This window comes from Chlorobium ferrooxidans DSM 13031 (assembly GCF_000168715.1).
Taxonomy (GTDB): domain Bacteria; phylum Bacteroidota; class Chlorobiia; order Chlorobiales; family Chlorobiaceae; genus Chlorobium; species Chlorobium ferrooxidans.
On sequence record NZ_AASE01000004.1, the window covers coordinates 57,672 to 112,858 of the forward strand.

Genomic DNA, 55,187 nt, shown 5'->3' on the forward strand with positions numbered 1-55,187 from the left:
CAGGGAGGGAGTGACGACTACCGAACTGCATTTCAGAAATTACGAAACCCTCACTATTGCCGCGCAGCGTACGCTTGTGCCAAAAGAGATTGATATGCTCCTCTACAACAGCGGTTCCGGCATTAAAGGAGAGCATCAGCTGGTGATCTCCTACGATGAGCGCTCATTCAACAAGGGGACTCTTTCTGCCACGTTTTCGATGCCGAAGAGGGCACGGGTGATCAATCTGGATGAGGCCAAGGCGTTGCCGTGGATGTAATGGTGTACGATTTTGAACGGTGCTTCTGATCATTGCATCCGTTAAAAACAGAAAAGGGCACCCTTGGAGGCGCCCTTTTCAACGTATAAAAAACCGGATGTTATAGATTGATTTTATCTAACAATTTATAACAAACCCACTCGCTGACCTTACTTTGCGGCCTTGTAGTTGGCGGCGGCAAACTCCCAGTTGAGGAGGTTGTCGATGACGGAGGCTACATAATCCGGCCGGCGGTTCTGGAAATCAAGATAGTAGGCATGCTCCCAGACATCAATCGTCAGAATCGGCTTCTGACCGCTGGTCAGCGGGGTTTGAGCATTACCGGTCTTGACCACTTTCAGGGTGCTGCCATCAAGTACAAGCCAGGCCCAACCGCTGCCGAACTGGGTTGCTGCAGCATTTTTCAGCTCATCCTTGAACTTGTCGAAACTGCCGAAATCCTCTGTGATTTTAGCGGCAAGTTCTCCTGTTGGCAGGCCGCCGCCGTTTGGTGTGAGGCTGTTCCAGTAGAAGGTGTGGTTCCAGGCCTGGGCGCCATTATTGAAAATGCCGATTTTCTGCGGGTCTGCTGCTGCAATGGCGATTGCCTCTTCAAGACTCAGTGCGTCAAGGTTCGAGTTGGCAACGAGATTGTTGTAGTTCGTGATATATGCGGCATGATGTTTCCCGTAGTGAAAACCGAGAGTTTTGGCGGAAATATAAGGCTCAAGTGCGTTTTCTGCGAACGGAAGGGGTGGTTGCTGATATGCCATAATTGGTTGTTATTTTGATATTAAAAGAAGGCGAGGTATGATTAAAAATGTTTAAACTTACTATTTAGGGATTTAGTTTCTTGAAAACGAAAAATTCCTGATTCTTCTCATTTATCCTAAGAAAATATCAATAAAGGAGTTGCAGGCAAATGAAGTTGCGACAGGGATTTTCAGTATTTACTCTTTGCCTGATTTTCACTTCAGCCCTTTTTGGGTGCAGTGAAAAAAAACTTTCAAAGCTTGATATGGATGATATTCGTTTTGCCGGATTCTACAGCGACTATCTTCTTCAGTCAGGCATACCGGCAGGCGATGATGTGATTGTTTCAGCCCTTCTTGATGCTGCTCAGCTTGACACGCTGCTCGTGCGCCATACACTCAGTCGTGAACGCTTTACCTTCAAGACTCAAACCTACAGCCGCAATCCCGATCTCTGGCGGCTGGTACTTCTTCAGGTAAGGGAGAATATCCGTAAAAAAACAGTTTCCGCACAATGAGCAGCCATAAACCCCTGGTTGTCGGAGTAACCGGCGGACTCGGCTGCGGGAAGTCAACAGTCTGCACCTATCTGTCGGAATTGGGCTGTGCTCTTTTCGAGTCTGACCGCGTGGCAAAGGAGCTGCAGCTCTCCGATACCGCGGTCATCGAGGGAATGCGGGAGCTGTTCGGGGATGCAGTCTATCGGCATGATGCCGGGGGAGCGCTTGCTCTTGACCGGAAAGCAGTTGCTTCGGTTGTGTTCTCCTCTCCCGAAAAACTTGAAGCGCTTAACCGCATTATACACCCGAGGGTCTACCGGGAGTTCAGAAAAGCTCTGTTTGAAGCGGAAGAGCAGGGTGCGAGGATTATGGTCAAGGAGGCCGCAATTCTTTTTGAATCGGGCGGCAACCGGGATGTTCAGGTTGTAGTGGTTGTTGCATCCGATATGGATCGCCGTATTCTGCGCGCCGTTGAGAAAGGGATGGGAACACGTGAGGAGATCATGCAGCGTATTGCCATGCAGTGGCCGCAGGAGAAGCTGACCGAGAAGGCTGATTATGTGCTCTGGAACAACGGCTCCAGGGAGGAGCTGAAAAAAGAGACGGAGCAACTTTTCCGGAAACTGCTCACTCTTGCAGCTTCAGTCGGCAATCGACGCTGAGAGTAGCGGAAGCGATACGGCGTAGCGGTACGAGGTGTTGCTGTGTGAATCCATAAACTCCTCATAGTGATGGTTTATGGCGTATGTAGTTGCTTTGGCGGAGAAGATTCTGTGCCCAAACTGAAGATTGTACTCGTCAAGCGTGCCGCAATCAAGGTAGAGCGTGTTGAGTGATCGCAGTGCTTCACGATACTCCTCACGCTCGATCATCTCTACAGGATCAAAAGCAAGCCACTCCTGCCACACATTCTCAATTGGCTCACAGGTATGGGGGTTGAAGGGAAGCCGGATGTTTCCCGGAGCTTCTTTGGAAGCATCGGGAGAGTAGGCGGCCGCCATGCCGATGATATCAAGCAGGGTGAACTCCCGCTGCGGTTTTTTCAGGGCGCTTTCATAGGAGAGCAGAAAGTCCGCTATACTGCCCCGGTATTGTTCCAGCACTCTTGCTGCCGCCGGGAAATTCGGTTTATAGCAGAGTTCGAATCCCATGTCACCGCTGTGGCATGCAGCCGCGGCAAACCGCTCCGGATGCCTCATGGCCAGGCGGAGCGCTCCGAACCCTCCGGATGATTTTCCTGCAACGGCACGGTGCTTTCTCTCGGCAAGGGTGCAGAGGGTGCTGTCGATAGTAGAGATAACCTCTTCAACCAGATAGCTTTCATACAGGCCGGTAGCCACTGAATTGACATACTGGGAGCCTCCGTATCGGGTCATGCAGTCCGGCATGACAATAATGCACTCCGCCATGTTTCCGCCGGTTATAAGTGCATTTGCCATTTCCGGCACGGTTTGACGGCCGAAACTGTAGTTCATGAAACTTTGACCGGTAGAGGCAAATCCCGCAAGGAGGTAGATGACGGGAAACCGTTTATTGTCGCCGTATGAAGGCGGCAGATAGACCGGAATCCTGCGCGAGCAGGGATCCCCCAGAGGGTTTCCTCTGAGCGTAGTGCCCGGCACCGTTACTTCGATCATGCGGGGGTATGGGTCTCTATGGCCTGTCATAGCAGCAGTTCGTTTCTCTTGCGGTTGACCTGTGCGGAAATAAGGATACTCACCTCATAGAGCAAAATCATCGGCAGTCCGATGACAAGCTGGGTGACAACGTCGGTTGAGGGCGTTACCACGGCGGCCACAACCAGCAGGACCACAATGGCATGCTTGCGGTAAAAACGCATGAAGGCCGGGGTGAGGAGTCCGATTTTTGAGAGGACATAGGAGATGAAGGGGAGTTCAAAAACCAGTCCGGCGGTCAGGAGTGCGCCAATCACAAAACTGACATAGTCCTGAACGGAGATATTGTTTTTAATCAGGGGTGTTCCGAATCCGGCAAAGAACTGCAGGGTAACAGGGAGAAAGACAAAATAGCCGAAGGCGATCCCGGTAAAAAAGGAGAGGGAGATAAAGAGTATGGAGAATCTGCCGGCCTTGCGTTCGTTTTCGTGCAGGCCGGGGGCAACAAACTGCCAGAGCTGCCAGGCAATAAAGGGGAATGTGATGATGAATCCCGAAAAAAAGACGACCTGCAGATAGAGCGATATCTGACCGTAGGGTATCAGGTTTTGAAGCACAAGGGTTTTGCTGCTTCTTGTCAATGGCCCGATCAGCACATCATTAACCAGAAAATCGGCCTTGATGCTGCAGAGTGCGGTAATGATGAGCAGGGCAAGCCCGGACTTGATCAGCCGGGCCCGGATCTCCTCAAGATGGCCGATTACATTGAGTTCGCCTTCCGCGCCCGAATCATGCTGCACAGCGTCTTCCGCACGCTCCGGAGCCTCTTCGTTTTCCGGTTCACCTTTATCGGTAGCACCGGACTCTTCTACTGCATGGGGATAGGGATTCATGAACCCGGAATTTTCATCGGTTCTCTTCTCTTCTCCTTTTTCCTGCGCTGCCGGTGATTGTGTGGTATCTTTTTCCTCGCTCATAATTTTATTTATGCGTGAACATGTAGAGATGTTTCGTGCGGATGCATCAAAACATAGCAACAAAGATGCTTGCAGCCAAGAAAATGTTTATTGCTGTTGCCATGACGCTTTTTTTACTCAACAGGTGCTGTTATTGATGCACGGTCAGCCAGATAGAATTTCAGGGTTACCCCATCGTTACGTATCTTCCCTTCATAACAGTGATGCAGCGGTTACAGCCTCTCTTTTTTTTGACAGGAATCATTTTTTTGTGGTGGAAGATTCTTTTAATTTCACGAAAGAAAAGTGTTTACGGCTTTTTATGTAACACAGCAAGCCTGTTCAATGTTTTCAGGAGCTTCCAATCGGGGGAGCTTGTCACGATAAATTTCCGGGGATCTGGTGAATATCAAGGATGTCACGGCATCGGTAAACGATGAAATAGAGATTTTTCAGCAGCGTTATAAAACGGTGCTCTATGCCCAGAATACGCTGGTTGACAAGGTAACCCGCTATGTTCTCAAACAGCAGGGGAAGCAGATTCGTCCGGCACTCGTTCTTCTTTCGGCACAGCTGTGCGGCGGGGTAAATGAGTCAAGCTATCGGGCGGCAATTATGGTCGAACTGCTTCATTCGGCCACCCTTATTCATGATGATGTGGTTGATGGTGCCGAGATGCGGCGAGGTCTGGCTTCAATCAATGCCCTGTGGAAAAACAAGATATCCGTACTTATCGGTGATTATCTTCTCTCCCGTGGCCTCCTCTACTCTCTTGAACACAAGGATTATGGTTTTCTGCATATGGTTTCGGAAGCTGTCCGCCGTATGAGTGAGGGGGAGATTCTTCAGATTCAGAAAACCCGCAGTCTGGATATTTCTGAAGAGGATTATCTGAGTGTGATTTCCGACAAGACGGCCTCTCTCATCTCCTCAGCCTGTGCTATGGGAGCGATGAGTTCGACAACTGATGAGAGCGCTATTGCTTCGCTGAAAAGTTATGGAGAGTATCTCGGGCTTGCCTTTCAGATCCGGGATGATCTGCTCGACTATACGGGGGATTCCAAAAAAACCGGTAAAGAGATGGGTATCGATATCAAAGACAAGAAAATTACCCTTCCGCTTATTTATGCCCTCTCCCACGCTTCCGAATCAGAACAGAAGAGCATCCGCTCCATTCTGAAAAGTGCCGGTAAACGGGCATCAAGAAGCGGTGAAGTTGTGGCATTTGTTAAAAATAAAGGCGGTCTTGTATATTCGGCAGAAGTTGCAGAAGGGTTAGCCGCAAAAGCAGTTTCCTCCATCGCCCATTTTCCTGAAAGTACGGCCAAACGCTCTCTGTTGCAGCTTGTGGATTTTGTTATGAAAAGAGATAATTAGTGCGTCCCCTGTGTCGATGAACAGTGATGATTGAAAATGAAGAGAAATAACCGTTAATAGCGAGATGAAGAAAAAAGTCGGGGTAGTCATTTTACTGGTTTTTGGGGTTATCGGGATATTCGACAAACTGATAATGCCCTTTTATGTTTCACAGGGGAGCGTTCGGGTTGTTCCTGATGTTACGGAAATGCCCTATGAGGATGCCGTGCGAAAACTTCGGCATGCAGGATTTGAGGCAAAGAAAAGCTACTACGTCAAATATCTCAGCGGCATTGATTCCAATGTTGTGATTTCCCAGATGCCGGAAGCCGGCCTTGAAGTAAAGCCGGGACGCAATGTCTATCTGGTACTCAACCGGCGTGACAAGCCTACCTTTCCGATGCCTGATTTTCAGGGGCGTCCTGAATTCGATGCCCGTCAGGCTGCCGCCCGTATGGAGCTGACACTTGAAGGTGTTCAGATGAGTCCCGTAACCAATCCGGAAGATGACGGAAAAGTACTCAGTCAGTCAGTTCCCCCGCAGACGGTGGTGAGTTCCGGCACGGCGCTCTCTCTTATCATCGGCAGATATCAGGAGTCTTCTGAAGGCCTGAGAAAGGTTGTTGTTCCCGATGTGCTTGGAATGTCTCTGTCGCAGGCAAGCCAGGTTATCAGCGAAGCGGGTCTTAATTCGGGAAAGATCATTACCGAATATTCTGCTATTCTGGTACCCAATACCGTCATCAGCCAGAAGCCGGCTGTCGGTTCCTATGTTGCACCAGGTCAGCAGGTTGAGCTGACGGTGGTCACAGCAGAATAGGGGGGCGCTCACGGCAGTGAAGAGCAGTGCCGGCTGTTGATTATTCCCTGTTGGTCTGGATGCCGTTTGTTGCGTACAGCCGGAAGAGGAGTGTTATTTATAGTTGGCTTTTTTATAGTCATCGCGAAGATCCTTGATGCCGGTTGTCCGGTCATTTCCGTCGCTGATGAAGCCGAAGTACTCCAGGATGATGCGGATCACCAGCCAGATACCGGCGAAGAGAAGGGAGAGGGAGTCGAAAATATTTTTTAGCATAGAAGTTATCTGCTCGCCGTATAAAAAAGGCCACTCTTCAGGAATGGCCTTTTTGTTTCAATCATGCAAAAATGGTTGTTCTCAGTCCGTAAGCGAATCTTCAGCTTCGAACCAGTCATCGTTATGGGAACCGTGCTGTTTTCCTTTTTGTTCCCACCGATAGTAAGCCGCAAGTCGTACCTGCTCCTCGCGTTGTTCCTGCGAAAGGCCCGCTGCTGCTTTTCCGGGTTTTTTTGCAGTGGCAGAAGGCGCCTTTTTTGCTCCTGCGGTTTTTTTAGCCGGAGCTTTCTCTGTTCCCTCTTTTTCAACGATTTTTTTTGCCATTGTTTTCGTCTCTTTTATTATATGGTTCACCGTGATCCCATCTTTATTGAATAAAGATAAAAAATATTCCTGTTACCGGGTGGTTTACAAGAAAATTTTTATCTCCCCATCTCTTTTCTGTGCAAAAATCCGGCACGCTCTGCTGTTTATCTGTTCAGGAACTGTTTTTCGAGTGCGCTGAAGGAGATGACAAGCAGAATGGTCATAGCCTCGATGATCATGAAGATATCCTTTGGTACCCAGGCATTGACCGTCAGCCCGCCATATTCAAGAGAGCTGAAAAAGAGTGCTGTGCAGATTATCCATACAGGGTTTGCTCCTGCAAGAAGTGCTACGGCAATGCCGGTAAATCCGATCCCTCCGGTCATTCCGCTTTCATAGTAATGTTTGTAGCCAAGGATGATATTCGCAGCGCCAAGCCCGGCTACAGCGCCTCCTGTGCCCATTGCAATGAGTGTATGCATGCCGGCATTGATTCCTGCATGCCGTGCGGCTTCCGGCTGAAGACCGGCAGCACGCATCTCATAGCCGAACCGTGTTCTGAAAAGGATGATCTGAAAGAGCAGTGCAGCCGCAATGGAGAAGAGCAAAGAGAGGTTTGCCGGTGAGTTGGCAAACCAGCCGGTAAGGCTCTCAATTGATGGAATGCCGGCAGCAGAACGTATCGGTGCAGTATGAACCGTGGAGGGGAGTGCGAAATGCCAGGTCAGCAGGTATCCGGTTATGCCCTGGGCGATAAAATTAAGCATAATGGTTGCGATGACCTCATTGACACCGAACTGCACTTTGAGCACTCCGGCAAGGAGCCCCCAGCAGCCTCCGGCAGCCATTGCTGAAAGGATACAGAGTGCAATGGCAAGAGCGGGAGAGAGTGTTTCCGGAATGAGTGATCCGGTTATAGCCGCAGCAAATGCGCCCATCAGAAGCTGACCTTCAGCACCGATGTTGAACAGGCGCAACTTGTATGGAATCGCGACCGCCAGCCCTGAGAGGATGAGCGTTGTCAATCTGAACACTACCTGCCCGGTGCCGTATGAAGAGCCGATCGTGGAGTGCACCATTTTGCTGAAAATCATGGCAGGATCCTGACCGCTCAACGAAATAAAGAGGGTGCTGATGAGGAGAGCTGAAAGAATGGCGAGAGCGGGAGTGACAAGCTGTCCGGTCTTTTTTGTCATAATCGGAGGTGTATCAGGTGATATGAAGGCCGATCTCTTTGATGAACTCATGCTCATTTGCCCGTTTTAACGCAACTTCATCACGGCTGAATTCGTGGCGGATCGATCCCTTGAAGAGACATCCGACCCTTGTTGCAAGCGCAACGATCTCTTCCAGTTCGGATGAGAGCAGCAGGATTGCCACTCCTTGCAGGCGGGCATCTATTATCTTTTTATGGATCATTTCAATAGCTCCGATATCAACGCCGCGTGTAGGGTGGGCAAGTATCAGGAGCGATATTCCGGGGCGATTGAACTCCCTTGCCACAACGACCTTCTGCTGGTTGCCTCCCGAGAGTGCGCTGATGGGCTGGAGCTCCGGGGAGCTGCACCGGATATCATACTCCTTTATCATCATCCGGTTGTGGCTTTTTATTGCTGCATCATCAAACCCCGCACCTTTGTGAAAGGATCGCTCCTGATGGCGTCCGAAGATCAGGTTGGACGAGACAGGGTAGTCAAGAATGATCCCCTCTCTCAGGCGGTTTTCAGGAATATGGGAAACCCCCATGCGGGTTATTTCCCGAGGGGTTTTTCCAATAAGCGAGCATCCCCCGAGTGTTGCTTCGCCGGATAGTGTGCTGCCTGCCGGAGCAAGACCCCGGATTACCTGCAGCAGTTCACGCTGACCATTGCCTTCTACTCCGGCGATAGCGTAGATTTCACCGGCCGACAGGTCAAGCGAGAGATGATCAAGCATTGTTTCACCTTTCGGGGTGATGAATCCGATATTTCTCAGTGAGAGCAGGGTTTTGCCCGGTTGTGAGGGAGGATTATCGACCTTGAGGAGCACGCTTCGGCCCACCATCATTCTTGCCAGTTCCGGTTTTGTTGCCGAGGCAGCCTTGAGGGTGCCGATGAGCTCTCCTTTTCGCATTACGCTTACGGTGTCGGCGACGGCAAGCACTTCATCGAGCTTATGGGTAATGAGCAGTATGGTTTTTCCCTTGTCGCGCATTGAGCGGAGTGTCGTAAAAAACTGTTCTGTTTCCAATGGAGTGAGCACTGCTGTCGGTTCATCGAAGATCATGATGGAGGCATTGCGGAAGAGCAGTTTGAGGATTTCAACCCGCTGCTGTCGGCCGACACTGAGCTGCGCAACCTTCTCGTCAGGGTTTATGCCAAGCCCGAAAGCTTCAGCATCTTTCTCGATTTGTGCTCTGATCCTCTTCAGAGGAATGCGACTGAAGAGTCGGCACTCTTCATTGCCGAGCATGATGTTTTCTGCTACCGTCAGTTCCGGTATCAGCATAAAGTGCTGGTGAACCATTCCGATGCCGGCATCAATTGCTTCGCGGGGAGAGGAGAATCTGACTGCGTTTCCCTTGATAGCAATCTCGCCCGATGTGGGACGCAGCATGCCGTAGATGATGTTGGTCAGGGTGCTCTTTCCTGCGCCGTTTTCACCGACGAGGGCGTGAATGGTGCCCTCCTCGACAGCAAGAGAGATGTTTATGTTTGCGGCAAAGGTGCCGAACTTTTTTGTTACTCCGTTTAACCGGATTGCCACACCCATAATCTCTGGTGATATTCAGTGGTTATACCCAGCTCAGAACGGTTTTGACGGACTCCTTGCTGTCAAGCGCCCTGCGGTAGGCCAGTTCGAACTGGGAGACCGGAAAAACATCGGTAAAAAACTTTTCGCCATCGATTCTGCCCCCTTCAAGCACTGCGGCAGCTGACGATATCTGGTTGAATGTGGTTATGCCGGAAGAGATGATAACGGGTTCCTTATGAGAGATAAGACGGTAATCGTAGGCCATGACCTCATAATTACCCATCAGGAGTATCTTTCCCTGCTGTTTCAGCAGACGCATCGCTTTTTCAATCAGGAGCACCCTGCCGGTGGTTTCAATAATGAGATCATAGCGGTTGTTGAACTCGGTGGTGAAGTCACTGATATCGAGCGCGATATTTTCGGCATGGGAGAGCTGTCCTCTGATACTGAAGGTTTCAACGGCATCGAAATGGTGAAAACCGAGAAAATTCAGATACTCGGAAACCATAAGCCCTACGGATCCAAGCCCGAGCAGAAGTATTCTCGATGAGTGGGCGAGCTCTACTTTTTCAATGGCACTGATGACATAGCCGAGAACGCCGATGAGCAGATCGCGGTGAATGGGCTGGCGGCCGAGCGCAAAAACATTGCTGCGGGAAGTGGGAATCATTTCCGCATGACAACCGGCGTAGGGCTCAATTCCTCTCCAGCGGTCACCCTTGAAGGCATAGACAAAATCACCGGGTTTAAGATCGCTTACACCGGGTCCGGTATTGATCACCTGACCGATGGACTCGCTGCCGGGCATGATCGGGTAGGTGAAGACTCTGCTTGTAACCGGCTTATTGGTCAAAAGCAGCCGGTCATATCCCGGTGTTATGGTGCTTGCAATGGTTTTTATCAGAACATCACCAGGCTGATCGGCAAGGTACGGGGCGTTCTGGAGTTTCATTTTGTTGGCTTTCTGCAAGACAATGGCCTGAACTTCTCCCTGCATAGGTAATAACTGAAATGTTGTGTGGTAACTATGGTTTTCCGGGGCAGTCACAGATTCAAAAGTGAGCTGAGGATCCAGGAGATCAGGCTGATCACCACCGATCCGCCAATTGCCCACCAGAAGCTGTCAATGGTAAAGCCGCCGACAATTGAGGCGGAGAGCTGGAGCAGCAGGGCGTTGATGACGAGCAGAAAAAGCCCCAGCGAGAGAATGATAAAGGGGATTGAGAAAAAGACCAGCACCGGCCTCAACAGAGCGTTGACAAGGCCGAGAACAAGGGCTACAAGAATCGCAGCCCCGAAGCTTTTGATGTGAATGCCTTCAAGCAGATGCGCGGTAGCGTAGACTGCAAGGGCATTGATCAGCCATTGTAAAAGTATACTCATAACAGCAGGTGTCAAAAGTTATGTTCATCGACCGGTTCAGAGTCAAATGTACGAAACTCCGGACTGTTGGCAATAATACGGCGGCACTTCAGATGTCGAGTTTGTCGAGCGCCTCATGAAGTGTTGTGCATCCCGAAATGGTGATCGGCAGTTTCCGGAGTGAAGGTTTCAGTTCACGGGTGTTTGCTTCAGGCAGCACGATACGTTTGAAGCCGAGGTGAGCGGCCTCCCTGATGCGCCGCTCACTGTCGCTGATAGCACGAAGCTCTCCGGCAAGACCGATCTCGCCACAGCAAACCGTCGCAGGATCGACCGGACGGTTCATGAGCCCGGAGGCAACAGCGGCAGCAATAGCGAGATCTGCCGCCGGTTCAGCGAGCTTGAGACCGCCGGCAATTTTAACAAAGACATCCTGACCCCATGTTTCGATGCTCAATCTTTTTTCAAGCACAGCGAGGATAATCGACATCCGCTTCAAATCAAACCCCGTGCTGATGCGCTGGGGCATGGAGTAGTTGCTTTTGGTCACAAGGGCCTGCACCTCAACAAGAAGGGCCCTTGAGCCTTCAATAGCGGCAAGGACAGCATTTCCGGGCACATCGGCCCGACGGCCGGAAATAAAGAACTCGGAGGGGTTGCTGACCTCCTCAAGCCCGCTCTCATCCATGCGGAAGACGCCGATTTCGTTTGTTGAGCCGAACCGGTTTTTTACCGACCGGACAATCCGGTAACGCTGGTATCCTTCTCCCTCAAACTGAAGAACCGTGTCAACCATATGCTCAAGTGCTTTCGGTCCGGCAAGCGCACCCTCTTTGGTGATATGACCGATAATCATGAGGATGACATTCTGCTGTTTTGCTGCCCGGATCAGCATTGCTGCGCACTCCCTGATCTGGGTTATGGTGCCCGCAGAGCTCTGGTATTCGCCTGAGTATATGGTCTGGATGGAGTCGATAATGACCAGAGCCGGTTTTTCCCGCTCAATGATCTCAAGAATCCGCTCAAGGTTCACTTCCGGGATCAGCCAGAGGTTTTCCGCACGGATAGAGAGCCGTTCAGCTCGTTCGCGAATCTGGTTCGGTGACTCTTCGCCGGAAATATAGAGTACTTTTGCCGGAGCAAGGCGCGGGGCGAGCTGCAGCATGAGGGTTGATTTTCCGATTCCCGGCTCACCCCCGACAAGCACAGCAGAGGCCTGCATGAGTCCTCCTCCGAGCACCCGGTCAAGCTCACCGATACCGGTCAGGGTGCGGCGGAACTCTGAAGCGTTTGCGTCATGGAGATTCTGCAGCGCCGGTAACCCGCCGGAGGAAACCTCCCGACGGGTTTTCTCTGCCGGTTCAAGGCGGGTCTCCTGGAGGGTTCCCCAGCTCTGGCATTCAAAACATTTCCCCTGATATTTCAGCGAAACGGCGCCGCAGTTTGAGCAGACGTATCTGGTTGCTGTTCTGGCCATGGATTGTCAGAGGCCGTTAATACGCTGGAAGGAGTGGAGCGTATTTTTCAGCAGCATGGCTATGGTCATGGGGCCGACTCCTCCGGGAACAGGGGTCATGGCGGAAGCAATGGCAGAAACGCCCTCAAAATCAACATCACCGACCAGACGGTAACCGCTCTTGGTTGACGGGTCTTCGATGCGGTTGATACCGACGTCTATGACCACTGCGCCAGGTTTAACCATATCAGCCGTGATAAATCCTGCTTTGCCGATAGCCGCGATGAGAATATCAGCCTGAAGGGTGTAGTGGGGAATATTTTTTGTGGCGGAGTGGCAGATGGTGACGGTGCAGTTTGTTGCATCGCTTTTCTGCAGCATGAGATTTGCCATCGGTTTTCCGACAATATTGCTGCGTCCGACTACCACACAGTGTTTTCCTTTGGTTTCAATATTGTAGCGCCCGAGCAGTTCAAGGATTCCATAGGGGGTACAGCTTACAAAACATTTGTCAAGCTCTCCCATGACAAGGCGGCCGAGGTTTTCAGGGTGAAATCCGTCAACATCCTTGGCAGGGTCAATGGCGATCGTAACGGCAAATTCGTCTATCTGTTTCGGCAGAGGCTGCTGAACCAGAATGCCGTGTACCGCCGGATCATTGTTCAACTCCTGAATCTTTTCAAGCAGTTCAGCCTGGGTTGTGTCGGAGGGCATTTCAATTACGGTCGAAAACATGCCGATCTCTTTGCATGTTTTGGCTTTATTGCGTACATAAACCTGCGAGGCAGGATCATGGCCGACAATAATGACGGTCAAGCCGGGTACCTTGCCGGTAGCTTTTCTGTAGGTTTCAACTCCGGTTTTCAGTTCCTCTTTCAGGTCGAGAGAGACCTTTTTTCCATCAATAATGAGCATGGTCGTTTGGCTTTGTTGTGTCTGTTCTTTTGTCGGTGAACGCGTTGTTCCGCCTGTGAAAGCATATAGCTATGAAAAATTCAGCGAAGCAGCAAGCAGGAAAAGCAGAGAGTGGCGGGGGAGGCGTGCAAAAAGAGGCGGGATTTGCAGTCAAGATACGTCCATGTGTATATAATATAATCAATTATAGATAGTTATGTCTCTGGTTTCAATCGGTGATGTACTTGTTGACAGGGAGCTCTTGCAGGCTTTTTTTTCCTGCGACCTTCATGAGTGTAAAGGAAAATGTTGTGTTGAGGGGGAGCTCGGTGCTCCATTAACCGATGCGGAGGCAGAGGCACTTCTCCACGCACCGGAAGAGCTGTTGAGGATGATTCCGGAAAAAAACCTGAAGTATCTGAGGCGGCATGGTTCGATTGAGATCTATCAGGGCCGGCCCTACAGCAGAACCATTGAGAACCGGGAGTGCGTCTTCAGCACTGTTCGTGACGGTATAACATTTTGCGCTATTGAAATCGCATTTCGTGATGGGCTGTGTGATTTTGATAAACCGATCTCCTGCCGATTGTTTCCGATAAGGGTGAGAAAAAAGTTCGGTTTGGATTATCTTGTCTATGAACAGCATGCAATGTGCCGCTCTGCCCGCAAGGCAGGCGGAGAACTTCGGATTCAACTTATTGATTATGTGTATAAAGCTCTTGAGATACGCTACGGATCTGACTGGGTCAGGAGTTTGAAACTATTCGTCGATACATCTTCCTTAAGGTAATGCCGGAAATCAGGCTTCAACAGAAACAAACCACCCTTCTTTCTGCCCAGCAGATTTTAAGCAGTCAGCTTCTCCAGCTGCCGTTGTTGAACCTTGAAGAGCGGATTTTTGAAGAGTTGCAGGAGAACCCTCTTCTTGAACTTGTTGAAGAACGAAAAGATATTGCCGGTGACCTGCCTGACGTGCCGGACACCCATGATGATGAGGAGATGTTTGACTCCGAGGAGCGGTTCAGAAAAAGTTCACTTAAAGAGCGAAATGATCCTCCGCTGCCGGGTGAAGCCGCCGAAGGCAGGCTGAATTTTACCCATGAGAGTGCGCCAAAGGACCGTTTTTTTCAGGCGGTTCAGCATGACAGTTTTTATGAACAGCTTCTTCGCCAGCTTGCCCTCCACGAAGATGTCGGGCCCAGAGAGGGTAAAATTGCGCTTGAGATTCTCGGGAACCTTGATGGTGATGGCTATTTTACCGATGGTTTTGAGGTTATTATCGAGAGCCTCCAGCTTGAAGGGATAGAGGTTCGTAAAAGCGAACTGGAATTGATGCTTCGCAAAATCCAGTTTCTGGATCCACCCGGTATTGCCGCCAGGGATCTTCGCGAAAGGCTTCTTGTTCAGATTGAATTCTTCAGAACCCGGTATGAACCGGCTACCTATGAGATGGCCCGCAGGATTCTATCCGGCCATTATGATGATTTTCTTCATCGCCGCTATGCAAAACTGCTGAAAAAACTCGATGAGCCCGCTGAACGCGTAGAGTCGGCAATTTCCGCTATTGCCGCTCTTGATCCTCATCCGGGAGTTTTTCAGGATGAGGGCGGCCATTATATTACACCCGATTTTCTTGTGACGTATGAAAATGGGGAGCTGACCGCGGTGCTCAATGACCGGAGTGCGCTCTCTGTCAGGATCACCGACCGCTATCAGGATTTGCTCAAGAACAGGCAGAGCCTGAAAGAGGATAAAAAGTTTATCCGCCAGAATCTCAATCGAGCCAAAGAGTTTACCAGTGCCATTGAGACCCGGCGTCAGACCCTGCTGAAGGTTATTGAAGCGCTCATGCACCGGCAGTATGCTTTTTTTATCTCCGGGCCGGAGCAGCTTGTGCCTCTGGGTATGAAAATAATTGCGGCCGATACCGGACTTGATATTTCGACTGTCAGCAGGGCCGTAAACGGCAAGTATGTACAGACATCGTTTGGCGTTTTTGAGCTGAAGTACTTTTTCAGCGCAGGTCTCTCAACCGATGAGGGAGACGATCTGTCGAACAAGATCATCCGGCAATATATTGCTGAAATGGTAGAGAGTGAAGATCACAACAATCCGATGAGTGATGACGCTATGACGGAGTTGTTGATGAAAAGAGGGGTGCATATTGCGAGAAGAACGGTTGCAAAATACCGTGAACAAATGCAAATTCCAGTGGCAAGATTAAGGAAAAAAATATTTTAATTGATGAAAAACAATGAGAAGCCCATCATCCGTTCAACAACGGTGATCGGCGTATTGAGAGATGGCAAGGCGGCGCTTGGCAGTGATGGTCAGATGACTCTTGGCAACACCGTCATCAAGCATTCGACACGCAAAATCAGGAGGTTGTATCAGGGGAAGCTGATTGCAGGGTTTGCCGGTGCAACGGCTGATGCGGTAACCCTTCTTGACCGGTTTGAGGAGAAGCTTGAGGCCTATAACGGAAAGCTTGATCGTGCTGCCGTGGAACTTGCCAAAGAGTGGAGAACCGACAAGTATCTCCGCCGTCTTGAGGCTATGCTTGCTATTGTCAGCAGTGACAAGGCGCTTATCATTTCCGGAACGGGTGATGTCATAGAGCCAGAGGACGGTATTGTCGCTATCGGAAGCGGGAGCATGTATGCGCTCTCTGCCGCGCGTGCGCTCATGAAGCACTCATCGCTTTCGGCCAGGGATATCGTTCAGGAAAGTTTGAAGATCGCATCCGATATCTGTATCTATACCAACGATCACATTATTGTGGAAGAGGTATAACTGTCGGGTTATTTCTCCTGTGTTCCGGATGCCTTGTTGTGTGAAATTCCGGGTGGTAATTACAATTTTTCTGCATTGAAATGACTATGAACAGTAAGGTGAATGTTTTTGCTCTGCCTGAAGGAAACGGGGGGAGAAGAAGTTCTATTGCGGAGCATAATCTGACCCCGAACCAGATTGTTGCGCTTCTTGACAAATATATTATCGGCCAGAAGGAGGCAAAAAAATCGGTAGCCATAGCCCTCCGTAACAGGCTTCGCCGTCAGAATGTGAGTGATGAGCTGCGTGATGAGATCATGCCGAACAACATAATCATGATCGGGCCTACCGGTGTCGGAAAAACCGAGATTGCACGCCGCCTGGCCAAGCTTGCCAAAGCGCCGTTTGTCAAGGTTGAGGCGTCGAAGTTTACTGAAGTGGGTTATGTCGGGCGTGACGTCGAGTCGATGATTCGTGACCTTGTTGATCAGAGTGTGGCAATGGTCAGAAGCGAGAAGTCTGAAGAGGTTCGTGAAAAGGCAGCGCTGCTCGTTGAAGAGCGGCTGCTCGATATTCTTCTTCCTCCTGTAGCGCAATCACAGGAGTCACTTGATGATGACGCTGAAACGGAAGGGGAGGCTCTGCTCTCTCTCTCCACGGAAGAGGGTGATCCGTCAGTGGAGGCAAACCGCCGCAGCCGCCGGAAAATGCTGGAGAGACTGCGCAGCGGCAAACTTGAGGATCGCCAGATTGAGATGGATATCTCCAGTGACTCTTCGGGTGGCGGTATGATGCAGATTTTCGGCCCTCTCGGCCAGATGGAGGAGATCGGCGGTATGATGCAGGACCTTATGAGCGGGCTGCCCCGCAAGCGAAAAAAGAGACGCGTCTCGATAGCCGAAGCCCGGAAACTGCTCGAACAGGAGGAGGTGCAGAAGCTTATTGATATGGAGAGCGTTGTCAAGGAGGCCATCAACAAGGTAGAGCAGTCAGGTATTGTCTTTATCGATGAAATTGACAAAATCGCGGCACCATCAACCGGAGCAGGCGGCAAGGGGCCGGATGTCAGCAGGGAGGGTGTTCAGCGCGATCTGTTGCCGATTGTCGAGGGTTCAAATGTTGCCACAAAGCATGGCATGGTCAAGACCGACCATGTGCTCTTTATTGCTTCCGGAGCCTTTCATGTAGCCAAGCCTTCCGATCTTATCCCCGAGCTTCAGGGGCGTTTTCCGATCAGGGTGGAGTTGAAAAGTCTTACTGAAGAGGACTTTTTCCTGATTCTTACCCAGCCGAAAAATGCCCTTATCAAGCAGTATACCGCTCTTCTTGCCACTGAAGGGGTGGAGTTGAGCTTCAGTGAGGGTGCAATCCGTGAAATTGCCAGAATTGCGGCAAAAGTCAATGAGAGTGTCGAGAATATCGGAGCAAGGCGTCTTCATACCATTCTGACCAATCTTCTTGAGGAGCTGATGTTCAACATTCCGGAAAATGTTTCCGATGAAAAGATTGAGATTGATGAAGCAATGGTCAAGGAAAAACTGAACCATGTTGTCGCCGACAGGGATCTCAGTCAATATATACTCTAACCGTTTTTTCTTAACAGCCGGCACCTGCACCCCTGCAGGGGCCGCCAGAAGCCATAACCATGAGCGGGAATTCCATACTTGTGCTTAACGGTCCGAATCTTTCACGACTCGGCAAACGCGAACCGGAAATTTACGGTCATCAGACACTCGACGATATCAATCGCGGAGTTGCTGAAAGCTTTCCTGACATTCGCTTTGTTTTTTTCCAGTCCGAGGAGGAGGGGCAGCTGCTTGAAAAACTTTTTGAGTGCGAGGACCGGGGCGGTTTTATCGGGGTCATACTGAACGCAGGAGCCTATACACACTACTCAATAGCATTGCGTGATGCTATCAGTGCGGTAGGCCTGCCGGTTGTTGAGGTTCATCTTTCCAATATCTTCGCTCGTGAGGAGTTCCGCCGTTCATCGGTGATTTCGGAAGTGTGCATGGGTGTAATCAGCGGGTTCGGGGCAAACAGCTACCACCTTGGCGTCCGCTCTCTGCTCGGTATTGCCCCCAGGAAGAAGCGTATAACCGTAGCGGTAAACGGGGACTGAGCTGCTCTTGTGAGGGAGGAGAGACTCCCTCTCTCACTCTTCGGAATATTTTTTCAGCAGCGCGCGCATCTCCTCGATTCGCCTCCGGTCACTCGGCATGATCAACGGTTTGTTGAGCGCAGTTTTCATGAGTCTCAGAGCTTCAGCCCTGTTGTTTTTATCAAGCTCGATCAGGGCAAGTTCATGATAGTTTCGGATAATTCTTGAGTCAATGCTGATCGCTTTCCGGAACGCTTTTTCTGCGAGCTCATAATTGCCTTTCGGCATCTCGCCGATGAAGGCATTGCCCACCATCCGTTTAAACCAGCTGATTTTAGCCGCTTCACGATAATAGGATCCGAGAATCGAGAGCGCCGTCTCATCGTTAGGGTTTAATCGCAGGGCACTGTCAATAGCCTTTTTTATCTCTTTTGCACGGTTCAGTTTTTCGTTTGAGCCTGTTTTGTCCGCCATGATTCCCAGTGCAGCGGCATACCAGGAGTGCCCTTTTGCGATGGTGCTGTCGATGGTGATACAGGTTTTTGCATACTCCAGGGCTTTACGGTAGTAGCGCAGCCGTTCATCCTTTTTATTGCGATCGACCGATTCACCAAGACTTACATGCAGCCTGGCGAGTTTCCAGTAGAGTTCTGCATTTCTCGGGTTACGGTGCAGTTCAGCGGTGTAGATTGAATCGGCAGTCGTATAGTTCATGTTCCAGAATGCCTTGTCAGCCAGTTCAACCGGCGATTCGATGCGTTCTGCTGTTATGGCTGATACCGGTATGAAGGAGAAGAGCGCTGAAAGTGCAAAGAGAAGAAGGGGTGAGTTCCGGCAGCCGCAGATTCGTCGAAATATCGGGGTATTGGTCATGGTGCTTTATTTAAACCAGATTGCAGCAGGGTATTTATTGTGCAGAATCCTGTCAAGTCCCAGCCAATGGCCTGAAGGAAAGATTATCATAAGGAGCGCGAAGAGCATGAATGGGGGGAGGGAAAGGTTGTAATAACCACCGGCCGCAAAATTCACTACCAGAAAGAGTGCAAACGCCGCATTGGCTCTGACGGCAATACCGAAAATGAGCCCGATACCGATGATAAGCTCTCCAACGGTAACAATCCATGCAATCGGAAATGCCAGCGGGATGGCAAACTGCTGAAGGTAGAGTGCCTGGAACGAATCAGCCGGCAGTTCGGCAAGCCTTTTGAGAAAATAGAACTGCATGAGGTCGTTCCAGAGCCATCCTTTGACGAGTTTATGCCAGAATCCGTAAAGGAAGAAGAGCGCGAAGAGATACCGGCAGGATAGAAAAAGAATAACTCCCGCAGTTTTAAGCGGATAGTGTTTGAAATATTCCCTTTTCCACTCAAACGTCTTCATGAGCAGATGCGATGAGTTTCGTTGATCCTTGCCGTTGACTGTGCTGAATATAAATATATTTTACTTTAACGGGTACGAAAGGAGATGCGGACTTTTTTTTTATAAGACCGCTACATGAGGTTCTGCGGATCGACATCGACAATAAAAGAGAGTGCCGCACTGCGAAAGCGGGAGATAATATGGTCACTCATCTCTCTGACGAACGCTGCCGAGAGTTTTGCCTCGAACAGCTTTACCAGTACGTGGTATCGAAATCGTCCTTTTATTTTCGCGATTCCAGCGGGGGCGGGTCCGAGAACGGTACCGCTCTCCATCGGGAGATGGGCTGTCAGGGTTTCCTTGCAATAGAGCGCAGCCGATTCCGCCTCCTTTTCATCGGTTGCACTGCATTCGAATTTTATAAGTCGTGACAGTGGGGGGTAGCGGAGTGCCGCTCTTGTTGCACTCTCCTGATCAAAAAACTTTTCATAACTGCCCTGCAGGAGGGCGGTGAATACGTCACTCTCCTTGTTGTAGACCTGAAGATAGACCTCTCCGGGCAAGGTAGAGCGGCCGGCCCGACCGGCAACCTGTGTGAGCAGTGAGAATGTCCGTTCAGATGCTCTGAAATCCGGAATATTAAGCCCGATATCAGCCATAAGCACTCCGACGAGCGTTACGGCAGGGAAGTCGAGTCCCTTGGCAACCATTTGTGTTCCGAGCAGGATGCGGGCTTTTTGATCATGAAACTCCTTGAGTATCCGTCCATGAGAGCCTTTTCTTGTTGTTGTATCAACATCCATTCTGAGAATTTTTTCTTCCGGGAAGAGCTTTTGCAGCTCCTCCTCAATGCGCTCGGTTCCGCTGCTTTTGAAAAACAGGTCGGTTGACTGGCACTTTTCGCATGACGCCCTGAATTTTACGCGATGACCGCAGTAGTGGCAGCGGAGATGATTCTCGGCTGCATGGTAGACCATCGGGATGTTGCAAAACCGGCAAAGGGGGGTGTGACCGCAGGAGAGACAGAAGATGCTTCCTGCAAACCCCCTTCTGTTCTGCAGAAGGATGACCTGCTCGTTTTTTTCGAGGCGCAGCTCTATCTGGCGGAAGAGCAGCTCTGAAATTGATGATGAGGCTTTCGGACTCTCTTTCATCCAGACAAGCTTGATGAGAGGCATTGCGGCTCCATCAACACGCTCCCTGAGATTGATCAGGCTGTATTTGCCGTTTCGGGCATTATGGTATGATTCAAAAGAGGGGGTTGCCGAACCGAGAACACAGATTGCCTTGCTGAAAAGGGCTCTCATGATTGCCGTATCCCTGGCTTGATAACGGGGGGTTCGATCCTGTTTGTAGGCGCCGTCATGCTCTTCATCTACAATGATTGCACCGAGGTTTTTCAGTGGAGCAAAAATGGTTGAACGCGCCCCGAGCGCTATTTTGGTTTTTCCCTGCCTGAGGCTGTGCCATGCGTCATATTTTTCCTGATTACTCATCCCGCTGTGCAGTATCGTGATATCATCATGGAAGTGCTGACGGAATCGTCCGGCGGTCTGTGGCGTGAGCGATATTTCCGGCACAAGAACAATGGCGGTTTTGCCTGCGGCAAGGACACTTTTCAGGAACTCGATATAGACAAGGGTTTTTCCGCTTCCTGTCACACCATGCAGAAGGAAGGTGGCATACCGTTTATTGTTCAGGGCAGATTGCAGTGCTTCAAGTGCATGCTTTTGTGCGGCTGTCGGATTTTTTACGGATTGCGGCTCCTCAGCAAATCCGCTTGAAAAATTACTTTTCACCTCAATCTGAACCTTTTCAACCAAACCTTTTTTTACCAGAGCATTGAGAATCTCCCTTGAGCTGCCTATGGTCTCTGCCGGAACACAGGGGTCGGTAGTCGATGAGAGTGCAAGGAACGCCTCAAGCTGTTTCAGCGCTCCATGAAGGCTCTCCTCAGCGCCCTCCGGCACGGTTTCGCTCAGGCGGTAAGCTGTTTGCAGTTTCGGTCGTGTGGAGGTGAACTTTTTGGTGAGTCTCAGATGTCCGCCGCGTTCAAGCTCCGAGAGGGTCCGGTAGAGCTGTTTTTTGCCGAGCCGTCGCTGAAGCTGAAGCATGGTCAACCGTTTTTCCCTGATCATCAGTTGCATGATTGAGCGCCGCAACGTCGTGTTGATGACCCGCCTGTTTTCAGCCTGCAGGGAAAAGTCGGTGAGTTCCACCATGTCATGAATCGTGGTGCGGACAGCAGCTGGCAGAGCGGCACTGATGGTGTCAATTCTGCGGGAGAGGTAGTAATCAGCCATCCACCCGGTCAGTTTCAGGAGATCTTCACCAAGGAGCGGTTCGCCATCATAGAGCAGATCGATGATCTCTGTTTCGGAGGGTTCAGCCGGATTATCTTCGGCAAGCTCGATGATGTAGCCGATTGAGATGGACTCTGCTCCTTTTTTTCGGGCAAGGAGTACCATACATCCGGCCTGGATCTCCTGCTCCATTGAGGCGGGTACCATTACGGTAAATGGTTCTCCCCTGAACAGTTTTTCTGCGACGATCAGTGCTTGCATGGCGGTGAATGAAAAAAGTCAGTGCCGGGCACTGACTTTTTTTTTATCGGAATACGCTTTCGGGAATGCTCAGCCATTGATCGCTTCGAGAATCCTGTCGCGAATCTCTTCCACTTTTCCGGTTCCCTTGATCCTGTTGTATTTCGGCCCCTTTGCGGTGCAGTTCTGTGAAGAGAGGTTCAGATAGTAATTGATCAGCGGCGAGGTCAGTTCATGATAAACTTCAAGGCGTTTTTTAACCGTCTCCTCCTCATCATCCGCCCTCTGCACCAGTGGATCTCCGGTTTCATCATCAATTCCATCTGTTTTCGGCGGATTGAACTGTATGTGGTAGGTTCTTCCTGAAGCCGGATGTACGCGGCGTCCGCTCATCCTTTCGATAATATCACGGTCTTCAACATTGATCTCAACGACATGGTCGATTTTGATCCCGTCACTTCTCAGTGCTTCTGCCTGTGCGATGGTACGGGGAAAACCGTCAAAAAGGCAGCCATTGGCACAGTCAGCCTCTTTCAGCCGGTCTTTGACCAGTCCGATAATGATCTCATCGGAAACAAGCTGTCCTGCATCCATGATTTGTTTTGCCTGGATACCGAGAGGTGTTCCCGCTTTTACCGCAGCGCGCAGCATATCACCGGTTGAAATCTGTGGTATACCCAGAGATTTGGAGATGAAGTTTGACTGCGTGCCTTTTCCCGCACCTGGTGCTCCGAGTAGAATTATTATCATCAAACCGTGTTTATATGTTTTTTTTGGTAGTAATGATCGTCACTTTTGGCCGAGAGGCTACTGCCTTGCCTGCTGATGCCGGGGTTTCAGATTGAGCTGAAGAAGAGCCGTTCTCTGCTGCACTGCCTGCCGAATGAGAGGTATCACCATTTTTTTCGGCTGGCTTGTTAAGTTGTATGGTTTGAACCGGTGCTCTTTTCTTGAATTCGATAGCGGTTGCTTTAGGGCTCCCTTCCGGCTTTTTTTGATGCTGAAGGCGGGCGTTATCAAATATCTGCTGGAATGATGCTGATGGCCCGTTTACATCGACCGAGCGATAGTGATAGTCCTCATCCTTGATCTGCTGATGGCGGAACTCAAAATCAAGTGCGCCAAGCATCATTCGGATAATCCTGCGGCTCTCACCCAGATCACCTCTCGATTCAATGCGGGTTTCTGCTTTTGCATTGATCGTGGTTATCGGGCGGCCATTGATGTCGGTCTCCTCAAAAAGGCCGAATGTTACATCGATTTTCATGCCGAAAAGAAGCACGGAGGTCACTTCCCCCCTGATGGTGGTCGTGCCGCCGACAGCTGTTTTTTCACTTTTCAGTTCCCAGCCAACCCAGTGATCAATTTTGCCGGAAATAAAATCTCTGATTTCGTCAACAGGTTTGTCGTATCGTCTGACTTTCAGTTCATGAAATACCGGCTTTTCCGACGTGTGTGTTGCATTGCTGGTTAAGCCGTGATACGTTTTGTTGAACTCATTCTGGAAAGGAATTAAATCGATCAAATCCATGGTATTTAAGGCGATTATAGATTATTGCGATTCTGCCATGCCGGTTGTTGCCAGTTGACCGCATGCCGCATTAATTGTCGTACCGTAGCTTTTTCTGACCGTGACATGCAGGCCTGAATCAATGAGGTATTGCTGGAACACCTCTCTGGAGGAGCTGTTTACAGGCTTGAACCTGATATTAATGATAGAATTGTAATCAATCAAATTTATTTTGCATAAAAAGCCGTGAGCAAACCGTGCCAGCAGTTTTGCGTCTTCAAGCGAGTCGTTGATACCTTTCTGCAGCATATAGACAATCGTGACCGGCATGGCGGTTGCCGAGCTATAGCCGGCAAGTGCTTTACCGAGCTCATTAAGCGGATAGAGCTTTGCTGCGACCGGCATGAGTGACTCCCGTTTCTGCTGTTCGGCAGCATGAAGGGAGACGGCGAGCTTGGTTTTCAATCCTGAAGCGCCCAGTTTCCGTATTTGCGGAATAACACCCACGGTTGAAATGGTTATTTTTTTCTGGGATAGCGTGACGTTGTAGTTTTTTGTTGTCAGGGTTTCTATCGATTCCAGAATATTGTCGTAGTTCATGAGCGGCTCTCCCATACCCATAAAAACAATATTGGTGATTTTTTTGTCGGGCTTTCTCATGGAAACTATGGCATTGAGCGCATAAACCTGTCCGGCAATCTCCCCGGCGGTAAGATTTCGATGCAGTCCCATTTTTCCTGTTGCACAGAATGTGCACTGAAACGCGCACCCGGCCTGCGAGGAGAGGCAAGCGGTCAATCTGTTCTCGGCAGGAATGAGGACGGTTTCAATCAGTTCGTTATCCGGCAGTTTCAGCAGGATTTTTTCTGTGAGGTTGTCCCCGCTCTCTTCGGTACTCTCAAGGTGATCTACAAGCTGAAGATGGCTGATAGAGAAGGTTTCTGCAAGCTTTTGGCGAAGTGTCCGGCTGAGTGTTGTCATCTCCTCAAAGCTCTTTGCCTGATGACTGAAAAGCCACTGATGAATCTGTGCCGCCCTGAATGAGGGTTCATCAAGCGATGCAATGGCATGCTGAAGCTCCGGGAAGCTCAGATCAATAATGTTGGGAAGAGCGGTGGTCATGGTCTCCATTTCATGTTACGCCAGAGGGTATACAATTTTACGGTTACGCTGTATGGATTTCACAGAACGCGCGCCGGTGATGCTTCATGCGGAATATATGCTCTTTTGCGTAAACCAGTGCTGATATTGTTCTATCTTTACTCTGGATCGCAGACCGCCTTCGGCGGCCCCTTAATCGGGGAGTAACTGCCCTGAAGTAACCCGGAAAAATATCCGGTGGTGTGGCTTTATATGCAAGGTTCATGTAGCTAAAGAAGGAGGGTGAAATGTACGGAAGAGTCTTGAGGGTTGTGATTATGGTGCTCTGCTCTGTTGTTCTGACAACAGGCGGCAGCCGGGCATCCCGGGCAACGGAAAAGAAGAAAACCTCCGGTGCAGAGGCCGTAAACCCCGGTGAGAAGAAGAGCGACTTCGATGCCCATGACCCGACGGTGCGCTACCATTTCAAGGATAATGATATGGACTGGACCTTCGGCTTCCTGCTCGGCAATACGAGCAACCATGGCATGGAGATCGGCGAGGCCTACTACACCGCAAGTCAGATCAAGGACGGGGAGGCGGCCAGTTGGCAGGCGGAGTGGATCAGGATGGCTGACCGGCTTGCGGCAAGAGCGGAAAAGAGCCTGAACAAAGGCCATAAGGTGAGTGCAACCCGGCAGATGCAGCGGGCTTCCTATTACTACCGTGCGGGCATCATCTCCATGCTTCCCGATGATCCCCGCCTCAACGAGGTCGCCGGCCGCAGCCGCACGCTGCTCCGCAAGGCCGGTGAGTTGATGGATCCGCCATTGGAGTATTTCGAAGTGCCCTTTGAGGGGGTGGTTTTGCCCGGCTATTTCCGCAAGGCTGACAAGAGCGGGAAACCTCGCCCGACGCTCTTCATGGTCGGCGGAGGGGAGACGTTTGCCGAAGATCTATGGTTCCACATTGCCCCCCAGACCTTTGAGCGGGGATACAACTTCGTCGCTGTAGATCTTCCGGGCCAGGGGTTGCTCCCCTGGAAAGGCAAGTATTTCCGGCCAGCCATGAACCTTCCCATCTCAGCAGTCATTGACTATGCTCTCAAGCGCCCGGAGGTTGATCCCTTGCGGTTTGCTGCCTATGGTATCAGTGGCGGCGGGGGTTTTGTGCCCCAGGCTGCCATGCATGATTCCCGCATCAAGGCTGTAGCAGTCACGGCGGCAGTGGTTGATGCCGAACAGCTCTTCAGCACCATGCCGGTGGCTACCACGACCCCCGGGGTGCTGGAGGGTTTTGCCAGCTTCCATCGCAATGTGGTCAAACTTGTGGCATTTCGCTGGGGCGTGAAGATGGACAATATTCCCGGTCTGGTCGCGGCCAACAAGGGCTTTACTTTTGATCCGGCAAAGGTTACGGTTCCCACCCTCTTGCTGGTAGGTGCGGGCGAGTATGCCAGCAAGGAGGTCCAGCGCCAGCAGCTGGAATGCATGGCTAAATTGCCCGACTCCCGTTCAAGGCTGATTGTTACAGGTTTTGAGGACGGGGCTTCCAGCCACTGCATCGGCGAGAACCGCAGTCTGATGGGGGAGATCCTGTTCGACTGGCTGGATGAGGTTTTCAAGGATACGGGGAGGTAAAATACTGTATCTGTTTGCTCGAAGAGACTACCCTGTGTGGCACACTGCTTTTCAAATCCGGAGATGAGGAGATTCAGGAAGGATGGGAAGTATGGCTTTTCGTAAACTGCTGGCAGTTCTGCTGCTGCTCACCGCATTACCGCTTCCGGTGAGCGCCGGCGGAATAAACTGTAATGTTATTCAGCTGCATAGCGGACCGATATGCGGCAGAGCAGAGGGCGACGTGCGTATCTTCCTGGGGATTCCCTATGCGGCACCCCCGGTTGGTCCCTTGAGATGGAAGCCCCCGGAGGAAGTTGCTTCGTGGGCACAGGTGAGAAACTGCAAGGAGTTCGGCCCCTCCTGCCCGCAGCCGAAAGAGAAGGATAACGCTCTGTACAGCGAGGACTGCCTCTACCTGAATATCTGGACCACGGCCAAAAAACCTGATGAGAAACTGCCGGTTATGGTCTGGATTCATGGTGGAGCCTTTAATTTTGGATCCGCATCACTGCCCGAATACAACGGCAGGAATCTTGCCCGAAAGGGGGTGGTTGTTGTGACCATCAATTACCGCCTCGGGCCGCTGGGATTTCTTGTTCATCCGCTGCTCTCAAGGGAATCCCCCCATGGCACCTCGGGCAACTACGGCTTGCTCGACCAGATCGCCGCCCTGAAATGGATACAACGCAATATCGCTGCTTTCGGAGGGGATCCAGGGAGGGTAACCCTTTTCGGCCAATCCGCCGGATCCCGATCTGTTTCGCTGCAGTTGATCACTCCGTTATCTGCCGGGCTTTTTCATCGGGCTATAGCTGAAAGCGGCGGGCCGATTATCGGTTCGGAGTACCTCTCTTTGGCCTTTAACGGCGACATGGCTAATGTGTCGAAAATGGGCCGGCAACTGGCCTCGAAACTTGGCTGCGACAGCGCTCGGGATGTAGTGGCTGCCATGCGCGCCAGATCAGCAGAGGAGATAGTGAAGGCAGCCGATTGCACTACAGGCATATTTGACGAGGGCCTTTTTTTTGCGCCGGTTTTTGATGGCCGGGTGCTTCCCGAAGATCCGCTCGCAGCATACCGGGGAGGAAAGCAGCATGATGTGCCGATTATCACCGGAAGCACGCTCAATGAAGGCAATATTTATCTGGCCGATGAAAAAGATTTATCAGTTGAGAAATATCGATCATTCCTGCACTCAAGATTTGGCGATAATTCCGCGAAAGCCTTTGAGCTCTTCCCTGCCCGAAAAACAGGAGAAGTTGCACCGGCTATTGATAAAATCCTTACGGTTGCAGCAAATGCTCAACCGGCAAGGCTCGTGGTCCGATCCATGGAACGAAAAAAATCCAGGGCATATCTCTACCAGTTCACCCGCCTGCCCGACACCGTGCTGGCGCGAAAACTGGGAGTGCATCATGGTGTTGAGCTGGCCTATGTCTTTGGAAATATGGCGGAGTCCGGGGGTTACAATCAGACGGACAGGAGGCTTTCCGAAAAGATGATGGCTTACTGGGTCAACTTTGCTGCAACCGGTAATCCCAATGGTCCGGGCCTTCTTGATTGGCCGGCATACACCGCCACAACCGACATCAATCTGGAGTTTTCGGATACCCTGCACATCAACAGAGAGCTGTTCAGGAAAGAGGCTGATTTCATCGATCGGATAAGCAGCATGCGAAGAGCCGCGGCAAAAGAGTGAAAAGAGGGGAGAGGGTTGAACGCTTGGGTGTGATAGCGTGGAAACGGCTGCTCGCAGTGAAGAAAAAATATTTATCTGTCAAACATTATTCTCCCTGTTTCTTTGTTTATCTTTTATCTTTAAAAACATTTCCCGACTATAGCGTAAGGCTTGATTGAGGGACTTCCTGAGAAATTCGCGCTGTTTTTTTTGGTGCCGGGAGTGTTTTTGATGACTGTTATTGGGCTTGACGTGTTGTTATTAAGTGTTTTATGTGGCATTAGAAGGAAAGGGCATAGAATGAGTTTTGTTTTTGATAAAGTTACTGCAAACGAATGATATTACCCGAGTATGGAAGGACGCTTAACGCCGAGGAATGGTCTCCGGTAATTGATGAGCTGATTGAAGGTCAGCATATTGTTCTGACGACGCATGAGAATTCAGATGGTGATGGCCTCGGAAGCGAGGTAGCTCTTGCGCTGTTGCTCAAGCTGCTTGGCAAGGAGGTCTCAATTGTGAATCCGACTGAGGTCCCCCCGAACTACAGGTTTCTTACCCATCTCTATCCGATAAGCCTCTTTGACGACAGGGATGAGGATGCTATACAGGCCTTGTCGCTTTGTGATGTTGTTGTGCTTCTTGATGCAAATCTTCGTGACAGGATGGGTTCGCTCTGGCCGCATGTTAGTTTTTCCAAAGAGCTCGGAAGCCTGAAAATTGTCTGTGTCGATCATCATCTTGAACCTGATGATTTTACCGATGTCATGGTGTGTGAAAACTATGCATCCTCGACCGGTGAACTTATCTATGACCTGATCTACGCGTTTCAGAAGAGGCTGGGCCGTGAACTGTTCACGCCCCAAATTGCCGAAGCGCTCTATGTTTCGGTTATGACGGATACCGGATCATTCAGGTTTCCGAAAACATCCCCCTATGTCTACCGGCTTGCCGGTGACCTTGTCAGCAAAGGGGCAAATGCTTCGGATATCTACGACAAGATCTATAACTCGCTTACCTGCCAGGCACTCAAGCTGCTCGGAGCTGCATTGAGCGCTATCACGGTGCTTGATGATGGAGTGATTTCATGGCTTTTTATCTCTCAGGATATGTTAAAAGCGACCGGGAGTAAGCTTTTTGATACCGATCTCATCATCCAGTATCTGCTGAGTGTACCAACCGTGCAAATTGCCGTGCTTATGGTTGAGATGCAGGATGGCAGAACAAAGGCGAGTTTTCGCTCACGCGGCAATATTTACGTCAACCAGCTGGCAAAAAAATATGGAGGAGGGGGGCATATGAATGCTGCCGGATGTCTCTTCCAGTTTTCGTCCGACAGGGCCCAGAAGGTACTTCTTGAAGATTTGAGAGCATTTCTTAAAACAGCATCCAGTCAGGTTGAAGGTGTTAACAACGAACAAGCGTGATTATGAAAATATCAGTAACAAAAATTGAGATTGATCGTATTGCCGTCGATCTTCTTGCCTTGCCGATCAGTAAGGGAGATCTGAAAAAAGAGGCTCAGAAGCTGCTTGCCGGACTTGAACTGGATCATAAGGTATTAAAGGATTTTAAAGCCGAAGCAGGAGAGGTTGTTCTGCTCTATGGCGGGTCCGGAAAATGCAAGGCATCTCGAATTGCCCTGTTTGGTATCGGTGATGCAAAAACTCTTGATGACTGGCGCAAGGGGGCCATTTCCATTGCATCCAGAGCTGTTGAGCTGAAGATTGCAAAGCTTGCTGTTGATTTTTCAGCCATCGAGCGCATTGCCGGTGAAACAGGAGAGAGTGTTTCGACTCTTGCTGAAACGTTTGTTACCGGATCGTTTGCCGGTTTGTACCGCTTTGAGCGTCTGAAAAGCGGTAAGCTGGATAAAAAGAGAGCGGCAGAAAAGACAAAAGAGCTTGCCGAACTTGTTTTAAGGGCCGGAGCTTCGGTATTGGATGCGGCAGAGCGCGGTGTTGAGGCGGGCAGGATTGTCGGTTCTTGCCAGAAGATGGCCAGGGATCTGGTTAATCTGCCGGGAAATCATCTGCAGGCTGAGGATATTTCGAAAGCTGCAGAGGAGTCCGCCAAAAAATATGGCTACGAGGTAACGGTTTTTCATAAAAAAGAGATTGAGTCTCTTGGTATGGGAGGCCTCCTTGCGGTCAACAAGGGGAGTTTTTTCCCTCCGACCTTTACCATTCTTGACTACAAGCCGAAAGGGAAACCGAAAGCGGTTGTAGCCCTTGTCGGAAAAGGGGTCACGTTTGATTCAGGCGGCATCTCAATCAAGCCATCCGAAAACATGGGAGAGATGAAGTCGGATATGGCCGGCGCCGCAAGCGTACTGGGTGCGGTTGAGGCCGCAGCCCGTCTTGCCCTTCCGCTGCACATTATCGGTTTGATTCCTGCTACCGACAATATGCCGGACGGTAAAGCCCAGAATCCGGGTGATGTTATTACCACCTATTCAGGCATTACTGTTGAGGTTGGCAATACCGATGCCGAGGGACGTCTTATTCTGGCCGATGCCCTTGCCTATGCAACTGAAAAGTATAAGCCTGACGTCATTATTGATCTCGCAACCCTGACCGGTGCCTGTATTGTTGCCCTTGGTTATTCCGTTGCAGGACTCTTCAGTAACAATGACAAGCTGGCTGATGAGATTTATAACGCCGGTCAGAAGGCAGGTGAAAAGGTGTGGCGCATGCCGCTCTGGGATCTCTACGATGAGCAGATCAAGTCCGACGTAGCCGATGTCAGTAACACCGGAGGACGTGGTGCCGGTTCAGTCACGGCCGCAAAATTCCTTGAGAAATTCATTGATGAGCATAAAAACTGGGCCCATATTGATATTGCCGGCCCGTCATTCACTCCGAAAGGGGGAGGCAAGGTCAATGGAGGAACCGGGTTTGGTGTGAGTCTGCTTGTTGAGCTGCTGAAGAAATGGTCCTGAAAATTCCGGAAATAAACAAGAGAGAAGAGAGAGGCAGTGTAACAAGATGAACCTATCATGAAGGCGGTCCCGCAACATCCAGTAGTGATTATTCCCGGAGTACTATTCTGGGATTCGCTTTATGATATCATGAAAGAGGCTCTTGGCGGCTATCTTCCGGAAGAGAAAATAGCCATAGTACCCGTATCGCTCATTGACTGGATAGGATTTCCTCCTTCGCCGGAAAAATCAACCAACAGGGTTATGAGCGCTCTTGACCGGACGATACGCGAGATTGAACAGAAATTTCCCGGCGAACCCATCACGCTTGTTGCTCATAGCGGTGGAGGGAGTGTTGCGATGGTCTATCTGCTTGAAAAGCCCTTTCAGGGTGAACGTTATCATCCGGGAAAGCATATTAAGAAGCTGATAACGCTTGGAACACCTTTTCATACCAGTGAGCATTATGCGAAGATAAAAACGGATTTTATCTTCAGCCATCTGCAAGCTGATTTTTTTGATCGGGTTTCTGTTGTTTCTGTCGTCAGCGATAAGTATCATGGCAATTCGGAGGGGAGTTTTGTGGAGAAAATGTGTTATCAGTTTTATAAAAACGTTCTGGATGACGGCAATGTTGCCGGTGACGGCATTGTTCCTGCAAAAAGCTGTTTTCTTGAGGGTGCTGTCAATGTAACTATTGCAGATGCCGAGCATCTTCCAACACCGCATACCAGGTGGTATGGCACAAAAGAAGGGGTTGAACAATGGATTCAATGGCTGTAAAAGCGAGTCGCTTAAGGGTGGCCGGGGTTTTATGTTTCGCTTTTCTGGTGATTCTCTCGTCGTGCAGCCCGGAAAAACCAAAGCAGGATCCCCAGCAGGAGCATCTTGAATCAATGATGGCTATTCTTGCCCAGGTGCAGAAAAATCTCGGCAGGATTCAGCAGAAGGAGGCTGTCGTTGAAAGACTCTCATCTGATATCGAAAGCAGTGACAAACAGAGTGTCGAGCAGATTGGCAAGGATATCTCCGCCGGAATCCGTTTTATCGATTCCACCCTGGCGGCAAGTAAAAACCTGATTCGCAAACTTGAAGAGGAGAACCGAACCTCATCCTATCGTGTTGATTCGCTTGACAAGCTGGTTTCGGAGCTTAAAATAGCCATAAATACCAAGGATGGAGAGCTTATCACCCTGAAAGGCCAGGTTCAGAAGCTCAACAGACAGGTATCTTCACTTATGGCAACGGTTGATGTGCTTGATGAGTATATCCAGGATCAGGACTCGCAGCTCTTTACGGCTTATTACATATCAGGAACCTTTAATGATCTTGTTTCGAAAGGTGTTCTTCTTCGCATTAATCCGCTTGAAAAACTCTTCGGCAATGAGTACCGTCTTGCCAACGACTTTAATGTCAATCTTTTTAAAAAGGTTGAGATAACCGAAACCCGTGATCTCTTTTTTGACAGGCCGCTGAAACGCATTAAAATCGTAACTCCTCACACAGTTGGCTCTTACGAGCTGGTCGGAGGCAAAACATCCTCACTGCTTCTTATTCGTGATGAAAATGCTTTCTGGCAGAAATCCCGTTGCCTTGTAATAGTTCTTGAATAAGTAACTCCGGTTTGCCATCCGGAGCGTAGAGCCCTGGCGAGCCCTGAAATAATTCTGTAATGAAAATAACCATATTCGGATCAGGCTATGTCGGTCTTGTGACCGGCGCCTGTTTTGCTGAAGTCGGAAATGATGTTCTCTGTGTTGATATTGACCGGAAGAAGATTGACGCTCTCAATGAGGGCCACATTCCCATCTATGAACCCGGTCTTGAGGAAATTGTTGTTGAGAACAGCCGTGCCGGCCGACTGAAGTTCACTTCCGACATCCGGGAGGGTGTTGAGTTCGGATTGTACCAGTTTATTGCTGTAGGAACGCCCCCTGATGAGGACGGATCAGCAGATTTGCGTCATGTGCTCAGTGTTGCCGAAAGTATCGGGACCTATATGCAGGAGTACCGGATCGTCATCAACAAATCGACAGTTCCCGTCGGTACTGCCGATCTTGTGCGGGAAAAAATCAGTTCGGTTCTTGCCGAACGGAGTTCGGGAGTTGACTTTGATGTGGTTTCAAATCCCGAGTTTCTCAAGGAGGGAGATGCGGTCAACGATTTCATGAAACCTGAAAGAATTATAGTCGGAGTTGATGATCCCCGAACCAAAGAGCTGCTTCGTTTTCTCTACTCTCCGTTCAACCGAAGCCATGAGCGGTTTATCGCCATGGATATCCGTTCGGCCGAGCTGACCAAATATGCGGCCAACGCAATGCTTGCCACAAAGATCAGTTTCATGAATGAAATAGCCAACATTGCAGAGCGGGTCGGGGCTGATGTCGAGGCGGTCAGGAGGGGTATCGGTTCCGATTCAAGGATCGGATTTTCGTTTATCTATCCCGGTGTCGGCTATGGCGGCTCCTGTTTTCCCAAGGATGTCCAGGCGCTGGAAAGAACCGCACATAAATACGGTTATCATTCACGGATACTCCAGGCAGTTGAAGCGGTCAATGAAGACCAGAAAAGTACCATAGTCCGGAAGATCCGCCTCCATTTCGGAGAGGAGATCGGAGGCCGTGTTTTTGCGTTATGGGGGCTTTCATTCAAGCCGAATACCGATGATATGCGTGCGGCCCCGAGCCGCAGGGTTATTGAAGAGCTTCTGCAGGCGGGTGCATCGGTAAGGGTTTACGATCCTGTAGCCATGCACGAGGCTGAAAGAATCTACGGAGATCGGGAGGGGATCTACTATGCAGCAAACCCTGAAGATGCGGTAAAAGGATCTGATGCTCTTGTGGTTCTTACGGAGTGGCTTGTGTTCCGCAGCCCCGATTTTGAGATGGTCAAACGAGATCTCAAAACACCGGTGGTTTTTGACGGCCGAAATATCTACAATCCTGAATTCATGGAGATCTCCGGATTTACCTACTATTCTGTCGGCCGCCCGCCCCGTGGGGTCTGAGAGAGGGTTATCGAAACCTGAAAAGATGATCAAGGGGGCCTCTGCCACTGCCAAGATGGTAACCGGCTCCCGCCTTCAGGGCTTCAGTTGTATATGCTTTTGCCTTTTCTACAGCACGTTCCATCACTTCCCCCCTGGCCATGAATGCTGCAATGGCCGATGAGAGCGTGCAGCCTGTGCCGTGAGTGTTGAGTGTCTCGATTTTTTTGGAGCTGAACCAGAAAAACCGGCCATTGCTGAAGAGGCAGTCACGGCATTCGCCTCCTTCAGTGTGACCTCCCTTGATGAGTACCGAAGCCGCTCCGGCTTCATGCAGCATTACGGCAGCTCCCTCGATAGCTTCATCGGTTGCAGGTGGCTGCTTCATGCCGGTCAGGATGGCACTCTCCGGCAGGTTTGGTGTTATTAAGGTTGCGAGAGGGAAGAGCTCTGCTTTCATTACCTCGATAGCCTCCTCCGGCAGCAGAGTGGTGCCTCCGGAAGAGCCGAGAACAGTGTCCAGAATGACAGGCGGATTGTTTTCAAGCTCTCTGAGTAATCCTGAAACAGCTCTGATGATGGCGCTGCTGCCCAGCATGCCGATTTTTACGGCATCGATCCTGATATCGTCGGCAATAGCCCTGAACTGCTCATAAAGAGATTCAACCGGGAGAAGGGAGATTCCCCTTACTCCGCATGTGTTTTGTGCTGTAACGGCAGTTATGACCGAAAGGGCATAGCAGTCAAGGGCGCCAACGGTTTTACTATCCGCCTGGATTCCTGCCCCTCCGCTTCCATCCGAGCCCGCAATGGTGAGAACGGTCACATAATTTTTACCCATCAATATCTCCCTGTTGTAGTGAGCAGACAAGCTCTTGTACTGCACTGACGGGATCATCTGCCCTGCTGACGGCGGAAATGACTGCGATACCTGCAGCTCCATGCCCTATGACCAGTGATGCATTGCTCTTGGTGATGCCGCCGATAGCTATAATCGGCAGGGAGATGAGTGCGGCGACCCTCCGGAGTGATTCCGGGCCGACAGGATCAAACCCTTTTTCTTTTGACGGTGTCGGGTAGATATGGCCGAAACCGATATAATCCGCGCCATCACGTTCAGCCTGAATGGCCTCTTCAGGTGAAGATGCCGAAACGCCTATGATGCGGGAATTGCCAAGCAGTTTACGGGCGGCAGAAGCCGGCAGGTCCTGCTGGCCGAGGTGAACACCGTCAGCCCTGCATGCAAGGGCAATATCAATGCGGTCATTGATAATACAGAGTGCCCCGTACTCTCTGCACCGTCTGGTGATTTCAACACCCCAGGAAAAAAGCTGACTGCCGGAAGCCGTTTTATGTCTCAGTTGTATCATGGCAGCTCCACCCTGCAGAGCCTTTTCAGCCAGTGAGAGCGGGCACACAGCCTCATCGGTAATGACACAGAGAAAGGGAGAGGAGGGCATCATTGATAAAGGGTGTTATGGAATTGTTCAAAGGTAGCGACAAACCCGCTGCCCGGTTCAAAGATGGAGATTCCTGCAGCACCATAGGCCCCCTGCTTCATACAGCATGGGATGTTTTGTGGTGTAATGCCTCCCACAGCAAAGACAGGAAGTGAGGTTGAACGGCATAAAGCGCCGAGTTTTTCCACTCCTTGTGGCGGTCCGTATTTCCTTTTTGAGGGAGTATCGAATACCGGACCGAAAAGCAGGTAATCAGCGCCGCGCTCTTCAGCGATACATGCAGACAACGGCGAGTGTACGCTGCATCCGATGATCAATTCCGGCGCAATTGCGCGAAGTTTATCGGGCGGGCAGCTGTTTTCGGGCAGATGTACGCCGTGAAGAGCGGCTGCAAGAGCAATATCGGCACGTTCATTGATCAGGATCCTGACCTCTTTTTCGCATGCGATTTCAGCCGCCATGAGCGAAAGCTGAAACAACTGTTTTGCATCAAGATGTTTTTCCCTGATCTGAATCATGCAAGGCATAAAGCGGGGGAGGAGTTGAAGCTGTATGAGCAGAGGTGTGCCAATCAGAGGGGCTTCCTTGCCACTGCTTATCAAAAGAAGGCGCGGCAGGGGAGCGTTATGGGGAGTAATATGCACCATATAATCAAAATCCTTTGATAATTCAGTGACTATAAATAATTTTAATGGTAATAGCAACTGCCTTTCCTGGGGAGATTCCGATTTCTATCGGGATCGTTTTATGACCATTTATAGATGGCATACAGCGCAATGCATCGTGAGAAAAGGGTTTTATTTCCGATAATCAAGAGTAACCAGCAATTCCCCAATGAGCAGCATCGAAGAAAAAATCATTAAAGCAGGCTTCTCTCTGCCTCAGCCGCCCGCAGTAGCGGGTCTCTACTCCCCTGCAATCAGGAGCGGTAATCTTGTCTTTACCTCCGGTCAACTCCCTCTCGAAAACGGTAAATTGATAGAACCGGGTGGTAAAGGAAAGGTAAATGATCAGGGCAGGGAAGATGCTTTCAATGCAGCCAGAACCGCTCTTCTCAACGCACTTGCCGCCATCAAATCGGTAACAGGCACCCTTGATTGCATAGAACGGATTGTCAAGCTTACGCTCTATGTTGCCAGTGACTCCGGTTTTTCCAGTCAGCATCTTGTTGCCAATGGAGCCTCTTCTCTTCTTCTTGAAATCTTCGAAGAGCGGGGAGTTCATGCAAGAAGTGCCGTCGGAGTAGCAGAATTACCTCTTGATGCAAGCCTTGAAATTGAACTTGTTGTTCAGTGTGATTTCACTTCGGCATGACAGGATAAAAATAAATAATAACCCGCAGGAATAATTCATACCATTCAGCATAAAGCTTCAGTGTCGTATTGTAATGATCGCCATTAAGTAGCCTCACAAATACCGTTTATATTCTTCTTGAGCCTATGTCATATAACAGATATAGGTACAGGAAAATCATAAACGCATAACCTTTAAATATCTTCAGTAAAAGAATCTGAAGCCAGAAAGAAAGTTCGAATACGGCTTTTTGTGTTAAAGTTAATGATTCTTGTAAATGCATTAAATTACTTGTAGTATAAATAGTATAAGTAATTTAAATAAAACAATATAATCCAATTGGTTTAATGTAATTTTTAGTATATTATGTTATTTAGAAATCGTTTGTAAAAATCTTTTTCTGTTTGTTTTTAGTATGCCTTGTAAGGTTTTTTTATGATACTTTAAGTTATCGTGGTTTCGACATTAATGTGGTGTATTAATCTTTGTGGTGTTGTTTATTTTTGATGTATTGTTAGAGAGTCGCCCGGTGTTTGTTGTTGCTCATTATGCGGTGTTGTTCTTGTTTCTTGTTTGTTCTTACTGATTTGTTTGTTCTTGTTATTGGCTGATATTATTGTGTGATCTGTTAGTGTTATCTGCTGCTCTGTTTGCGATACGGTTGATGGTTTAGGCTTTGAGTATGGATTGGCGGAGCTCTGTTGCTTATTGTTTTTTTGTGATTTTGATCTGTGATAGGTAAACTGTGATTGATGGAGCATATACGCGTTCTCTTATCCTGTAATAAACCCCCACTTCATGTCCCGCATACTTACTATCGTATTGATGCTTCTTGTGCTCGGATTTGGAGTTTTTCTCGGGTCCAGACTCAACGGCAGAGGCGACGTGCAGGGTGAACAGCAGAAAAAAATGCTTGAAGCCTACAGTCTGATGAAAACGATGTATGTTGATGATGTAGCTGGCGATAGTCTTGCGGGAGCAGGTATACAGGGTATGGCGGAGTATCTGGATCCCCATACGGTCTATCTGGAGCCGGAAAAGGTCTCCTATTCCCAGGCCGAATTTGATGGGAATTTTGATGGTATCGGTATTGAATTTGATATTTCAAGCGATACACTTCTTGTTGTCACGCCGCTTTCCGGCGGCCCAAGCGCTGCAGTCGGAATTTTACCGGGAGACCGTATCCTTGCCATTGACTCTCTCTCCGCTCTTGGTATTACGGAACAACAGGTATTGAGGAAGCTTCGCGGCAGGCAGGGAACACAGGTGAAATTGAGGGTTTTCAGGCCTCTTAGTGGAAAGATTGTCGATTTTACGGTTACACGGAGTCGAATATCGACATCGAGTATCGATGCAGCCTTTATGCTTGATAGCCGGGTAGGTTATATTCGATTGAGCCGTTTTATTGCAACCACAGCCGATGAGTTCAGAACTGTGCTTGTCAGGCTTAAAAAGCAGGGCATGAAGCGCCTTGTTATTGATCTGAGAGGAAATCCCGGTGGTTTTCTTGAACAGGCTGTTGCCGTGGCTGATGAGTTTCTGCCAAAGGGAGCGTTGATTGTCTATACAAAAAGCCGTAACGGCGGAGTCGAGAATGAGCGATTTATTGCGCGCTCCGGTGACAGTTACGAGACGGGTGAAGTTATTGTGCTGGTGGACAAAGGGAGTGCATCAGCTTCTGAAATTCTTGCCGGTGCTCTCCAGGATAACCGGCGGGCGGTTGTGGTGGGAGAACAGACCTTCGGAAAGGGACTGGTACAGCGGCAGCTTCAGTTTGCAGATGGTTCGGCAATTCGACTTACCGTTTCACGATATTATACCCCATCCGGCCGACAGATACAGCGGGTGTATCATAAAGGCGGGACGGGTCGGGAGAGTTATTTTCAGGACGCGCTCACAACCATTCGACCTGAGAAACTCTTTACAAATCCTGACAGTTTACTCTATTTGAAAAACAGTGAGGTTTCGGTTTACAGAACCTCCTCTCTTTACGGGTTGCTCTCGTCGCTCAACGGGAAAGTTCCGGATGAGAAAAGTCAGCTTTTGGCGCTGAAAAATGCCGGAGGGATTATTCCTGATTTCTGGGTTACCGGAAAAAGTTACTCTGATTTTTACCAGGAGCTTTTTCGTTCGGGTTCTTTTGATGATATCGCCCTGAAAATTATTGATGATCCCCGTAGCCTGGTGCAGCAACACCGCGGTTCTTTGGAGAGTTTTCTTGCGAATTATTCCGAAGAGCGTGTGTTTGAGGCTCTGGTTATAAAAACCTGCAAACTTAAAAAAATCCGGTTTGACCGGGCAGTTTTTCTTCGTGATCGTCTCAAGCTGGTTCAGGCCGTAAAATCAAGGATAGCTCATCAGCTCTTTGGCGCTGTTGGTCAGATAACGTTTGTTGTGCAGAGTGCAGATCCGGTTGTCAGGATAGCAGCATCTGTGCCAATGCGACAGCCCTGAGTGTTTTGACGGTATTGATTAATCGCCTTCTGCTTTACTTAATAATCAAAACATTACATTCGTATGTCTTTAATTGAAAAAATCCAGAGCGAAACCTGTACGTTGCGCCTGAAAAATGACTGGTTGAAAATATTTACCTGTCCCGTTCCCTCCTCTGATTTCCTCTCGTTTGTAGGCATAGCTACCATCGATGCTCCACAGCATGCCGTACTGAGTCTTCTGTTTGATATTGAAGCCGCCACCGAGTGGGTATGGAAAACCAAAGAGATGCGCCTTTTGCAGGAACTTTCAGCAGATAATGGAGAGAAAGATAACGGACGGGTTGTCTATCAGCTTGTCAGTGCTCCCTGGCCGGTTTCCGATCGTGAAATCATAACCCGCTCCCAGGGGTATATGGATCCTGACACCTCCGAGGTTTTTATCAAGCTTGAGTGTTTGCCTGACTTTCTGCCGAAAAACGATAAATATGTTCGTGTTCCCCATCTTGAGGGGGCATGGAACATCATCCCGCTCTCTGCAAACCAGTGCAGGGTGGTTTTCCGTCTTCACATTGAACCGGGTGGCGAGATCCCCTCATGGCTGGCCAATATTGCCGTTATTGATACGCCCTACCACACCATGAACAATATGCGTGAGATGGTAAAGAAGGATAAGTACAGGATTTCTGTAGAGGCACCCTTCATAAAATCCGCGAAGGATGTCATCCAGAATTACCAGCAGTTTATCGCCGAGTGAGTGTTCGCCTCTTTCTCTTGCAGTCCTCAATAACCAGTCAACAGACGGTATGGATTTAACATCTATCCTTGAGAAAAACTGGGATTTCCGTGTAGAACATAAGGGAGTCCGAATTTACTCTTCCAGGGTTAATGGTTCCGATATTCACAGCTTCAAGGGTGAGACCGAGCTGGCGGTTTCATTCAAAAAGCTGATCAGCCTTTTTCATGACATGGCAAGCTATAGCCGCTGGGTTCACAAGCTTGCCGAGATGGAGGTACTGGAGAAAAACGGGATTGATTATGTGGTGCGTCAGGTTATCGACACCCCATGGCCGCTGCAGAAGAGGGAGATGATCATTCGTACCGGTCTGGCTTTAGCCGGAGAGAATTCCATAGCTGTTACCATGACCGGGGAGCCCGATTATCTTCCGGTTAATTCGAACTATCACCGTGTTCGCCATGCATCCGGATTGTGGGTATTTACTCCGAATGGGCACGGAAAGGTTCAGCTCACCTTTGTGATGCATGTCGATCCGGGCTCGGATGTTCCTGCTGCCGTTGGAAATGCGGGAATGTTTGATGTTCCCTTCCACTCCCTGAACAATCTGAGGACGCTTGCAATGGACAGCTCATACACCCCCCCATATCCTAAGGAGATAGAGCAGCATATTGCTATTGTCGATGATGCTCCTGATATGCCCTGAGCAGTTTTTCCGGCTTAACCGGTACAGCTCCCACCTCCTGGCATACCGTTCCTGCAGCCAGATTGGCTATGGTGGCGTTCGTTACGATGTCAACACCGGAAGCGGCTCCGAGAGCGAGCATTCCGATAACGGTATCTCCGGCTCCTGATACATCAGCCACCTCCATTGATGTTGCCCCGATATGGGTGAAGGAGCCGTTGTAGAGTGTCATACCCTTTTCGCTCCTTGTCACAACAATAGTTTCAGTCTGTAGTTTCTCCTGGAGCCGGAGGCAGGCCTCTTCTACCTCCCGGTCATTGTTCTGCACGGCAATTCCGAGCGAAGCTGCCATTTCGGAGAGGTTAGGCTTGAAAATCGTGCACCCCCTGTAGGCAAAGAAGTTCAGAAGTTTCGGATCGACAAGCAGGGGAATATTCTGCTTCTTTGCGGTCGTAATGATGCTTTTGATGAGTCGTTCGGTGAGAAGACCTTTATTGTAGTCTTCAAGAACGATGGCATCAAGAGTGCCGATAACGCTCTCCAGAGAGTCGAGAACCGCCTCTTCTGTGTCGGAATCGATCTCTTTCCGGCTTTCTCTGTCCACTCTTGTAATATGGTGGTTTTGAGAGAGGATGCGGGTCTTGCAGGTCGTAGGCCTTGACGGGTCGCAAATCAGTCCTTCGGCGGCAAGTCCCCGGTCGCGGAACAGTTCGAGCAGTATCTCCCGGTTGCTGTCGGCACCGGTTACTCCGAAGAGCATGGTCTCCGCTCCGAGCGAGAGGGTGTTAAGGGCAACATTTGCAGCCCCGCCCAGCCGGTGATCCTCATGGGTTACATCGACTACGGGCACAGGGTATTCCGGGGAGATGCGGGAGACATGGCCGAAAATATACTTGTCAAGCATAATGTCGCCGATAACGGCTATCCGTTTGCTGCGGAAGGTGTGTAAAAGGGATTCCATGAAGTTTTCGGTCATAACCTGTTATTTCCTGATATGTTCGGATGCCGGGGCATAAAAAAAAGGGAATAATAACCTGATCAGCTATGAAGATATGATTGTTTCATTTTATTTTTTGCGATATTTTGTTATAATTAAAGCTAAGCATTTTTAAGCTTTATATGAAAAAAGCAGGAACCGATGTTTGACAGTCTAAGCGATAAACTTGAGGCCACCTTCAAAAAACTTGCAGGTCAGGCCACCATTAACGAGATCAATATCGGTCTCGCGATGCGCGATATCAAGCGCGCACTTCTCGGCGCTGATGTCAACTACAAGGTAGCGAAGAAATTAATTGAGGATATACGGGAGAAATCCCTTGGCGAGCAGGTCATCAAAAGCGTCTCTCCTGCGCAGATGATTGTAAAAATCGTCTATGATGAGCTCACTGAACTTATGGGAGGTGAGCAGAAGCCTCTGAACCTTTCACCCAAGAAACTTCCGGCCGTGATTATGGTTGCCGGTCTTCAGGGTTCCGGAAAAACCACGTTTTGTGCGAAACTCGCGCTTCGACTGAAAAAGAACGGTAAAAACCCGATGCTGGTAGCCGCTGACGTCTATCGTCCTGCGGCCATTGATCAGCTTAAGGCTCTCGCTCTTCAGGTCGAGGTTCCGGTATTTGCCATCGAAGAGCAGGATGCATTGAAGGCAGCACTTCAGGGCCTTGAAGCTGCGCGATCAGGGGCCAGGGATGTTGTGATTATCGATACAGCCGGCCGCCTTCAGATTGATGACCTGATGATGGCAGAGGCTGAGTCATTGAAGCATGCACTCAAGCCTGATGAACTGCTTTTTGTTGTTGACTCGATGATGGGTCAGGAAGCGGTTAATACAGCCAAGGCATTCAACGACCGCCTTGATTTTGATGGTGTTGTACTGACCAAACTTGATGGCGATGCAAGGGGCGGAGCTGCGCTTTCCATCCGTCAGGTTGTTGAAAAGCCGATTAAATTTATCAGTATCGGCGAAAAGGTTGATGATCTTGATGTTTTTTACCCTGATCGTATGGCCCAGAGGATTCTGGGTATGGGTGATATAGTCAGTTTTGTTGAAAAGGCACAGGAGTCTCTGGATCTTGAGAAGACGCTTGAGATGCAGAAAAAACTCATGAAAAATGAGTTTGATCTCAACGACTTTTTCGATCAGCTCCAGCAGCTTAAAAAAATGGGCTCAATACAGGGGTTGATTGAGATGGTGCCGGGTTTGAACAAGATGGTTCCAAAGCAGGATCTTGAAAATCTGGATTTCAAGCCTATCGAAGCCATGATTAACTCCATGACCAGACAGGAGAAGTCAAATCCTGATATCATCAACGGCAGCCGCCGTCAGCGCATCGCTCTCGGCAGCGGCACGAGAGTCCAGGAGGTGAACCTTCTGCTCAAGCAGTTCGGTGAAATGAAAAAGATGATGCGTTCGGTATCCAGGCTGTCACAGTCGGGCAGAAAGATCACTTCGCAGAATCTTGCACTTGACAAGTTTTTAAAAAGATAGATTGCATTTACTGTTAACAGTTACCATTAACTAAAATACTTGAGCCTTGGTAAAGATCAGACTTAAAAGAGCAGGAAGAAAAAAATTGCCGGTATACCAGATTGTCGCATCTGATGCGCGCTCACCGAGAGATGGCAAATTTCTTGAAGTAATCGGGACCTATCAGCCGACAGCCAAACCGCATGCCGTAACACTCAAGAAAGACCGTGTCGAATACTGGATGGGCGTTGGTGCTCAACCGACAGCAACGGTCCGCAGCCTGATTCGTACTACCGGATTGCTGCATGAACTGAGGCTGAAAAGCAGAGGTCGCAGCGAAGCTGAAATAACCGTTGAGATGGAACAGTGGCAGGCAAGCAAGGTCGAGAGAAGCAAAAAGCGCCTTGTTGTGAAGTCACGTCGCCGTCAGGCCAAAAAAGAGGCCGAAGCAAAAGCCGCAGCAGGCAGCGAAGCCTGATTTGACGCTCACGGAACGGTAGCATGGAACTCTATCTTGCAGGTGTCATCCTCAAGCCGAAAGGGTTGGCGGGTGAGGTGAAGGTGGAACCGGTTACCGATTTCCCTGAAAGCTTTCTCTCCCGCAAGGAGTATTACGCAGGCAGATCCGCTGACGCAGTTGATCGGTTGACCGTTCATAAAGCCTCCCTTGGAGGCGGATTTGCGTGGGTGTTCTTTGACGGAATTGACACAAGGGAGAAAGCCGAAGCACTGGCAGGAGTGCATCTCTATGTTGATGAGGATCAGCTTCTGCCGCAGCCGGAAAACCGGGCATATATTCATGAGCTGATAGGGCTCAAAGTTCTTGATCGTAATCGAAACGAGGTTGGTACCGTAACCGATATTCTTGCGATGCCTGCCCATGAGGTTTATGAAGTAGAGGTTGGTAAAAGAAAGATTCTGATACCGGCCATTGAAGAGTTTGTTGAAGAGATCAGTGTTCGTGATAAGTTTATGGTTGTGCCGAGATTCGACGAATTTCTGTGATTGTCGTGTTGGTCTCTGAAACGTTTGATGAACTGTTCCAAGACGTTGGATGCAATGAGGATTGATGTGATTTCCGTCATTCCGGGGTTTTTCGATTCAGTGCTTGATAATGGATTGTTAAGTATCGCCCGGAAAAAACAGTATGCGGATATACACATTCATAACCTGCATGATTACGGACTGGGCAGGTATCGGCAGGTTGATGATTCTCCCTTCGGAGGGGGTGCAGGAATGGTTCTTCGTCCTGAACCGGTATTCTCCTGTATAGAGGCACTGCAGGCCGAAAGAGCGTATGATGAGGTGATTTTTCTGACACCTGACGGGAAGCTGTTTGAGCAGTCTCTGGCAAACAGGCTTTCAGGGATGCAGAATCTGATTATTCTTTGCGGCCACTACAAGGCGGTAGATGAACGGATACGCCAGAAGCTCATCACCATGGAGATCTCGATTGGCGATGTTGTTCTTTCAGGGGGTGAGATACCCGCGCTGCTGCTCATGGACGCTGTGCTCAGGGTTATACCGGGAGTTCTTGGAGACAGTGAATCGGCTTTGACCGACTCTTTTCAGAATGGGCTTCTTGACTGTGTCTATTACACCCGACCGGCTGAATTCAGGGGGATGAAGGTTCCCGATATACTGATGTCCGGTCATCACAGCAAAATAGAGCAGTGGAGAGGTGAAAATGCTCTTGAAAGAACCAGAACACGCAGGCCCGATCTTTTAGGTCGTGAATGATTTTAGGAATTGAAGAAAAAAATAACGTAAATAGTTGTCGAAAATGGATCAGTTAATTCAGTTAGTTGAAGCCACCCAGGCCGTTACCGATTTTCCGCATATTCAGCCGGGTGATACCGTCAGAATACAGTTGAAGGTTATTGAAGGCGAAAAGGAGAGGCTTCAGGCTTTTGAGGGTGTTGTTATCAGCGATCGCGGAGCCGGTGGTTCCAAAACCATCACGGTTCGCAAGATCTCTCATGGAGTTGGTGTTGAAAGGATCATTCCTGTTAACTCACCCAATATTGAGAGCGTGACCGTGCTCAAGCACGGCAAGGCAAGAAGAGCAAAACTTTTCTACCTGCGCAAGCGTACCGGCAAAGCTGCACTCAAAGTAAAAGAGCGCAAGGTTGTAGAGAAAGCCTGATTTTCTTTTCGACAATCCGGCAGCACAACCGATGCTGCCGGATTTTTCTCCTGCACACTCCTGACGGCTATAACCGTGATGCAGGTCGGCGATGCGCAGTGACCTCAACTCTATACTTGCCCCTGATTCCTCTTCAGCGCAATTTATTTACATCCAGATGATGCAGATTGGCGACTATCATCTCTACTCACTCGATGTACAGGACTTTGCTCTTGACGGCGGTGCCATGTTCGGTGTTGTGCCGAAAGTCATGTGGGAAAAGTTTGCTCCTGCCGATCATCTCAACCGCATAAATCTCAAGGCAAGAGTCCTTCTTATTGCAGGTAAAGGCCGCCATATTCTTGTAGATACCGGCATGGGAACCGCCTGGCCGGACAAACTCCGGTCGATTTATGCCCTTTCGGATTGCCGGCTTCAGGCGGAACTGAAGGCTGTTGGTCTGGAAATTACGAGCATCACAGATGTCATCTACACCCATTTGCACTTCGATCATGTCGGTGGAGCTTTCCGGCAGGGTGCCGACAAGCTTGAGCCGCTCTTTCCTGATGCCCGCCACTATGTTCAGAGAGAGAATTACCTTTCAGCGCTTAAGCCCAACCCGAAGGAGAGAGTCAGTTACTCCTCTGCTTTCATTGAGGCGTTCGGAAGGCTCTCCGGACTGGAGCTGCTTGACGGACCCCGGGTACTATTTCCAGGCATCGAGCTCTTTTCAAGCAATGGTCATACAAAAGGCCAGCAGCTGGTAAGGGTGAGCGGTGCTGAAGGGAGTTTAGTGCATACTGCCGATCTCATCCCTTCCTCGGCACATCTGCCCTCTTCATGGGTTATGGGATACGATATCGAACCGCTTACCGTTATCGAAGAGAAAACTGCACTGCTTCATCACGCCTCTGAAGAACGGGAGATGCTTTTCTTCGGCCATGATCCCTCTCATCAGGCGGCAACGCTCAGACGCGATGATAAAGGAGCCGTTGTAGTCGACAAGTTTATTGACCTCTAACAGAACAGTTCGTTCCTGCTTTGATTGTATTGCATCAGCAACAGATAGAAGGTTTTCGCGAGAAGATATTTGATTTCTACCGCACCAACCGAAGATCATTTCCCTGGCGGGAGACCACAGATCGCTACGCCGTCATGGTCAGCGAAATCATGCTTCAGCAGACGCAGGCCGACCGGGTTGCTGAAAAATTCAGGGTCTGGATGGAGCGTTTTCCCGATACGGAAACCCTTGCGCTCTCCTCACTCAGGGATGTGCTTGCTCTCTGGAGCGGCCTTGGCTACAACTCCCGGGGCCAGAGGCTCCAGCTCTCTGCCCGGTTGATCATGGAGCGTTTCGACGGTATTGTGCCTTCCACACCGGATCAGCTTAAATCTCTGCCCGGTATCGGGGAGTATACCTCTCGCTCCATTCCGGTTTTTGCCGATAATCTTGATGTTGCAGCTGTTGATACCAACATCCGAAGAATCATCATGCACGAGTTTACCCTTCCTGAAGATACCCGGAAAGCCGCGATACAGGTTGCTGCAGAGCAGCTCCTGCCGCATGGCCGCAGCCGTGAGTGGCATAATGCCCTCATGGATTACGGTTCTCTGGCGCTGACCAGCCGCAGATCCGGAATCCGCCCGATTAGCCGGCAGTCAAAGTTTCAGGGGTCAAAGCGATGGTATCGGGGACGCCTCATAAGGGAGCTTGTCCAGCGTGAGGGGATCTTTCTTGAAGAGATTGAGGAGAAATACCGTTCCTGCCCGTGGGATATGGGTGAAATCATCGCTGACCTCGTGCGCGAAGGGCTGGTGGAAGAGCAGGGTGGAACCATGCTGAAAATCCGGGAGAAGTGAATTGTCGGGGCGAGAGGGGGGAAGCTAAACTGCCAGGTTTATTCTTGAATCTTCTATAGGTCCTATAGGTCTTATGGGTCCTATAGGTCTTATGGGTCCTATAGGACTTATAAAAGATTTAAGAGGTTGCTTCGGGGTTAAGGTGCACCTTACTCCTGTTATTTCACTCACTCGGTGTTGTAAACAGCGTTGAGGGCGTTGTAGACCTTGTCGATTTCAGCCGCGAACTTTGTTGTGATCGCTTTACGCTTGAGTTTCAGGGTAGGAGTCATATGACCGTTCTCAACGGTGAAGGCATCGTCAATCAGAAGGAACTTGCGAACTTTTTCATGCGTGGCAAGCTGACGTGAAATGGTGCGCATCAGCTTGTCATAAATCTGTATGACACTCTTGCTCTCAATCAACTCCTTGTTTGTAGCGGCCTGAATTCCCTCGCTGGAAGCGTACTCCATGAGTTTTTCAAAATCAGGCACGATCAGTGCGATCAGAAATGGCCTTTTTTCACCGATGACGATGACCTGATCAACAAAAGGGCTTTCGGAAATAAGATTTTCAATGGGGAGGGGAGCGATATTCTTGCCGCCGGAGGTGACAATGATATGTTTTTTGCGGTCAGTGATTTTCAGATAGCCATCCTTGTCGATCTCACCGATATCGCCGGTACAGAACCAGCCATCCCTGATCACCTCCCGTGTAGCCTCTTCATCTTTCCAGTATCCCTTCATGATGTTCGGGCCCTTGAGCAGAATCTCGCCATCTTCGGCAATTTTAACCGTGACATTGTTTACTGCAGGTCCGACTGTCCCGTACTTGATTTTTTCAGGGCGGTTGACATGGGTTACCGGTGAGGTCTCAGTCAGGCCGAATCCCTCAAGAATGGAGATCTCAAGAGCCTGGAAAAACTCACCGATTTTCTGCGGCAGGGCGGCTCCACCGGAGACAAAATAGCGCAACCGTCCTCCGAATTTGTGTTTTATTTTCTCGTAGACCAGCTTTTCGGCAAGGGTATGCTGCAGGGAAAGAAGAGCGGTTACCCTCCCTTTTTCATTGAGCTGCCGGTGGTATTTTTCTCCCGTCTGAACTGCCCAGTAGAATATCTTCTGCTTTATGGCGTTTTGGGATGAGATTTGCTTGATGATACTCATTTTTATGCGGTCAAAAAGCCTCGGAACCGTAAAGATGATCGTTGGCCGGGCTTCAGCCATGTTCATTGATATGGTTTCAATGCTCTCGGCCAGATAGATGCTCGCTCCGCAGGAGAAGAGCAGATAGTATCCTCCGGTGCGCTCATAGGCATGCGAGAGTGGCAGGAAGGAGAGACCGCAGTCGGATTCATCAAGCCGGATGATTGAAGAGCAGGATTTAATATTTTCACAGAGGTTCCGATGGGTGAGCATAACCCCTTTTGGCAGTCCAGTTGTGCCTGAGGTATAAATGATGGTTGCAACATCATCAGGCTCCACAGGGGCAGCTTCAAGAAACCAGGGCTTCTCTTCAAGTACCCGTTTACCTTCCTCTTTTGCCTGGTTAAGGTCAATGACATCTTCAACGTTCTCTTCCAGACGGTTCATGACAATCACAAGGCATAATTCCGGCAGGTTCTGCCAGATAGAGATGATTTTGCCAAGCTGGAGCATGTTGGATACAACGACTGCTTTTGCACTGCAGTTGTTGAGAATATATTCGATCTGGTTTGGCGGAAGGGAGGGGTAGAGAGGTACATCAATGGCACCGATGTTCAGGATAGCCATATCGGCAAGGTACCAGCCGGGCCGGTTTTCAGACAGAATGGCGACACGGTCTTTTGGTGAAATGCCGTTGTTTTTCAGGAATGCGGAGAAGTGGTGGACATCCTCTTCAAACTCCCGATACGAGATGGGCTCATAGACCCCATTCACCTTTCTTGCTATCGGAAATTTTGACTCCTGACCCCTGTAATGGGTAAATACAGAGGTAAAGAGTTCCGGCAATGTCTGGAAGTCAGGATTGATAAGTCCCATCTTTTAGAGCGTTTTACGTATGGAAGAAAACCTTTAAGGGAAAACAGCCTGTTGTTCTGAACAGCTGCATCGAGTCAGAGCCGGTTGTGGCCCGCCTCCCGGTAGTTGAGGCTGAATTGTTGTCTACCTCATGATTGAATAAATATTTAACAATCAATTACTATCTTTGCAAATGGTGAAATGAGTTTCAACTCTTTTTTTAGCACAGTTTCCAGGTTTTTCATGCAGAATCAAAAAAAATCCGGTTCATCCTGGACTGGTTATGCCGGTCTTTGTCTCGGTATTTTACTGATTGCCTATCTTTTCAGTCAGGTTGATCTCCAGGGAGCTGTTGAGCGTATTTCACTTATCGGTTTTTCCTCACTCTTTATTCTTCTGCCCTATCTCGGGCTCCATGTGCTGGAATCCATTGCCTGGTTCATGCTCTTTCCCGGGAGCACTGTCCCAATATCGTTTTTCAAACTCCTGAAAATACAACTGATTGCTGAAACGGTCTCCATGACCCTTCCCGCCGGAGTGGCGGTCGGTGAGCCCCTTCGTCCGTTTCTCTGTTTCAGGTTTATGGGTATTCCGATTCCGTCCGGAGTTGCCAGTGTTGCCGTTCGCAAACTCATGCTTGGTGTTGCCCAGGGGATCTATACGGTCTTCTGTGCAGTAGCGGGGTTTTCCTTTCTTCAGACCGTCTCCTTCAACATGCTCGGTTTCGGCGGACTCGGTTATATCATGATCGGCACCGGCATAGGCGTTTTTCTGATATTTCTTACCCTTCTTCTGCTTCTTCTCAATGGCAGGGCGGCTCAAAAACTGCACGCAATCCTGATGTGTATCCCTTTTCAAAAGGTTAAAACATGGCTTCTTTCAAAGGAGTCAGGATTTCTTGATACCGATGTTGAGCTGAAGAGTTTCACCGGGCCTTTTGCAAGGAGGCTTATACCGATTATGCTTATCTATGTGCTTGCCTGGTTCATGCTTGCCATTGAGAGCTATATTATCCTGACGCTTCTGGGTGTCAAGATCTCGTTTTTTCAGGTGCTGGCAATAGACGCTTCACTTACCATGCTGCGTGTACTCTTTTTTTTCGTACCTTCGGGGCTTGGAGTACAGGATCTCGGCTACATCGCGTTTTTTCAGGCGCTCGGAATGCATGATTTTCTGGCCTATGGCGGGGCATTTGTGCTGCTGAGGCGTTGCAAGGAACTCCTTTGGTACGCATTCGGTTACGGGATCATGTTTTATTCAGGGGTTCATCTGCAAGATGCTGAACAAGTCAGTAACAAAAAGTCATGAGGAAAAAAGTACTATTTATATGCGGCTCCATGAATCAGACCACCCAGATGCATCAGATTGCCGGGTGGATGAAGGATTATGACCAGTATTTTTCACCCTTTTTCAGTGATGGTCTGCTCGGTACAGCCAGTGATATGGGGCTTCTTGAGTTTACCATCATGGGCCGCAAGCGTTCTGACCGTACCCTTGATTATCTGCGTGCTCACGAACTTCAGCTTGATATTGGCGGATATCGGCATGCCTATGATCTGGTTCTGACCTGTACAGATCTTATTGTTCCGAAGCATATCCGACGCCGCAAAATCGTGCTGGTCCAGGAGGGTATGACCGAACCGGAAACCACGCTCTACCATCTTGCCAGAAACTTTCAATGGATACCCCGATGGGTTGCCGGAACAGCGACAACCGGCTTGTCTGACGCCTATGAAAAGTTCTGTGTTGCCAGTGAAGGGTACCGTGATCTTTTTATTCGCAAAGGGGTAAATCCGGCTAAAATCGAGGTTACAAGCATACCGAATTTCGATAATTGTGCCCAGTACCTTCAGAATGATTTTAAGCATCACGATTACGTCCTTGTCTGTACCTCGGATAATCGGGAAACATTTATATATGAGAACCGCCCGAAAAATATCCAGAAGTATCTTGACATGGCTGACGGCAGCCAGCTTTTGTTCAAGCTCCATCCCAATGAAAATGTTGAACGAGCCAGAAGGGAGATAGAACTTCATGCTCCTGAGAGCCTGGTTTTCAGTGAAGGACGGACGGAGGAGATGATAGCCAATTCACGAATGATGATTGCACAGTTTTCATCAACGATCTTTGTCGGTTCTGCCCTGAACAAGGTTGTTCATTGCGGTCTTGATCCAGCCGAGTTGAAACGGCTTACGCCGCTGCAGAACAGATCTGCGGCAAAAATGATTGCTGATGTCTGCCGCACGGTGCTGGATGGATGAGGAGGTTTCAGATAGAAGAGATGATAACAGGCGCCCAAAATTTTTAAAGCCACTATGCATACCGTAGCCATCATTCCTGCAAGAGGCGGTTCGAAAGGTCTCAAAAACAAGAATATCTACCCGGTTGCAGGCAAACCCCTGCTTGCCTGGACTATTCTGCAGGCACACTCTTCGAAGCGTATTGACAGGGTCTTTGTTTCAACGGACAACCCGGAGATCGCCGCTGTTGCAAGAGAGTACGGAGCAGAGGTGATTGAGCGGCCACAGGAACTTTCGGGCGACAAGGCGAGCAGTGAGTCGGCTGTTCTGCATGCTGTCGGGGTTATTGAGGCTGATTATGGTCTCTCAATCAACACCATCGTCTTTCTGCAGGCAACCTCACCCCTTAGAAATTCCGGAGACATTGACCGGGCGGTGGAGCTCTTCGAGCGTGATGGCGCAGACTCCCTGATTTCGGTAACCAGAGCCGATGACCTCACCATCTGGGAATCGAGGGAGGGGAAGTGGAGCAGCCTTAACTTTGATTATCGTAATCGAGGCATGCGCCAGGATCGTCCTGCACAGTTTATAGAGAATGGATCGATCTATATCTTCACTCCCGAAACACTTAAAACCTTCAACAACCGGATTGGTGCCCGCCTCAGTGCCTATGAAATGGAGTTCTGGCAGACCTGGGAGATTGATACTATCGAGGAAATAGATTTAATTGAGTTTTACCTATACAAAAAAAACCTGGCAGGCCAGGTGGCAGACCTGAAAAACCCATAGACTCCTGTTGTTATGAATTTCTTTTTATCCACCGATCTGGTCATCGGGGTGAACGAAGCCTTGAACCTCAATGAGCATCTTGCAGCGCTTGCGGTGCAGAAGCCCGGTATTATCTACGATGCCAATCTTGCCGGGAATCTCTATTTTCAGGATGTCCTGAAGAACCTGACCACAGGGTACAAAAACTCGGTACTCTACTGCAACGAATTCGGAGGGGAGCCGACCTATGCCCATCTTGAAAATGTGGCAGAGTTTTTCCGCGGCAATGTCCCTGATGGAATTATTGCCATAGGCGGAGGCAGTACGCTTGATCTGGGCAAAGGGGTGGCTCTCCTCCTGACCAATCAGGTTCCGGCACTTTCGCTCAAGGGATTCCCGAAAGGGGTCAACGACCCCCTGCCGCTGGTAACGGTTCCCTCTCTGCTTGGAAGTGGTGCAGAGGTCAGCTTTAATGCCGTCTTTATTGATGAGGCGGAGGGGCGCAAACTCGGCATAAACAGCCGGAAGAATTTCCCCAAAAAAGCGGTTATTGATCCCGCTCTCTCCATGACCGCTCCGATGGAGAGTGTTATTGCCTCGGCCATGGACAGCCTTGTTCACTGTGTTGACAGTTTCGGTTCAGTCAAGCATACCGCCCTGAGCAGGATTTTTTCTGTTGAGGGTTTCCAGCGAACCTTTTATGCCCTCCAGCAGGGCCAGCTTGACCGGGCTGAGTCGCGCCTTGACCTTGCCATCGGGAGTGTTTGCGGAACCGTTGCCCTCATGAACTCGGGAGATGGTCCGACCAACGGTTTCGCCTACTATCTCGGAGTCAGGAACAAGGTTCCTCACGGGCTTGCCGGTGCGATCTTCCTCAAGGAGGTCATGCGTTACAATCATAATCACGGCTATGAGAAGTATGCACTGCTCAACCCCATGCGCAGCTCACCGTCACCCTCTGAGGCAACTGCCGAGCTGCTTGAAGAGATGGATGAACTCTACCGCCAGCTCAGCATTCCTACACTTGTCCCTTACGGATACGGGAAGAGCAATGCCGCCGATTTTGCCCACCATGCATCCGAAGCCCTTAAAGGCTCCTTCTCGGGCAATCCGGTTGAGTTTACCGAAGAGTCGGCAAGATCTGTAGTTTTTCAATTAACCTAAAGGAGTGGAATAGAGTATGGCTGGTGCAGAACTAATCGGTCGGGAGGAGCTGGCCGAAATTCAGGAACTTTTCAGCAGGGAAAAGGTCAACCTCTACCGTTATGGTGGAGGCAATTACAAGGCCCGGGAGTTTGAGGAGAAATTTGCTGCATGGATGGGGGTAAAGTATGCTCACGCGGTATCCTCCGGAACGGCAGCAATACACTGTGCGCTTGCAGGCGCCGGAATTGCTCCAGGCGATGAGGTTATCACAACCGCATGGACCTTTATTGCGCCAATAGAGGCAATCAGTGCGCTCGGGGCTGTGCCGGTGCCGGTTGAGCTTGATGAGACCTATCATCTTGATCCGCTTGAGGTCGAGAAGGCCATCACTCCGGCAACAAAAGCTGTTGTTGCCATTCCCATGTGGGCTTCACCGAAAATGGATGAAATTTCGGCAATCTGCCGCAAGCACAACCTTATCCTGATTGAGGATGCGGCGCAGGCGCTTGGAGCGTCATACAAGGGGCGCAAACTCGGCACCATAGGCAGCGTAGCCTCCTTCTCATTTGATGCAGGCAAAACCCTCCATACAGGAGAGGGCGGCATCATTGTCACCAATGACAAGGAGATCTACGACCGTGCAGCAGAGTTTTCCGACCATGGCCACATGCATCTTCCCGGTCTGCCGAGAGGCAAGGATCCGAGACGTTCCAAAGGGCTCAATTTGCGTCTCAGCGAGGTAACAGCGGCTATCGGTCTGGCACAGCTTGCCAAAATCGATATGATTCTCTCGAAATCGCGGGAGAACAAGCAGAAAATCAAGGATGGAATCCGCCATCTTCAGAACATTACACTCCGTCCGTTCAGTGATGAAGCGGGATCACAGGGCGATACCCTTATTTTCAGGGTGAGGGACCGCGAGGCTGCGCTGCAGCTTGAAGCACATCTCCTGGAGCATGGTTTCGGTACAAAGATCCTTCCGGAAGCACTTGACTGGCATTTCGCCGGTGTCTGGGGCCACCTGCTTGGAGAGTATGACCGCTATCGTGATGCTGATCTTGAAACACTCTGGCCGAAAACAGGCACCATGCTGCGCAGCAGTATCTGCCTCAACATTCCGGTGCTGATTGATGAACCGACCATTGAAAAACTGGTCCAGGCCATTATTTCAGGAGCAGAGAAGATCGGATAACAGAGAGGGGAAAAGACCAAAACAAAAAAGCCTGCGTTCTGTGCAGGCTTTTTTGTTTCTGGAGGCGAAGAGCGGATTCGAACCGCTGTACAAGGTTTTGCAGACCTCTGCCTGACCACTCGGCCACTTCGCCGTTACAGGAATGACAAAGGTAAGAAAAACTTCTTGTTTTGCAAACTGATACCCGGTTATTTGGAGGCGTCACCTCTGCGTTGACTCTTTCTCCTCACTTCGGGGTGATAAGGCGGATAGATGCCGGAAAATGAGGAAACTCTTCAGCCCGGGAGGATGTTTGTTCTCTGAGAAAGGCTTTGCTAAATAAAGTATTGCACGGGTAGTGATCCACACTATCGGGCGGTGAACAGATAAACAAAACAGGAGTGTTATTATGGCTATCATGAAAACAGTGATGTTAATAGTTGCGGGTATCATAACGCTTTCCGGTTGCTCGGCTTCCTACAAGGGTGATATCAAAAGCTCCAACAGTTCTGAATCCGCAAATAACCGAACCTCTCTGGTGAGTTATACCGGATCAACCCCATCAGGAAGTGCTCTTTATAAATAAGCTCCCGGTTCTCCTCTCGAAAAAGCCCCGCAAAACAGTTCGGGGCTTTTTATTTTTGCGTTATCCCCTCTATTTTTCTCTCCATGCAGGTTTTCGCGACTCTTCAGCACTATATTTTCATGAAAAAGAGGGAATGTAATCACAACTGTCCATACGAACTTTACCAGTCGGTACATCGAGATCGCTCATGACATCAATTTTCATTGTTTCAATCCTTCTGCTTCTGCTGCTTCTGCTGCTTTTTGTGGCTTACAGAGTTGTTCGTGACGCTCCATTGAAAGCCGAACTGCAACGTCTGCGCCTTGTTGAAGAGGATGCCGCCCGAAGAGCGAACCAGCTTGCCATGAAATCCTCCGAGCTTGAAGCGGCTAACATCCGGTTTGCACGGCTTGAATCTGATCTGGACAATGAACGGCGGAGTGCCGCT

The 55,187-nt window shown here is 49.8% G+C and carries 57 protein-coding genes and 1 tRNA gene (2 of these 58 cut by a window edge); 35 read left to right on the forward strand and 23 right to left on the reverse strand.

The window, feature by feature from the left end; genetic code table 11:
* Positions 1-259, forward strand: the final stretch of a protein-coding gene (locus CFERDRAFT_RS03585; protein ID WP_040433057.1) for a DUF4292 domain-containing protein. It extends 599 nt beyond the left edge of the window; 259 of the gene's 858 nt are visible here — the last part of the coding sequence; its start codon lies beyond the left edge, outside the window; it ends in the stop codon at positions 257-259.
* A gap of 149 nt (positions 260-408) precedes the next feature.
* On the opposite strand, the gene CFERDRAFT_RS03590 is transcribed toward CFERDRAFT_RS03585, so the two are convergent.
* Positions 409-1,011: a superoxide dismutase gene (locus CFERDRAFT_RS03590; RefSeq protein ID WP_006365846.1), complete on the reverse strand. Its 603-nt coding sequence runs from the start codon at positions 1,009-1,011 to the stop codon at positions 409-411.
* Between the two features lie 245 nt (positions 1,012-1,256).
* Here CFERDRAFT_RS03590 and CFERDRAFT_RS03595 point away from each other — a divergent pair, with 245 nt between their 5' ends.
* Together CFERDRAFT_RS03595 and coaE are read left to right on the forward strand one after the other, a co-directional pair.
* Positions 1,257-1,508, forward strand: coding sequence for a hypothetical protein (locus CFERDRAFT_RS03595; RefSeq protein WP_156777983.1), 252 nt, complete (start codon positions 1,257-1,259; stop codon positions 1,506-1,508).
* Complete coding sequence (gene coaE / locus CFERDRAFT_RS03600) at positions 1,505-2,152, forward strand: dephospho-CoA kinase (RefSeq protein ID WP_006365849.1); 648 nt, start codon at positions 1,505-1,507, stop codon at positions 2,150-2,152. The genes CFERDRAFT_RS03595 and coaE overlap by 4 nt, the downstream gene beginning before the upstream one ends.
* Here the strand turns inward: coaE and CFERDRAFT_RS03605 are convergent.
* Both CFERDRAFT_RS03605 and tatC read right to left on the reverse strand, forming a co-directional pair.
* Positions 2,132-3,157 carry an alpha/beta hydrolase gene (locus tag CFERDRAFT_RS03605; protein WP_006365848.1) on the reverse strand — a complete coding sequence of 342 codons (1,026 nt, stop codon included), beginning with the start codon at positions 3,155-3,157 and terminating at the stop codon, positions 2,132-2,134. The two genes, coaE and CFERDRAFT_RS03605, sit on opposite strands and share 21 nt — an antisense overlap.
* Positions 3,154-4,083 carry a twin-arginine translocase subunit TatC gene (gene tatC / locus CFERDRAFT_RS03610; protein ID WP_006365850.1) on the reverse strand — a complete coding sequence of 310 codons (930 nt, stop codon included), beginning with the start codon at positions 4,081-4,083 and terminating at the stop codon, positions 3,154-3,156. The genes CFERDRAFT_RS03605 and tatC overlap by 4 nt, the downstream gene beginning before the upstream one ends.
* Before the next feature lie 10 nt (positions 4,084-4,093).
* On the opposite strand from tatC, the gene CFERDRAFT_RS12295 reads away from it, so the two are divergent.
* From CFERDRAFT_RS12295 to CFERDRAFT_RS03620, 3 genes are all read left to right on the forward strand, one after another.
* The gene (locus tag CFERDRAFT_RS12295; RefSeq protein ID WP_156777984.1) at positions 4,094-4,390 is read left to right on the forward strand and encodes a hypothetical protein; all 297 of its coding nucleotides are present in this window, start codon (positions 4,094-4,096) and stop codon (positions 4,388-4,390) included.
* A gap of 74 nt (positions 4,391-4,464) precedes the next feature.
* Positions 4,465-5,439: a polyprenyl synthetase family protein gene (locus tag CFERDRAFT_RS03615; protein WP_006365851.1), complete on the forward strand. Its 975-nt coding sequence runs from the start codon at positions 4,465-4,467 to the stop codon at positions 5,437-5,439.
* 64 nt (positions 5,440-5,503) lie between these two features.
* Complete coding sequence (locus CFERDRAFT_RS03620) at positions 5,504-6,238, forward strand: PASTA domain-containing protein (RefSeq protein ID WP_006365852.1); 735 nt, start codon at positions 5,504-5,506, stop codon at positions 6,236-6,238.
* A 93-nt stretch (positions 6,239-6,331) separates the two neighbouring features.
* Here the strand turns inward: CFERDRAFT_RS03620 and CFERDRAFT_RS12300 are convergent, their stop codons facing one another.
* The 8 genes from CFERDRAFT_RS12300 to folD form a co-directional block, all read right to left on the reverse strand.
* Entirely contained in the window at positions 6,332-6,493 is a 162-nt protein-coding gene (locus CFERDRAFT_RS12300) for a hypothetical protein (RefSeq protein ID WP_006365853.1), read from the reverse strand.
* Positions 6,494-6,574: 81 nt separating this feature from the next.
* Positions 6,575-6,817 carry a DUF2934 domain-containing protein gene (locus CFERDRAFT_RS03625; RefSeq protein WP_040433059.1) on the reverse strand — a complete coding sequence of 81 codons (243 nt, stop codon included), beginning with the start codon at positions 6,815-6,817 and terminating at the stop codon, positions 6,575-6,577.
* A gap of 146 nt (positions 6,818-6,963) precedes the next feature.
* The gene (locus tag CFERDRAFT_RS03630) at positions 6,964-7,995 is read right to left on the reverse strand and encodes an ABC transporter permease (protein ID WP_040433089.1); all 1,032 of its coding nucleotides are present in this window, start codon (positions 7,993-7,995) and stop codon (positions 6,964-6,966) included.
* A gap of 13 nt (positions 7,996-8,008) precedes the next feature.
* Positions 8,009-9,550, reverse strand: a complete 1,542-nt coding sequence (locus CFERDRAFT_RS03635; RefSeq protein WP_006365855.1) for an ABC transporter ATP-binding protein — start codon at positions 9,548-9,550, stop codon at positions 8,009-8,011.
* Positions 9,551-9,572: 22 nt separating this feature from the next.
* Positions 9,573-10,529, reverse strand: coding sequence for an alcohol dehydrogenase catalytic domain-containing protein (locus CFERDRAFT_RS03640; protein WP_006365856.1), 957 nt, complete (start codon positions 10,527-10,529; stop codon positions 9,573-9,575).
* A 47-nt stretch (positions 10,530-10,576) separates the two neighbouring features.
* Complete coding sequence (locus CFERDRAFT_RS03645; protein ID WP_006365857.1) at positions 10,577-10,915, reverse strand: phage holin family protein; 339 nt, start codon at positions 10,913-10,915, stop codon at positions 10,577-10,579.
* 88 nt (positions 10,916-11,003) lie between these two features.
* Positions 11,004-12,371, reverse strand: coding sequence for a DNA repair protein RadA (radA, locus tag CFERDRAFT_RS03650; protein WP_006365858.1), 1,368 nt, complete (start codon positions 12,369-12,371; stop codon positions 11,004-11,006).
* A 6-nt stretch (positions 12,372-12,377) separates the two neighbouring features.
* Entirely contained in the window at positions 12,378-13,265 is an 888-nt protein-coding gene (folD, locus tag CFERDRAFT_RS03655) for a bifunctional methylenetetrahydrofolate dehydrogenase/methenyltetrahydrofolate cyclohydrolase FolD (RefSeq protein ID WP_006365859.1), read from the reverse strand.
* Between the two features lie 196 nt (positions 13,266-13,461).
* Between folD and CFERDRAFT_RS03660 the strand changes: the two genes are divergently transcribed.
* The 5 genes from CFERDRAFT_RS03660 to aroQ all read left to right on the forward strand — a co-directional run bounded on the left by CFERDRAFT_RS03660 (position 13,462) and on the right by aroQ (position 18,138).
* Positions 13,462-14,034, forward strand: a complete 573-nt coding sequence (locus tag CFERDRAFT_RS03660; protein WP_006365860.1) for a DUF3109 family protein — start codon at positions 13,462-13,464, stop codon at positions 14,032-14,034.
* On the forward strand, positions 14,034-15,485 hold the full coding sequence (gene rpoN / locus CFERDRAFT_RS03665) for an RNA polymerase factor sigma-54 (RefSeq protein ID WP_006365861.1): 1,452 nt from the start codon (positions 14,034-14,036) through the stop codon (positions 15,483-15,485). Before CFERDRAFT_RS03660 ends, rpoN begins: the two co-directional genes overlap by 1 nt.
* Before the next feature lie 3 nt (positions 15,486-15,488).
* The gene (gene hslV, locus CFERDRAFT_RS03670) at positions 15,489-16,037 is read left to right on the forward strand and encodes an ATP-dependent protease subunit HslV (RefSeq protein ID WP_006365862.1); all 549 of its coding nucleotides are present in this window, start codon (positions 15,489-15,491) and stop codon (positions 16,035-16,037) included.
* 86 nt (positions 16,038-16,123) lie between these two features.
* Positions 16,124-17,602, forward strand: coding sequence for an ATP-dependent protease ATPase subunit HslU (hslU, locus tag CFERDRAFT_RS03675; RefSeq protein ID WP_408605308.1), 1,479 nt, complete (start codon positions 16,124-16,126; stop codon positions 17,600-17,602).
* Between the two features lie 59 nt (positions 17,603-17,661).
* On the forward strand, positions 17,662-18,138 hold the full coding sequence (gene aroQ, locus CFERDRAFT_RS03680; protein ID WP_006365864.1) for a type II 3-dehydroquinate dehydratase: 477 nt from the start codon (positions 17,662-17,664) through the stop codon (positions 18,136-18,138).
* Between the two features lie 33 nt (positions 18,139-18,171).
* On the opposite strand, the gene CFERDRAFT_RS03685 is transcribed toward aroQ, so the two are convergent.
* From CFERDRAFT_RS03685 to rlmN, 6 genes are all read right to left on the reverse strand, one after another.
* On the reverse strand, positions 18,172-18,990 hold the full coding sequence (locus CFERDRAFT_RS03685; protein ID WP_006365865.1) for a tetratricopeptide repeat protein: 819 nt from the start codon (positions 18,988-18,990) through the stop codon (positions 18,172-18,174).
* Positions 18,991-18,996: 6 nt separating this feature from the next.
* Positions 18,997-19,497, reverse strand: a complete 501-nt coding sequence (locus tag CFERDRAFT_RS03690; protein WP_006365866.1) for a MauE/DoxX family redox-associated membrane protein — start codon at positions 19,495-19,497, stop codon at positions 18,997-18,999.
* A gap of 110 nt (positions 19,498-19,607) precedes the next feature.
* Positions 19,608-22,040, reverse strand: a complete 2,433-nt coding sequence (gene priA, locus CFERDRAFT_RS03695) for a replication restart helicase PriA (RefSeq protein WP_006365867.1) — start codon at positions 22,038-22,040, stop codon at positions 19,608-19,610.
* Between the two features lie 69 nt (positions 22,041-22,109).
* Positions 22,110-22,769 (reverse strand): adenylate kinase, encoded by a 660-nt coding sequence (adk, locus tag CFERDRAFT_RS03700; RefSeq protein WP_006365868.1) that lies wholly within the window; start codon positions 22,767-22,769, stop codon positions 22,110-22,112.
* 10 nt (positions 22,770-22,779) lie between these two features.
* Positions 22,780-23,550: a hypothetical protein gene (locus tag CFERDRAFT_RS03705; protein WP_006365869.1), complete on the reverse strand. Its 771-nt coding sequence runs from the start codon at positions 23,548-23,550 to the stop codon at positions 22,780-22,782.
* Between the two features lie 21 nt (positions 23,551-23,571).
* Entirely contained in the window at positions 23,572-24,660 is a 1,089-nt protein-coding gene (rlmN, locus tag CFERDRAFT_RS03710) for a 23S rRNA (adenine(2503)-C(2))-methyltransferase RlmN (RefSeq protein ID WP_006365870.1), read from the reverse strand.
* 257 nt (positions 24,661-24,917) lie between these two features.
* Here rlmN and CFERDRAFT_RS03715 point away from each other — a divergent pair, with 257 nt between their 5' ends.
* The 7 genes from CFERDRAFT_RS03715 to CFERDRAFT_RS03745 all read left to right on the forward strand — a co-directional run bounded on the left by CFERDRAFT_RS03715 (position 24,918) and on the right by CFERDRAFT_RS03745 (position 33,833).
* Positions 24,918-26,249, forward strand: a complete 1,332-nt coding sequence (locus CFERDRAFT_RS03715; RefSeq protein ID WP_006365871.1) for an alpha/beta hydrolase family protein — start codon at positions 24,918-24,920, stop codon at positions 26,247-26,249.
* Between the two features lie 91 nt (positions 26,250-26,340).
* Positions 26,341-27,930 (forward strand): carboxylesterase/lipase family protein, encoded by a 1,590-nt coding sequence (locus tag CFERDRAFT_RS03720; RefSeq protein WP_198002390.1) that lies wholly within the window; start codon positions 26,341-26,343, stop codon positions 27,928-27,930.
* Between the two features lie 314 nt (positions 27,931-28,244).
* Positions 28,245-29,333, forward strand: coding sequence for a DHH family phosphoesterase (locus CFERDRAFT_RS03725; protein WP_006365873.1), 1,089 nt, complete (start codon positions 28,245-28,247; stop codon positions 29,331-29,333).
* A 2-nt stretch (positions 29,334-29,335) separates the two neighbouring features.
* Positions 29,336-30,847 carry a leucyl aminopeptidase gene (locus tag CFERDRAFT_RS03730; RefSeq protein WP_006365874.1) on the forward strand — a complete coding sequence of 504 codons (1,512 nt, stop codon included), beginning with the start codon at positions 29,336-29,338 and terminating at the stop codon, positions 30,845-30,847.
* A 57-nt stretch (positions 30,848-30,904) separates the two neighbouring features.
* Positions 30,905-31,609 (forward strand): esterase/lipase family protein, encoded by a 705-nt coding sequence (locus CFERDRAFT_RS03735; protein ID WP_006365875.1) that lies wholly within the window; start codon positions 30,905-30,907, stop codon positions 31,607-31,609.
* Complete coding sequence (locus CFERDRAFT_RS03740) at positions 31,591-32,439, forward strand: biogenesis of lysosome-related organelles complex 1 subunit 2 (protein ID WP_006365876.1); 849 nt, start codon at positions 31,591-31,593, stop codon at positions 32,437-32,439. The genes CFERDRAFT_RS03735 and CFERDRAFT_RS03740 overlap by 19 nt, the downstream gene beginning before the upstream one ends.
* A 59-nt stretch (positions 32,440-32,498) precedes the next feature.
* On the forward strand, positions 32,499-33,833 hold the full coding sequence (locus CFERDRAFT_RS03745) for a UDP-glucose dehydrogenase family protein (protein ID WP_006365877.1): 1,335 nt from the start codon (positions 32,499-32,501) through the stop codon (positions 33,831-33,833).
* Between the two features lie 7 nt (positions 33,834-33,840).
* Here the strand turns inward: CFERDRAFT_RS03745 and thiD are convergent, their stop codons facing one another.
* From thiD to CFERDRAFT_RS03760, 3 genes are read right to left on the reverse strand one after another with little or no spacing between them, the layout of a single operon-like run.
* The gene (thiD, locus tag CFERDRAFT_RS03750) at positions 33,841-34,653 is read right to left on the reverse strand and encodes a bifunctional hydroxymethylpyrimidine kinase/phosphomethylpyrimidine kinase (protein WP_006365878.1); all 813 of its coding nucleotides are present in this window, start codon (positions 34,651-34,653) and stop codon (positions 33,841-33,843) included.
* On the reverse strand, positions 34,646-35,275 hold the full coding sequence (thiE, locus tag CFERDRAFT_RS03755; RefSeq protein ID WP_006365879.1) for a thiamine phosphate synthase: 630 nt from the start codon (positions 35,273-35,275) through the stop codon (positions 34,646-34,648). Before thiE ends, thiD begins: the two co-directional genes overlap by 8 nt.
* The gene (locus tag CFERDRAFT_RS03760) at positions 35,272-35,919 is read right to left on the reverse strand and encodes a thiamine phosphate synthase (protein WP_006365880.1); all 648 of its coding nucleotides are present in this window, start codon (positions 35,917-35,919) and stop codon (positions 35,272-35,274) included. Before CFERDRAFT_RS03760 ends, thiE begins: the two co-directional genes overlap by 4 nt.
* A 187-nt stretch (positions 35,920-36,106) precedes the next feature.
* Here CFERDRAFT_RS03760 and CFERDRAFT_RS03765 point away from each other — a divergent pair, with 187 nt between their 5' ends.
* The 4 genes from CFERDRAFT_RS03765 to CFERDRAFT_RS03780 all read left to right on the forward strand — a co-directional run bounded on the left by CFERDRAFT_RS03765 (position 36,107) and on the right by CFERDRAFT_RS03780 (position 40,439).
* Complete coding sequence (locus CFERDRAFT_RS03765; protein WP_006365881.1) at positions 36,107-36,586, forward strand: RidA family protein; 480 nt, start codon at positions 36,107-36,109, stop codon at positions 36,584-36,586.
* Between the two features lie 777 nt (positions 36,587-37,363).
* Positions 37,364-39,019, forward strand: coding sequence for a S41 family peptidase (locus CFERDRAFT_RS03770; protein ID WP_006365882.1), 1,656 nt, complete (start codon positions 37,364-37,366; stop codon positions 39,017-39,019).
* A 63-nt stretch (positions 39,020-39,082) separates the two neighbouring features.
* Positions 39,083-39,754, forward strand: coding sequence for an START domain-containing protein (locus CFERDRAFT_RS03775; RefSeq protein ID WP_006365883.1), 672 nt, complete (start codon positions 39,083-39,085; stop codon positions 39,752-39,754).
* A gap of 49 nt (positions 39,755-39,803) precedes the next feature.
* Entirely contained in the window at positions 39,804-40,439 is a 636-nt protein-coding gene (locus CFERDRAFT_RS03780; protein ID WP_040433060.1) for an START domain-containing protein, read from the forward strand.
* On the opposite strand, the gene rfaE1 is transcribed toward CFERDRAFT_RS03780, so the two are convergent.
* Entirely contained in the window at positions 40,408-41,394 is a 987-nt protein-coding gene (gene rfaE1, locus CFERDRAFT_RS03785; RefSeq protein WP_006365884.1) for a D-glycero-beta-D-manno-heptose-7-phosphate kinase, read from the reverse strand. The genes CFERDRAFT_RS03780 and rfaE1 overlap by 32 nt on opposite strands.
* A 162-nt stretch (positions 41,395-41,556) precedes the next feature.
* On the opposite strand from rfaE1, the gene ffh reads away from it, so the two are divergent.
* The 7 genes from ffh to CFERDRAFT_RS03820 all read left to right on the forward strand — a co-directional run bounded on the left by ffh (position 41,557) and on the right by CFERDRAFT_RS03820 (position 46,870).
* On the forward strand, positions 41,557-42,906 hold the full coding sequence (gene ffh / locus CFERDRAFT_RS03790) for a signal recognition particle protein (RefSeq protein WP_006365886.1): 1,350 nt from the start codon (positions 41,557-41,559) through the stop codon (positions 42,904-42,906).
* Positions 42,907-42,952: 46 nt separating this feature from the next.
* The gene (rpsP, locus tag CFERDRAFT_RS03795) at positions 42,953-43,363 is read left to right on the forward strand and encodes a 30S ribosomal protein S16 (protein WP_006365887.1); all 411 of its coding nucleotides are present in this window, start codon (positions 42,953-42,955) and stop codon (positions 43,361-43,363) included.
* Positions 43,364-43,386: 23 nt separating this feature from the next.
* Positions 43,387-43,890 carry a ribosome maturation factor RimM gene (gene rimM, locus CFERDRAFT_RS03800; RefSeq protein ID WP_006365888.1) on the forward strand — a complete coding sequence of 168 codons (504 nt, stop codon included), beginning with the start codon at positions 43,387-43,389 and terminating at the stop codon, positions 43,888-43,890.
* A gap of 54 nt (positions 43,891-43,944) precedes the next feature.
* Positions 43,945-44,625 carry a tRNA (guanosine(37)-N1)-methyltransferase TrmD gene (gene trmD / locus CFERDRAFT_RS03805; protein WP_040433061.1) on the forward strand — a complete coding sequence of 227 codons (681 nt, stop codon included), beginning with the start codon at positions 43,945-43,947 and terminating at the stop codon, positions 44,623-44,625.
* Positions 44,626-44,668: 43 nt separating this feature from the next.
* On the forward strand, positions 44,669-45,031 hold the full coding sequence (gene rplS / locus CFERDRAFT_RS03810) for a 50S ribosomal protein L19 (protein ID WP_006365890.1): 363 nt from the start codon (positions 44,669-44,671) through the stop codon (positions 45,029-45,031).
* A gap of 91 nt (positions 45,032-45,122) precedes the next feature.
* Positions 45,123-46,031, forward strand: coding sequence for an MBL fold metallo-hydrolase (locus CFERDRAFT_RS03815; RefSeq protein ID WP_006365892.1), 909 nt, complete (start codon positions 45,123-45,125; stop codon positions 46,029-46,031).
* A 20-nt stretch (positions 46,032-46,051) separates the two neighbouring features.
* Positions 46,052-46,870, forward strand: a complete 819-nt coding sequence (locus CFERDRAFT_RS03820; RefSeq protein WP_006365894.1) for an HhH-GPD family protein — start codon at positions 46,052-46,054, stop codon at positions 46,868-46,870.
* A 167-nt stretch (positions 46,871-47,037) separates the two neighbouring features.
* On the opposite strand, the gene CFERDRAFT_RS03825 is transcribed toward CFERDRAFT_RS03820, so the two are convergent.
* Positions 47,038-48,870, reverse strand: a complete 1,833-nt coding sequence (locus tag CFERDRAFT_RS03825; protein WP_006365896.1) for an AMP-dependent synthetase/ligase — start codon at positions 48,868-48,870, stop codon at positions 47,038-47,040.
* A 222-nt stretch (positions 48,871-49,092) separates the two neighbouring features.
* On the opposite strand from CFERDRAFT_RS03825, the gene CFERDRAFT_RS03830 reads away from it, so the two are divergent.
* Genes CFERDRAFT_RS03830 through CFERDRAFT_RS03850 form a run of 5 tightly spaced genes read left to right on the forward strand, consistent with a single transcriptional unit; the run spans position 49,093 to position 54,195 of the window.
* Positions 49,093-50,157 carry a lysylphosphatidylglycerol synthase domain-containing protein gene (locus CFERDRAFT_RS03830; protein WP_006365897.1) on the forward strand — a complete coding sequence of 355 codons (1,065 nt, stop codon included), beginning with the start codon at positions 49,093-49,095 and terminating at the stop codon, positions 50,155-50,157.
* On the forward strand, positions 50,154-51,110 hold the full coding sequence (locus CFERDRAFT_RS03835) for a hypothetical protein (RefSeq protein ID WP_006365898.1): 957 nt from the start codon (positions 50,154-50,156) through the stop codon (positions 51,108-51,110). Before CFERDRAFT_RS03830 ends, CFERDRAFT_RS03835 begins: the two co-directional genes overlap by 4 nt.
* A gap of 54 nt (positions 51,111-51,164) precedes the next feature.
* Positions 51,165-51,878 carry an acylneuraminate cytidylyltransferase family protein gene (locus CFERDRAFT_RS03840; protein WP_006365899.1) on the forward strand — a complete coding sequence of 238 codons (714 nt, stop codon included), beginning with the start codon at positions 51,165-51,167 and terminating at the stop codon, positions 51,876-51,878.
* A 12-nt stretch (positions 51,879-51,890) separates the two neighbouring features.
* Positions 51,891-53,021 carry an iron-containing alcohol dehydrogenase gene (locus tag CFERDRAFT_RS03845; RefSeq protein WP_006365901.1) on the forward strand — a complete coding sequence of 377 codons (1,131 nt, stop codon included), beginning with the start codon at positions 51,891-51,893 and terminating at the stop codon, positions 53,019-53,021.
* Positions 53,022-53,037: 16 nt separating this feature from the next.
* Positions 53,038-54,195, forward strand: a complete 1,158-nt coding sequence (locus tag CFERDRAFT_RS03850) for a DegT/DnrJ/EryC1/StrS aminotransferase family protein (RefSeq protein WP_006365902.1) — start codon at positions 53,038-53,040, stop codon at positions 54,193-54,195.
* A gap of 59 nt (positions 54,196-54,254) precedes the next feature.
* Here the strand turns inward: CFERDRAFT_RS03850 and CFERDRAFT_RS03855 are convergent.
* A tRNA-Cys gene (locus CFERDRAFT_RS03855) sits at positions 54,255-54,328 on the reverse strand.
* 619 nt (positions 54,329-54,947) lie between these two features.
* On the opposite strand from CFERDRAFT_RS03855, the gene CFERDRAFT_RS03865 reads away from it, so the two are divergent.
* Positions 54,948-55,187, forward strand: the 5' portion of a protein-coding gene (locus CFERDRAFT_RS03865) for a DNA recombination protein RmuC (RefSeq protein WP_006365903.1). The gene runs 1,074 nt beyond the window's last position; only the first 240 of its 1,314 coding nucleotides appear in the window; it begins with the start codon at positions 54,948-54,950; its stop codon lies off the right edge, out of view.

Excerpts from the sequence above, each read along its gene's own strand:
- CFERDRAFT_RS03590 (WP_006365846.1), bottom strand. The coding sequence starts at position 1,011 with ATGGCATATCAGCAACCACCCCTTCCGTTCGCAGAAAACGCACTTGAG.
- CFERDRAFT_RS03595 (WP_156777983.1), top strand. The coding sequence starts at position 1,257 with ATGGATGATATTCGTTTTGCCGGATTCTACAGCGACTATCTTCTTCAG.
- coaE (WP_006365849.1), top strand. The coding sequence starts at position 1,505 with ATGAGCAGCCATAAACCCCTGGTTGTCGGAGTAACCGGCGGACTCGGC.
- CFERDRAFT_RS03605 (WP_006365848.1), bottom strand. The coding sequence starts at position 3,157 with ATGACAGGCCATAGAGACCCATACCCCCGCATGATCGAAGTAACGGTG.
- tatC (WP_006365850.1), bottom strand. The coding sequence starts at position 4,083 with ATGAGCGAGGAAAAAGATACCACACAATCACCGGCAGCGCAGGAAAAA.
- CFERDRAFT_RS12295 (WP_156777984.1), top strand. The coding sequence starts at position 4,094 with ATGCGTGAACATGTAGAGATGTTTCGTGCGGATGCATCAAAACATAGC.
- CFERDRAFT_RS03620 (WP_006365852.1), top strand. The coding sequence starts at position 5,504 with ATGAAGAAAAAAGTCGGGGTAGTCATTTTACTGGTTTTTGGGGTTATC.
- CFERDRAFT_RS12300 (WP_006365853.1), bottom strand. The coding sequence starts at position 6,493 with ATGCTAAAAAATATTTTCGACTCCCTCTCCCTTCTCTTCGCCGGTATC.
- CFERDRAFT_RS03625 (WP_040433059.1), bottom strand. The coding sequence starts at position 6,817 with ATGGCAAAAAAAATCGTTGAAAAAGAGGGAACAGAGAAAGCTCCGGCT.
- CFERDRAFT_RS03630 (WP_040433089.1), bottom strand. The coding sequence starts at position 7,995 with ATGACAAAAAAGACCGGACAGCTTGTCACTCCCGCTCTCGCCATTCTT.
- CFERDRAFT_RS03635 (WP_006365855.1), bottom strand. The coding sequence starts at position 9,550 with ATGGGTGTGGCAATCCGGTTAAACGGAGTAACAAAAAAGTTCGGCACC.
- CFERDRAFT_RS03640 (WP_006365856.1), bottom strand. The coding sequence starts at position 10,529 with ATGCAGGGAGAAGTTCAGGCCATTGTCTTGCAGAAAGCCAACAAAATG.
- CFERDRAFT_RS03645 (WP_006365857.1), bottom strand. The coding sequence starts at position 10,915 with ATGAGTATACTTTTACAATGGCTGATCAATGCCCTTGCAGTCTACGCT.
- radA (WP_006365858.1), bottom strand. The coding sequence starts at position 12,371 with ATGGCCAGAACAGCAACCAGATACGTCTGCTCAAACTGCGGCGCCGTT.
- folD (WP_006365859.1), bottom strand. The coding sequence starts at position 13,265 with ATGCTCATTATTGATGGAAAAAAGGTCTCTCTCGACCTGAAAGAGGAA.
- CFERDRAFT_RS03660 (WP_006365860.1), top strand. The coding sequence starts at position 13,462 with ATGTCTCTGGTTTCAATCGGTGATGTACTTGTTGACAGGGAGCTCTTG.
- rpoN (WP_006365861.1), top strand. The coding sequence starts at position 14,034 with ATGCCGGAAATCAGGCTTCAACAGAAACAAACCACCCTTCTTTCTGCC.
- hslV (WP_006365862.1), top strand. The coding sequence starts at position 15,489 with ATGAAAAACAATGAGAAGCCCATCATCCGTTCAACAACGGTGATCGGC.
- hslU (WP_408605308.1), top strand. The coding sequence starts at position 16,124 with ATGAACAGTAAGGTGAATGTTTTTGCTCTGCCTGAAGGAAACGGGGGG.
- aroQ (WP_006365864.1), top strand. The coding sequence starts at position 17,662 with ATGAGCGGGAATTCCATACTTGTGCTTAACGGTCCGAATCTTTCACGA.
- CFERDRAFT_RS03685 (WP_006365865.1), bottom strand. The coding sequence starts at position 18,990 with ATGACCAATACCCCGATATTTCGACGAATCTGCGGCTGCCGGAACTCA.
- CFERDRAFT_RS03690 (WP_006365866.1), bottom strand. The coding sequence starts at position 19,497 with ATGAAGACGTTTGAGTGGAAAAGGGAATATTTCAAACACTATCCGCTT.
- priA (WP_006365867.1), bottom strand. The coding sequence starts at position 22,040 with ATGCAAGCACTGATCGTCGCAGAAAAACTGTTCAGGGGAGAACCATTT.
- adk (WP_006365868.1), bottom strand. The coding sequence starts at position 22,769 with ATGATAATAATTCTACTCGGAGCACCAGGTGCGGGAAAAGGCACGCAG.
- CFERDRAFT_RS03705 (WP_006365869.1), bottom strand. The coding sequence starts at position 23,550 with ATGGATTTGATCGATTTAATTCCTTTCCAGAATGAGTTCAACAAAACG.
- rlmN (WP_006365870.1), bottom strand. The coding sequence starts at position 24,660 with ATGGAGACCATGACCACCGCTCTTCCCAACATTATTGATCTGAGCTTC.
- CFERDRAFT_RS03715 (WP_006365871.1), top strand. The coding sequence starts at position 24,918 with ATGTACGGAAGAGTCTTGAGGGTTGTGATTATGGTGCTCTGCTCTGTT.
- CFERDRAFT_RS03720 (WP_198002390.1), top strand. The coding sequence starts at position 26,341 with ATGGCTTTTCGTAAACTGCTGGCAGTTCTGCTGCTGCTCACCGCATTA.
- CFERDRAFT_RS03725 (WP_006365873.1), top strand. The coding sequence starts at position 28,245 with ATGATATTACCCGAGTATGGAAGGACGCTTAACGCCGAGGAATGGTCT.
- CFERDRAFT_RS03730 (WP_006365874.1), top strand. The coding sequence starts at position 29,336 with ATGAAAATATCAGTAACAAAAATTGAGATTGATCGTATTGCCGTCGAT.
- CFERDRAFT_RS03735 (WP_006365875.1), top strand. The coding sequence starts at position 30,905 with ATGAAGGCGGTCCCGCAACATCCAGTAGTGATTATTCCCGGAGTACTA.
- CFERDRAFT_RS03740 (WP_006365876.1), top strand. The coding sequence starts at position 31,591 with ATGGATTCAATGGCTGTAAAAGCGAGTCGCTTAAGGGTGGCCGGGGTT.
- CFERDRAFT_RS03745 (WP_006365877.1), top strand. The coding sequence starts at position 32,499 with ATGAAAATAACCATATTCGGATCAGGCTATGTCGGTCTTGTGACCGGC.
- thiD (WP_006365878.1), bottom strand. The coding sequence starts at position 34,653 with ATGGGTAAAAATTATGTGACCGTTCTCACCATTGCGGGCTCGGATGGA.
- thiE (WP_006365879.1), bottom strand. The coding sequence starts at position 35,275 with ATGATGCCCTCCTCTCCCTTTCTCTGTGTCATTACCGATGAGGCTGTG.
- CFERDRAFT_RS03760 (WP_006365880.1), bottom strand. The coding sequence starts at position 35,919 with ATGGTGCATATTACTCCCCATAACGCTCCCCTGCCGCGCCTTCTTTTG.
- CFERDRAFT_RS03765 (WP_006365881.1), top strand. The coding sequence starts at position 36,107 with ATGAGCAGCATCGAAGAAAAAATCATTAAAGCAGGCTTCTCTCTGCCT.
- CFERDRAFT_RS03770 (WP_006365882.1), top strand. The coding sequence starts at position 37,364 with ATGTCCCGCATACTTACTATCGTATTGATGCTTCTTGTGCTCGGATTT.
- CFERDRAFT_RS03775 (WP_006365883.1), top strand. The coding sequence starts at position 39,083 with ATGTCTTTAATTGAAAAAATCCAGAGCGAAACCTGTACGTTGCGCCTG.
- CFERDRAFT_RS03780 (WP_040433060.1), top strand. The coding sequence starts at position 39,804 with ATGGATTTAACATCTATCCTTGAGAAAAACTGGGATTTCCGTGTAGAA.
- rfaE1 (WP_006365884.1), bottom strand. The coding sequence starts at position 41,394 with ATGACCGAAAACTTCATGGAATCCCTTTTACACACCTTCCGCAGCAAA.
- ffh (WP_006365886.1), top strand. The coding sequence starts at position 41,557 with ATGTTTGACAGTCTAAGCGATAAACTTGAGGCCACCTTCAAAAAACTT.
- rimM (WP_006365888.1), top strand. The coding sequence starts at position 43,387 with ATGGAACTCTATCTTGCAGGTGTCATCCTCAAGCCGAAAGGGTTGGCG.
- trmD (WP_040433061.1), top strand. The coding sequence starts at position 43,945 with ATGAGGATTGATGTGATTTCCGTCATTCCGGGGTTTTTCGATTCAGTG.
- rplS (WP_006365890.1), top strand. The coding sequence starts at position 44,669 with ATGGATCAGTTAATTCAGTTAGTTGAAGCCACCCAGGCCGTTACCGAT.
- CFERDRAFT_RS03815 (WP_006365892.1), top strand. The coding sequence starts at position 45,123 with ATGCGCAGTGACCTCAACTCTATACTTGCCCCTGATTCCTCTTCAGCG.
- CFERDRAFT_RS03825 (WP_006365896.1), bottom strand. The coding sequence starts at position 48,870 with ATGGGACTTATCAATCCTGACTTCCAGACATTGCCGGAACTCTTTACC.
- CFERDRAFT_RS03830 (WP_006365897.1), top strand. The coding sequence starts at position 49,093 with ATGCAGAATCAAAAAAAATCCGGTTCATCCTGGACTGGTTATGCCGGT.
- CFERDRAFT_RS03835 (WP_006365898.1), top strand. The coding sequence starts at position 50,154 with ATGAGGAAAAAAGTACTATTTATATGCGGCTCCATGAATCAGACCACC.
- CFERDRAFT_RS03840 (WP_006365899.1), top strand. The coding sequence starts at position 51,165 with ATGCATACCGTAGCCATCATTCCTGCAAGAGGCGGTTCGAAAGGTCTC.
- CFERDRAFT_RS03845 (WP_006365901.1), top strand. The coding sequence starts at position 51,891 with ATGAATTTCTTTTTATCCACCGATCTGGTCATCGGGGTGAACGAAGCC.
- CFERDRAFT_RS03850 (WP_006365902.1), top strand. The coding sequence starts at position 53,038 with ATGGCTGGTGCAGAACTAATCGGTCGGGAGGAGCTGGCCGAAATTCAG.